This is a genomic window from Micromonospora rosaria, from assembly GCF_001567585.1.
Taxonomy (GTDB): domain Bacteria; phylum Actinomycetota; class Actinomycetes; order Mycobacteriales; family Micromonosporaceae; genus Micromonospora; species Micromonospora rosaria.
In genome coordinates this window covers 1-55,755 of sequence record NZ_LRQV01000014.1, presented here as the reverse complement: position 1 = coordinate 55,755, position 55,755 = coordinate 1, and the positions used below count along the sequence as shown (strand labels likewise).

Sequence of the window (55,755 nt, the reverse complement as noted above, 5' to 3'; positions counted from 1 at the left end):
CCAGCGACGGCAGGTCGGCCGGCTCGCCGCCGGCCACGTACGTCCGTTGCAGCAGCCGGTCGTTGGCCTGCCGGTCCGGTACGCCCTGCGGGACGATGACCTCCTCGGTGGCGGTACCGGTCGGCTTGTGCCGGCGGACCGCGACCTTCCGGCCGCCGATGGTGGCCTTGTGCTCGGAGCGCTTGACCACCGGCCGCCCCTCCACCTCGACCAGCTTGTAGACCAGGCCGGCGGTGGGTGCGCCGGAGCCGGTGACCACGGAGGTGCCCGCGCCGTACATGTCGACCGGCTCGGCGGCGAGGGCGGCGATGGCGTACTCGTCGAGGTCGCCGGAGACGATGATCTTCGTCTCGGTGGCGCCCAGCGAGTCGAGCAGCTCCCGGGACTGGTGGGCGATGACCGCCAGGTCGCCGGAGTCGATCCGGACCGCCCGCAGCTTCGGCCCGGCCACCTCGATCGCGTTGCGGATGCCCTGGCTGATGTCGTACGTGTCGACCAGCAGCGTGGTGTCGCTGCCCAGCGTGGCGACCTGCGAGGCGAAGGCGGCCCGCTCGTCGTCGTGCAGCAGGGTGAAGGCGTGCGCGGCGGTGCCGGCGGTGGGGATGCCGTACCGCTGCCCGGCGGCCAGGTTCGAGGTGAACCGGAACCCGGCCAGGTACGCGGCCCGCGCGGCGGCCACGGCCGCCTCCTCATGGGCCCGCCGCGACCCCATCTCGATCAGGGCCCGTCCCCGGGCGGCGGTGACCATCCGGGCCGCCGCGGCGGCCACCGCGCAGTCGTAGTTGAGCACCGAGAGCACCAGCGTCTCCAGCACCACGCACTCGGCGAAGCCGCCGGAGACGGTGAGGATCGGCGAGCCGGGGAAGAACAGCTCCCCCTCGGCGTACCCGTCGACGTCGCCGGTGAACCGGTAGTCGGCCAGCCAGGCGGCGGCCGTCTCGTCGACCACCCCGGTCCGGCGGAGGAAGTCGACCTCCTCCCCGGTGAACCGGAAGTCGCGGATCAGCTCGACGAGCCGGGCGGTGCCGGCGACCACCCCGTACCGGCGGCCGGCCGGCAGCCGGCGGCTGAACACCTCGAAGACGCAGCGCCGGTCGGCGGTGCCGTCCCGCAGCGCGGCGCTGACCATGGTCAGCTCGTAGTGGTCGGTCAGCAGCGCGGGGCGAAAGGTGCTCACGTGTGCCAGCCTAGAGTTCGTCCGGCGTCCGTGTCGGCCCGGCCCGCTGCGCCGGTCTCCGTCGCCGGTGTCGGTTCCGCTGGTCAGGTGCCCTGTGGTGGGGTCGGCGCCGGGGCCGGGGTGGGCTCGGTCACCCGGCCGCCGGGTGCCCCGGCCCGGCCGGTCCGGACGGGCCGCGCGGGGGTGCCGGGGACACGGCGGGTGTTCCGGTTCATCGGTTCGCCGGATCCGGTGGCACGATGGGGGGCATGGCGGCTCCTCAGGTTGCACCAGTCGAGACGCCGGACACCGATGAGGTGCCGGCTGCCGACCGGCCATGGGTGACGATCGTGTGGGACGACCCGGTCAACCTGATGAGCTATGTGACCTGGGTCTTCCAGAAGCTCTTCGGGTACAGCCGGGAGAAGGCCGAGCAGTTGATGCTGGACGTGCACCACAAGGGGCGGGCGGTGGTCTCCAGCGGGGCCCGGGAGCGGATGGAGCACGACGCGTCGCAGCTGCACGCGTACGGCCTCTGGGCGACGGTGGAGCGCTCGTGAGCATGTTCCGCCGCCGGGGGGACCGGTACGTGGCGACCTTCGCCGTCGACGAGGTCCGGGTGCTGCGCAAGGTCGCCTCCGAGGTGGTCGGCCTGCTCACCGACGGCTTCGACCACACCGACCCGGTCGTCGGCCGGCTCTTCCCCGAGGTGTACCCGGAGGACGCGGCCGGGACGGCGGAGTTCCGCCGGTACACCGAGGGCGACCTCAAGACCGCGAAGATCGACCAGGCCGGCGCGATCCTCGCCGCCCTGCCCGACGAGGCCGGCGGCGAGGTGCGGCTCGACGCCGAGGCGGCCGAGGCGTGGCTGCGGGCGCTCAACGACGCCCGGCTGGCGATGGGCGTCCGGCTGGAGATCAAGGACGGCACCGACCTGGGCGCGGAACTGGACGTGGCGATGGCCGCCGACCCGAGCTCCTCGCGGGTCTTCCAGCTCTCCGTCTACGCCTACCTCGGCTACCTCCAGGAGTCCCTGCTCAACGCCCTCATCGCGGAGTGAGGAAGGGCCCCTCCTAACGCTTCCGGTAGAGGAAGGGCCCCCTGTTAACACCACCCTGTTAACAGGGGGCCCTTCCTTGCACCGGGGGCCTGCGAGTGGGGGTCAGGCGGCGTCGAGGGCGGCGAGTTCCCGGTCGTCGAGGGTCAGGTCGGCCGCCGCGGCGGAGTCCCGGATCGTCTCCGGCCGGCTCGCGCCCGGGATCGGTACGACGACCGGGGCGAGCGCCAACTGCCAGGCGAGGCAGACCTGCTGCGGGCTGACCCCGCGCGCCTCGGCGATCTCGGCGAACGGGCGGAACCGCCCGCCCAGGTCCCCGGCCCGGCCGATGCCGCCCAGCGGCGACCAGGGCAGGAAGGCGATCCCGAGCTCGGCGCAGAGCCGGAGCTCCTTCTCGCTGCTGCGGAACTCCGGGGAGAACTGGTTCTGCACGGAGGCCAGCCGGTCACCGAGGATGTCCCGGGCGGTGCGGATCTGGTCGGGGTCGGCGTTGGAGATGCCGGCCATCCGGATCTTGCCGGCGTCGGCCAGGTCGCGCAGGGCGCCGATCGAGTCGGCCCACGGCACCCGGGGGTCCGGCCGGTGGAACTGGTACAGCCCGATCGCCTCGACGCCGAGCCGGGTCAGCGAGGCGTCGCAGGCGGCCCGCAGGTACTCCGGGGAGCCGTCGAGCCCCCACTCCGACCCGCCGGGACGGGTGTGCCCGCCCTTGGTGGCGACCAGGACGCCGGAGGTGTCCCCGCCGTACCCGGCGAGGGCGCGGGCGATCAGCGACTCGTTGTGCCCGAAGTCCGTCGAGTCCAGCGAGTACGCGTCGGCCGTGTCGATCAGGGTGACCCCGGCGTCCAGGGCCGCGTGGATGGTCCGGACGGCGCGGTCGGTGTCGGGGCGACCGCCGAGCGACATCGGCATCCCGCCGAGCCCGATCGCGCCGACCCGTACCGCGCCGATGCGGCGTTGCTGCATGTGTTCTCCTCCGTCGTTCGTCGGGGTGCTCCGGCGTTCGTACCCGTTCCCGCCGGGCCGAAAAAACCAGATTGCCTGCCCGGCCGGTGGGAAGGTGACAGCGGCCACTTCGGCCTGCGGCCCGACAGGCGTTAGGCTGGGGCACGTGCTGAGCATCGACCGGTCGATCGTCGACGCGATCGTCGCCCACGCGCGCCGGGACCACCCCGACGAGGCGTGCGGCGTGGTCGCCGGTCCCGTCGGCAGCGACACCCCGACCCGGCACATCCCGATGGACAACGCCGCCCGCTCGATGACCTTCTACGAGTTCGACTCGATGGAGCAGTTGCGGGTCTGGCGGGAGATGGACGACCGGGACGAAGAGCCGGTCGTGATCTACCACTCGCACACCGCCACCGAGGCGTACCCGTCGCGGACGGACATCTCCTTCGCCGGTGAGCCGGGCGCGCACTACCTGCTCGTCTCGACCCGCGAGCCGGACCGTGAGGAGATCCGTTCCTTCCGGATCGTGGACGGCGTGGTGACCGAGGAGCCGGTGCGGGTCCTGGACGCCGCCGTGGACCCGCACGCCGTGCAGTCCTACATGTTCGGGCAGAGCCCGGCGACGGTCGACTACGAGTGTTCCGACCGCTGAGACCCCAGCGCCGGCCCACCTGTTCCCGTCACCGAGGCATACCCGATCAAGGAGTTACGACATCATGGCCATCGAGGTTCGCATCCCCACCATCCTGCGCAGCTACACCGGCGGCGCGAAGGTCGTCGAGGGCTCCGGGGAGACCCTGGCCGACCTGCTCACCGACCTCGACTCGCGGCACGGCGGGCTGAAGGGCCGGCTGGTCACCGAGACCGGCGCGCTGCACCGGTTCGTCAACGTCTACGTCAACGACGAGGACGTCCGCTTCCTCGGCGCGCTGGACGCCAAGCTCAGCGACGGCGACAGCATCACCATCCTGCCGGCGGTGGCCGGGGGCGCGTTCGGCTTCGCCGCCGCGGCGGCGATCGCCTCGCACGCCGCGTCGGTGGCGGTGGCCGGCTCCGCCGGTCGCTGACGGCGCCCGCCATGGCCAGGTACGACAGCCTGCTGGACGCCTGCGGCGGCACGCCGCTGATCGGGCTGCCCCGGCTCTCCCCGACGGTGCCCGACGGGGCGCCGCCGGTGCGGCTGTGGGCGAAGCTGGAGGACCGCAACCCGACCGGCAGCATCAAGGACCGCACGGCGATGTTCATGGTGCGCGCGGCCGAGGCGGCTGGCCGGCTCCGCCCGGGCGACACCATCCTGGAGCCGACCAGCGGCAACACCGGCATCTCGCTGGCCATGGTGGCGAAACTGCGCGGGTACCGGCTGGTCTGCGTGATGCCGGAGAACGTCTCCGCCGAGCGGGTGCAACTGCTCCGGATGTACGGCGCGGAGATCATCTTCTCGCCGGCGGCCGGCGGCTCGAACCAGGCCGTCGCGGTGGCGAAGCAGATCGCCGCGGAGCACCCCGACTGGGTGATGCTCTTCCAGTACGGCAACGAGGCCAACGCCCGGGCGCACTACGAGACCACCGGCCCGGAGCTGTTGCGGGACCTGCCCACGATCACCCACTTCGTGGCCGGTCTGGGCACCACCGGGACGCTCATGGGCACCGGCCGGTACCTGCGGGAGAAGGTCGAGGCGATCCAGATCGTCGCGGCCGAGCCCCGCTACGGCGAGCTGGTCTACGGCCTGCGCAACATCGACGAGGGGTACGTCCCCGAGTTGTACGACGCCACCGTGCTCTCCCGCCGGTTCTCCGTGGGCACCCGGGACGCGGTGCTGCGGACCCGGCAACTGGTCGAGGTGGAGGGGATCTTCGCCGGCTTCTCCACCGGGGCCATCCTGCACGCGGCGCTGGCGGTGGCGCACGAGGCGGTCCGGGACGGCCGCCGCGCCGACGTGGCCTTCGTGGTCTGCGACGGCGGCTGGAAGTACCTCTCCACCGGGGCGTACGGCGGCACCCTCGCCGACGCCGAGGAGGCCCTGGAGGGTCAGCTCTGGGCCTGACGGTCGCGGCCCGGTCCGGCGCTGAGCCGGGCCGGGCCGATCGCTGTCCGTTACCGGTCCGTGGTGGCACGGTGACGCGCGTACGAGTCGACCGACGAGGTTCGTCGGGGGCGGTGTCACGTTCGCGACAACTTGCACGAGATGATTCGTGCCCCGCTCACGTGGGCGTAGGCTGCGCAGCGTGGCGTACGCGTCGGTAAAGATCATCGGTGGGAGCGTTGCCGGTGCGGTGACTACGGCGCGTGGTAACGGGACGACCGGATGCGTCTGACCGTCCTGGGCTGCGCGGGAAGCTTCCCCGGTCCTGACTCACCCTGTTCGGCGTACCTGGTCGAGGCCGACGGCTTCCGTCTCCTGGTGGACTTCGGCTCCGGGGCGCTGTCCACCCTCCAGCGGTACGCGGGGCTGCACGCGGTCGACGCCATCCTCCTCACCCACCTGCACTGCGACCACATGCTCGACGCCGCGTCGTACGTCGTGGTGCGCCGGTACGCGCCCGACGGGCCGTACCCGGCCCTGCCGGTGTACGCCCCCTCCGGCGCGCCGGACCGGCTCGCCACCGCGTACGGCCAGGAGAACAGCACCGTCGAGGACGTGTACCAGTTCTACGGCCTGCAACCCGGCACCTTCCCGATCGGCCCGTTCAGCGTCACCGTGGACCGGGTCAACCATCCGATCGAGACGTACGGCGTGCGGCTGGAGCACGAGGAACGGGTGCTCTGCTACTCCTCCGACACCGCGCCCTGCGACGCGCTGCTGCGGCTGGCGCAGGGGGCCGACGTCTTCCTCTGCGAGGCCAGCTACCTCGACGGTGTGGACAACCCGCCGGACCTGCACCTCACCGGCCGGGAGGCGGGCGAGGCGGCGACCAAGGCCGGGGTGGGGCGGCTGCTGCTGACCCACCTGGTGGCGGCGTGGGGCAGCGAGGCGCACACCGTCGAGTCGGCCGCCGCCGCGTACGTCGGCCCGCTCGAGGTGGTCCGCCCCGGCGCCACCTACGACATCTGAGCCCCGGACCCGCGCCGCCCCGAGCCCCCGGACCCGGCCACGGGTCGATCACGCCAACGCATAGGGTGCAGGGATGGCGCGACCTGACGGGCGGCGGCCCGACCAACTCCGACCGGTGACCCTGACCAGGGGCTGGAGCACCCATCCGGAGGGCTCCGTGCTCGTGGAGTTCGGCGGGACCCGGGTGCTCTGCACGGCCAGCGTCACCGAGGGGGTGCCGCGCTGGCGCAAGGGTTCCGGGCTCGGCTGGGTCACCGCCGAGTACGCGATGCTGCCCCGGGCCACCAACACCCGGTCGGACCGGGAGAGCGTCAAGGGCCGGGTCGGGGGGCGGACCCACGAGATCTCCCGGCTGATCGGGCGGAGCCTGCGGGCCGCCGTCGACCTCAAGGCGCTGGGCGAGAACTCGATCGTGCTCGACTGCGACGTGCTCCAGGCCGACGGGGGTACCCGGACGGCGGCGATCACCGGCGCCTACGTCGCCCTGCACGACGCGGTGAGCTGGCTGGCCGCGCGCAAGGCGCTGACCGGCAGGGTGGAGAAGGTGATGCACCGGTCGGTCGCCGCGGTCAGCGTGGGCGTGATCGCCGGCGAGCCCCGGCTGGACCTCGACTACGCCGAGGACGTGGCCGCCGAGGTGGACATGAACGTGGTCTGCACCGGCGACGGCGAGTTCGTCGAGGTGCAGGGCACCGGTGAGGCCGGGGTCTTCGCCCGCGACCAGCTCGACGCGCTGCTCGACCTGGCCGTGGCGGGCTGTGTGGAACTGGCCGAGGCCCAACGAAAGGCGCTCTCCTGATGAACAAGGTCCTGCTCGCCACCCGCAACCGCAAGAAGCTCATCGAGTTGCAGCGGATTCTCGACGGGGCGCTCGGCGCGCACCGGGTCGCCCTGCTCGGCCTGGACGACGTGGACGACTACCCGGAGCTGCCGGAGAGCGGCCTGACCTTCGGCGAGAACGCGCTGATCAAGGCCCGGGAGGGTTGCCGGCGCACCGGCCTGCCCACGATCGCCGACGACTCGGGGCTGGCGGTCGACGCGCTCAACGGGATGCCGGGGGTGTTCAGCGCCCGGTGGGCCGGCCGGCACGGCGACGACCAGGCAAACCTCCAGCTCGTGCTGGACCAGATCGCCGACCTGCCCGACGAGCACCGGGGCGCCTCCTTCGTCTGCACGGTCGCCCTGGTGCTGCCCGGCGGCAAGGAGCACCTGGTCGACGGCCGCCAGCCGGGCCGGCTGCTGCGCGCCCCGCGTGGCGACGGCGGGTTCGGGTACGACCCGATCTTCCTCGGCGAGGGGCAGGACCGGACCAACGCCGAGCTGACCCCGCCGGAGAAGGACGCGATCAGCCACCGCGGCAAGGCGCTGCGCGACCTGGCGAAGCTGGTCGCGAAGGTACTGCCGCCGGCCGCCGGCTGACCTCCGCCCGGTTCCCCCGGATCCGCCCCGGCCGGCGGCTCCGGGGGGCCCGCCGAGCGCACCGGCCACGCTCGGCTCTGGCGTATAGTGCCCCCCGGACAGGACGTTGCGGGGAGGAACGACGTGGACAGCTATCGCGGCCGGACACGGCCGTGCGGGTCCCGGCCACCGGCCGTCCGCCGATGAACCAGCCGGCGTCGACCCTGCACGCCGACCCGGAGCCCGGCCGCAGCGCGGGCCGCCGGCTGGAGTCGCCGACCTGGTACCTGGTGGTCGCCGCGCTGGCCCTGCTGGGCCTGAAGCCCCTGTTCGACATCCCCGGCCCGAAGACCGCCCAGGACAGCATGGACGCCGGGTTCGTGGCGAGCACGCTGGGCGCGCTGCTGATGGTGCTGGCCTTCGTCGGCGTCCTGGTGATGACCCGCCGGCTGCCCGGGAAGCTGACCCCGGCGCTGGTCGCGCTGCTGGTGCTGGGCCTGCTGTCGGTGGCCGACCTGCTGTTGCTGCCCTCGCGTGCCGACTTCGTCGACCAGTTCGCGGCGACCGGCCTGCGGGACATCTTCGGCTCGTACGTGGAGCCGACCCGGGGCACGCTCACCCAGGCCGCCCAGCTCGCCGTCGGGTTCGCGCCGGTGGTGCTGCTGGCGGTGCTGCTCGCCCGGCCGCACTGGTTCTCCGCCGACCGGATCCGCTGGGTGTTGCTGCTCGTGCTGTTCGGGGCCGTGGTGCACGCGGGGATCGCCTGGCTCCAGGTGGCCGGGCTGGTCGACTACACGTTCTTCTTCAAGCTGCCCGGCGGCAACATCGGTCGCGCCTCGGGTGGCTACTTCCACCCGGCCTCGCTGGGCCGGCTGCTGCTGTTCGCGGTCTTCATCCTGTACGCCGCCGGTGACCGGCTGCGGATCCGGCCGGTGCTGCGGTTCGCCCTGATCGCGGTGATGGTCGCCACCGCCGTGGTCTCCACGCACCGGCTGACCATCCTCTGTGTCGGCCTGGTCGTCGTGGCGATGGAGCTGCGCCGGCTGCCCGCGCTGCTGCGCTGGGTGCGGGGGCTGCCGCTGCGGATCGCCGTCCCGGCCGGGCTGGTGCTCGCCGCCGGGGTGGCCGTCCTGCTGGTCGGCTGGGGTTCCTTCCTGTGGGACCGGGCCCGGTTCCTGGTGACCCAGATCGGCTCGCTCGACCTGAACTCGAAGGACTTCATGCGCGGCCGGGGCGAGATCTGGTACGAGATCGCCCAGGCGTGGGGCGGCGCCCCGGTCGACGTCTGGCTGACCGGGCTGGGCTACGAGCCGTGGAACACCCACAGCGACCCGATCCGGGTCTTCGTGGTGTGGGGCGTGCTGGGGCTGGTCTGCATGGGCGTCATCCTCGCCGCCCTGTGGCGGACCACGAGCCGGCTCACCACCTTCGACGGGCAGTGGGCGCTGGCCGTCCTCTACTTCACCTCGGCGGTCTTCGCGGTCACCCAGAAGCCCACCGCCTACTCGTACTTCATGTGGTTGTTCCTCTTCTCACACGTGCTGGTCATCGCGGTCCATCCACGCGACGACGCGACGGTGCCCGACGCGGGCGGAACAGGTGGTCGTCCATGAGTCAGCCGATGTTCATCTCCTGGAAGCGGTACCAGCGCCGCTCGGACGTGCTCGCCGAGGCGCTGGGCGCGGAGATGGTGTGGCGCCCGCACCGGGCCACGTCCAAGGTGCTGCGCCCCTCGGACTACCTGGCGCACAGCCGCGACGACCTGGCCCTGATCAGGTCCCGGCGGCCCTCGTACGTGCTCGCCCAGACTCAGCCGCACCTGCCCGGCCTGGCCCCGCTGCTGGCCCGGGTGCCGTACGTGGTGGACGCGCACAACGGGCAGTTCCAGTCCTGGTGGCGGAAGGTGCCCGGCACCGAGCGGGTGCTGCGCGGCGCCCGGCTGGTGCTGACCCACAACCGGCAGGCCGACGAGATCGCCCGCGCGGCCTTCCCCGGGCTGCGCACGCTGGTGGTGCACGACCCGCTGCGCCCGATCCCGCCGGCCGCCCCGCGCGGCTGGGTCTTCGTGGTCGCCACCGCCGCCCCGGACGAGCCGATGGACGTCCTGGTCGACGTGATCGCGTCGATGCCGGACGTCACCTTCGCCACCACCGCCCCGCTGCACAAGCTGCCGGACGGGCTGCGCGAGCGCGCCGCCGCCCTGCCGAACCTGCACGGCCTCGGCTTCCTCGACCTGCCCGACTACGAGGCCGCGGTGGCCGCGTCCCGGGCGGTGGTGGTGCTCACCGACCGGGACGGCTGCCAGCCCAGCGGCGCGTGCGAGGCGTTGAGCGCGCTGCGGCCCCTGGTGCTCTCCCGCACCGGCACCACCGAGGAGCTGTTCGGCAGCTTCGCGACGCTGGTCGCCAACGAGCGCGCCGCCCTCGCCGCCGGCATCCGCCAGGCGATCACGGAGGACCGCAGCCTGCCCGGCCGGATCGCGGCGGCGCGGGAGCAGTGGATGTGGCGTACCCGGGAGGAGTTGGCGCAGCTACGGGCGCACGTGACAACCGAGGCCGCCCGGTGACCCGGCGACCGGCCGCGACCGGGGGCCGGTCGGCCGGGGCCGCTCCGGCGCGGCCGGGGGAGGGCCGGGCCGGACGGCCGGTGGACGGCCCGGCATGACCGGTGCCGCGCTGGGCACCGCGCCGACCCCGGTCCGCCGCTCCGGTGGGGGCCTGACCCGCCGGCTGCGGCAGCTCGGCATGCTGGCGATCAGCCAGGTCGGCCTGACCGTGCTGGCCTTCCTGACCCAGGTGCTGCTCGCCCGGAGCCTGCCGCAGGAGCACTTCGGCGCCTTCATGGCGGTGCTGTCGCTGGTCACCCTGGCCGGGCCGGTGGCGCTCTTCGGCGTCGCCGAGTTCTGGTTGCAGCGGTTCGGGCGGGAGGGGCCCCGGGCGCTGCGCTGGGTGCAGCCCTCGGTGGTGCTGATCCTGGCCTGCTCCGGCCTGCAGGTCGCCGCGATGACGGCCTGGGGCCTGCTGGACCGGGGCGACCCGCTCGTCGGCGACCTGCGCATCGCGCTGGCCCCGGTGATCCTGGCCCAGGCGGCGATGGCGGTGTCGGTCTCCGCCCTGCAACTGCGCGGCGGGTACGGCCAGCTCTCCGTACTGCAACTCGCCCCGCACGCCGGCCGGGTGCTGGTGGCGGTGCTGACCGGGCTCGCCGGCTGGTCGGCGCTCGCCGCCGGGGCGGGGTACGCCCTGGTGGCGGTGGCGACGGTGGCGCTGAGCGCGGTGGCGATCGCCCCGTTCTGGACCGGCCGGGTGACCCTGGAGGGGCACCGGGGCGCGCCGGTGCGGCCGGGCCGGCCACCCCGGTACCGGCACCTGGTCGGCGGGGCCACCCCGTTCATGCTGGGCAGCCTCTTCTACCTGCTCGGCATCCATTTGGGCGTGGTCGTCTCGGGGGAGTTCCTCAGCGTCCGGGCCGCCGCGCTGCTCGCCGTACCGATGACCCTGCTGACCGCCATCTACGTGCTGCCCCGCGTGGTGTACCAGCAGTACTTCCTGGCGAAGCTGCACCGGTGGTCGCGCTCGGACCGGGACGCCGTGCTGGTCGCGTACAAGGCGGGCACCATCGGCATGATCGGGATGGGGGTGCTGCTCGGCCTGGCCGTCGCCGTCGTCGGCCGGTACGCGATCCCGCTGGTCTTCGGGGCCGAGTACCGCGACTCCGTGCCGGTGATGACCCTGCTCGCCCTGGCCATCCCGCTGCGCTTCGGCTCGGCCAGCGTGGCGTCCCTGCTGACCAGCGGCGGCCTGCTCCGCAGGAAGGTCTTCTACCAGGGGCTCGGCGCGGTGGTCTACCTGGCCGCGCTGGCCCTGGCCGTCCCCGTGTTCGGGCTGACCGGCGCGGCCCTGGCGACGGTGCTGGCGGAGGCCATGCTGCTCGTCCTGTTCTGGACCTCGGTGCGGCGCAACGTCGTCGCCGGGGCACCGCTGCCGTCGTGGGCGGAGATCCGTCGGCGTCTCACAAAGGAATGACACCATGAGTCGGAATCAGCACGCGGCCCGCAAGCCGTTGGTGGTCGGGTACTACGGGATGCGCAACGTGGGGGACAACGCCTTCTGCGTCATCCTCGACTGGGCGCTGCCCCGGTACTGGGGGGCCGAGGAGCCGGTCTTCGCCGCCCCGCCGATGGTGGACCTGCCGGCGAACCGGGTGGGCATGAGCCAGGGCCTGTTCGAGTCGCTGGACCCGGTCCGCCGGGCCGGGAAGCTGCTGAACAAGGCCAGCCTGCTCGGCGGGGCGTCGATGCTGCTCTTCGGCGGCGGCTCGGTGTTCCGGGACATGGGCCCGTTCAGCGAGAAGAAGGTCTTCGCGGCCTGGTCGCGGGTGTCCCGCCGGCCGATCGCCGCCGTCGGGGTCTCGGTCGGGCCGTTCGTGTCGGCCGGGGCGCAGCAGCGGCTCGCCGAGGTGTTCCAGCACATCGACTACGTCGGGGTACGGGACGCCGCGTCGGTGGACCGGCTGCGCGACCTCGGGTACCCGGGGATCGCCGTCCCGGCCGGGGACCTGGCCGGGCTGCTGCCCGAGGCGCTCGGCGACGTGGCCCCCGCGCCGGTGCCCCGCACGCCGGGCCGGGCCCGGCTCGGGGTGACCCTGCTCGGCTCGGACACCGACCTGGCCGAGCCGGAGCAGCGGCGGCGCGAGGAGGCGCTGATCGCCGGCATCCGGTCGTTCGTCGACACCGAGCCGGTGGACGTGACGATCCTCGTGTTCAACACCCACCCGACCAAGGGTGACGTCGCGTGCAGCGACCGGCTCCGGGCGGCGCTCCAGGGGCGCTGCGACATCCGTACCGTCACCGCCGACGACGGGGTCCGGGCGATGTGGAGCGAGATGCGGGCCTGCGACATCGGCCTGCACATGCGGATGCACGGCGGGATCTTCGCGTACCTGACCGGGGTGCCGTTCACCCTGGTGCCGTACCACCGAAAGTGCGCGGACTTCCTCACCGAGATCGGGCAGCCGATGGGCCGCCGGCTGCCGGTGCGCCCGGACGACCCGTACGAGGTGCACAAGGTGCTGTCCGGGCTGCTCACCAGCACCGAACGCCCGTTGCTCGACCTCACCGAGTTCGCCCACCGGGCCCGGCTCAACTTCACCCAGGCGCCCTGGGCCCGCCCGGTGGCCTGACCCGGCGGCCCGACCTCGGCGGCCCGAGCCGGCGGCGGTCAGCCGAGCGGGCCGAGTTCGCGTTCGACGGCGGCGCGCAGGTCCGGGCCGGCCACCACGTCCCGGGCCGCCGCCAGCACCGGGGCGAGGAAGACGTCCGGGCCGGGCGGGCCGGCCACCGGGGCGAGCGCGGCCACGGCGGCCCGCCCGGCCGGCGACGGCACCAGCGGCGCGCGCAACTGCAACCCGCGGACGCCGGCGAGCAGCTCCACCGCGAGCAGGCTGGTCAGGTTCTCCAGCACGGTGCGCAGCTTTTTGGTGGCCGCCCAGCCCATCGAGACGTGGTCCTCCTGCATGCCGCTGGTGGGCAACGAGTCGACCGAGGCGGGGGCGGCCAGCCGCCGGTTCTCCGCGACGATGCCGGCCGCCGTGTACTGGGCGATCATCAGCCCGGAGTTGACCCCGGCGTCGGGGGAGAGGAACGCCGGCAGGTCCCGGTTGCGGGCCACGTCCAGCAGCCGGTCCACCCGGCGCTCGGCGATCGCGCCCACCTCGGCGGCGGCGATGGCCAGGTAGTCGGCGGCGAAGCCGAGCGGGGCGCCGTGGAAGTTCCCGGTCGACTCGACCCGCCCGTCCGGCAGCACCACCGGGTTGTCCACCACGGAACGCAGCTCCCGCCCGGCCACCGTCCGGACGAACTCCAGGGTGTCCCGGGCCGCCCCGGCGACCTGCGGCGCGCAGCGCATCGAGTACGCGTCCTGCACCGCGTGCGCCAGGTCGTCGCGGTGCGAGTCCATCACCCGGGAGTCCTGCAACAGCCGGTGGATGTTCGCCGCCGAGACGGCCTGCCCGGGGTGCGGCCGGATGGCGTGCAGCTCGGGCAGGAACGGCCGCTCCGAGCCGAGCATCGCCTCGATCGCCAGGGCGGCGGTCACGTCGGCCATGGTGAACAGGTGCGCGGCGTCGTGCACGGCGAGCAGCAGCATGCCGAGCATCCCGTCGGTGCCGTTGATCAGCGCCAGCCCCTCCTTGGCGGCCAGCTCCACCGGGGCCAGCCCGGCGGCGCGCAGCGCCGGCGCGGCGTCCAGCCGCTCACCGTCCGGGCCGAGCACCCACCCCTCGCCGAGCAGCACCAGCGCGCAGTGCGCCAGCGGGGCCAGGTCCCCGGAGGCGCCCAGCGAGCCGTGCTCCGGCACCCACGGGGTGATCCCGTGGTTGAGCAGGTCCACCAGGGCCTCGGCGAGCAGCGGCCGGACCCCGGAGCGGCCCAGCGCCAGCGAGCGCACCCGCAGCAGCAGCATCGCCCGGACCACCTCGCGGGGCATCGGCGCGCCGACACCGGCGGCGTGCGAGCGGATCAGCGCGTGCTGCAACTCGGCCCGGCGCTCCGGCGCGACGAAGGTGTTCGCCAGCGCCCCGAAGCCGGTGGAGACCCCGTACACCGGGCGGCCGGCGGCCTCGATGCCGTCCACCACGGCCCGGCTGGCCGCCATCGCCGCCACGGCGGCCGGGTCGAGGCGCACGGTGGCGTCACGCCGCGCCACCGCGAGCACGTCGGCGGGGGAGATCCCGGTGGGGTGGACGGTCACAATCTCGGTCACAGCAACACTCCGTCGTGCAGAACCCTGCGGATCAGAGGCACCCCGGGCCGGTAGGCCAGGTGCAGGTGGGAGGGGGCGTCGAGGATCACCAGGTCGGCGCGGGCACCGGGACGCAGCACCCCGACGTCGTCGCGGCGCAGCGCCCGCGCGCCCCCGGCGGTCGCCGCCCACACCGCCTCCGCCGGGGTCATCCCCATCTCGCGGACGGCCAGCGCCACACAGAACGGCACCGACGACGTGTACGACGACCCGGGGTTGCAGTCGGTGGCCAGGGCGACGGTGACGCCCGCGTCGAGCAGCCGCCGGGCGTCCGGGTACGGCGAGCGGGTGGAGAACTCGGCGCCGGGCAGCAGCGTCGCCACCGTGGTGGTGCCCGTCCCGTCCGGGCGGGCGGTGCCGGCGAGCGCGTCGACGTCGGCGTCGTCGAGGTGGGTGCAGTGGTCCACGCTGGCCGCCCCCAGCTCCACCCCGAGCCGGACCCCGGGCCCCGGGCCGAGCTGGTTGGCGTGCACCCGTACGCCCAGCCCGGCGGCCTGCCCGCAGGTGAGGATCGCGCGGGCGTGGTCGGCGTCGAAGGCGCCCCGCTCGCAGAACACGTCGACCCACCGGGCGTACGGGGCGGCGGCGTGCAGCATCGGGCCGCAGACCAGCCCGACGTAGTCGTCCGGCCGGTCGGCGTACTCGGCGGGGACCACGTGCGCGCCGAGGAAGGTGGTCTCCCGGGTCACCTCCCCGGCGATCCGCAGCGACCGGACCTCGTCGGCGACGGTGAGCCCGTACCCGCTCTTGACCTCGATGGTGGTGGTGCCCTGGCGCAGCGCCTCGCCGCGCAGCCGGTGCGCGGTGGCGCGCAGGTCGTCGTCGGTGGCCGCGCGGGTGGCGGCGACCGTGGTCCGGATGCCGCCCCCGGTGTACGGCCGGCCGGCCATCCGGGCGGCGAACTCGGTGGCCCGGTCCCCGGCGAAGACCAGGTGCGCGTGGCTGTCCACGAACCCGGGCAGCACGGCCGCCCGGCCGGCGTCGATCCGGCGGTCGGCGGCGGGGGCGTCCCGGGTCGGCCCGATCCAGGCCACCCGACCGTCCTCGACCAGCAGCGCCACGTCGCGCCGCAGGCCCAGCGGCCCGCCCGCGCCGCTGCCGGCGACGTTGGTGACCAGCTCGCCGATGTCGTCGACCAGCAGGCTGCTCATCCGGTCACCGCCCCGATCGCGGCGGCCAGCTCGGCGGGCACGTCGACCCGCAGGTGCCGCCCCTCGGCGACCACCGGCCGGCCGTCGACCACCACGTCGGTGACGTCCGCCGCGCCCGCCGCGAAGAACACCCCGACCGGGGGTACGCCGGCGGTCCGGGCGCTGTCCAGGCGGACCGTGACCAGGTCGGCGCGCATCCCCACGGCGATCCGGCCGGCGTCGGCCCAGCCCAGCGCGGCGTGCCCGGCGGCGCTCGCCGCGTGCAGCAGCGCGGCCGGCGGGAAGTGGCCCCGTCGGCGGGTGCGCAACCGCTCGTCCAGTTCCATCGCGCGGGCCTCCTCGAACGGGTCGACGATCGCGTGGCTGTCACTGCCCAGGCTGAGCGGGATGCCCGCGTCGGCCATCCGCCGGGCCGGCCCGATCCCGTCGGCGAGGTCCCGCTCGGTGGTGGGGCAGAGGCAGACGCCGGTGCCCGACTCGGCGAGCAGGCTCAGGTCGGCGCCGGTCGGGTGGGTGGCGTGCACGGCGGTGGTGGTCGGCCCGAGCACCCCGTGGTCGGCGAGCAGCCGGGTCGGGGTGACGCCGTGCGCCGCCCGGCAGGCGTCGTTCTCGGCGGGCTGCTCGGAGAGGTGCACGTGCAGCGGCGCGTCGTGCCGGGCCGCCCAGCCGGCCACCGTGCCGAGCTGGTCGGCCGGGACCGCGCGGACCGAGTGGACGGCCGCCCCGAGCCGCGCGTGCCCGTCGCCCGGCGCTAGCCCGCCGGCCGGCGTGGTGAACGCGCTCACCCGGTCGGCCCAGCGCTGCGCGTCGCCGTCGCCGAACCGGCGTTGCGCCCCGACCAACGGCGCGCCGTCCACCCCGGCGGTCAGGTAGCAGGTGTCCAGCAGGGTGATCCGGATGCCGGCCTGCGCGGCGGCCTCCACCAGCGCGGCCCCCATCGCGTTCGGGTCGGCGTACGGGGTGCCGTCGGGGTTGTGGTGCAGGTAGTGGAACTCCCCGACGCAGGTGATCCCGGCCAGCGCCAGCTCGGCGTAGGCGGCCCGGGCCAGCGCCAGGTACGAGTCCGGGTCCAGCCGTCCGGCGACGCCGTACATCTGGTCGCGCCAGGTCCAGAAGTCACCCCGGCCGCCGTGGGTGCGCCCGCGCAGCGCCCGGTGGAAGGCGTGCGAGTGGGCGTTGGCGAGGCCGGGCAGGGTCAGCCCGGTCAGCCGGACCGCGTCGGCGTACACCTCGACGCCCGTGCGGGGCGGGGTGCCGGCGGTCAGCGGGGTGACCGCGGTGATCCGGCCCGCCTCGGCCTCGATCAGCACGTCCGGGGTCGGCTCGGCCCGGTCGGGCAACCAGGCGTACTCGGCCAGCCAGCGGGTCGCGGTCATCGGGTCGCCCTCCTGTCGAGCTGCCCCACCGGTGGGACCACCGCCCGCGTCGCCCGCGGGTGCCCCGTTCGTGGGGGCAGTTCGACAGGGAGCGCAACGATGTTCCCGCCCGGCCGGGCCGCCGCGCGTCCCCACCCCGGCCCCGGCCGGTGCCCCGACCCCGGCCGACCCACGATCGTCGAGGTCAGCCGCATGTCAGCTCCGTGAGGACCCGGGCCAGGGCGGTGACCCCGGCGGCGCAGTCGGTGTCGGTGGCCGCCTCGGCGGGCGAGTGCGACACCCCGGTCGGGTTGCGCACGAAGAGCATCGCGGTGGGCAGGTGCCCGGCGAGCACGCCGGCGTCGTGACCCGCTCCGGTGGGCAGTACCGGGGCGTCGAGCAGCGTCGCCAGCCGCCGGCCGAGCCCGCCGTCGAAGGCGACCAGCGGGGTCGCCGACTCCTCGGTGCAGGTGAGCCGGGTGCCGTCCCGGCCGGCCCGCTCGGTGGCCTTGGCCCGGACCGCCTCGACCAGGGTGGCGAGGGTCTCCGGGTCGGCCGCGCGGGCGTCCAGCCAGCCGGTCACCGTGGACGGGATCGCGTTGGTGGCGTTCGGCTCGACCCGGACCCGTCCGACGGTGGCGTGCGCGCCGCGCAGCCGGGCCTCCTTGTTGGCCGCGAGCACGGCGAACGCGTAGGTGAGCATGGGGTCGCGGCGGTCGGCCATCCGGGTGGTACCCGCGTGGTTGCCCTCGCCGTGGAAGTCGAGCCGCCACCGGCCGTGCGGCCAGATCGCGCTGGCGACCGCGACCGGCGCGTCCTGGTCGACCAGCGCGCGCCCCTGCTCGACGTGCAGCTCCACGAAGGACGAGAAGCCGCCGAGCAGGTCGGGGCGGGCCCCCGCCGGCCGGTCGCCCAGCGCCTCGGCCAGGCCCACCCCGTCGGCGTCGCGCAGCCCGGCCGCCCGGTCCGGCGACAGCGCGCCGGTGAGCAGGCGGGACCCCAGACACGGTACGCCGAACCGGGCCCCCTCCTCCTCGGCGAACGCGGCCACCACCAGCGGTCGGCGCGGGGCGACCCCGGCGGCCCGCAGCTCGTCCACGGCGAGGAACGCGCTGACGATGCCGAGCGGCCCGTCGTACGCCCCGCCGTGCGGCACCGAGTCGAAGTGGCTGCCGGTGAGCACCGCGTCCCCGGCCGCCGGGTCGCCCCAGCGGGCGAAGAGGTTGCCGTTGCCGTCGGAGGTCACCGGCAGGTCCCGCTGGTCGGCCTGCGCCCGGAACCAGTCGCGCAGCTCCAGTTCGGGCGCGGTGAAGGCGTACCGCAGGTACCCGCCGCTGTCCGGGTCGCGCCCGATCGGGGCGAGCTGGTCCCACAGCGCGCGGAACCGGTGGGGAAGGGACCCTTCCGCTACCGAATGCGTTGACAAGGGGCCCTTCCTTACCGGGGGGTCATGGGGATGGGCAGGGCGGTGTCGTCGGCGACCGCGCGGGCGGCGTCGTACCCGGCATCGACGTGCCGGATCACCCCCATCGCCGGGTCGTTGGTGAGCACCCGTTCGATCTTCTGGCCGGCGAGGGCGGAGCCGTCGGCGACGCAGACCTGGCCGGCGTGGATCGAGCGGCCGATGCCGACCCCGCCGCCGTGGTGCAGGGAGACCCAGGAGGCCCCGCTGGCGGTGTTGACCAGGGCGTTGAGCAGCGGCCAGTCGGCGATCGCGTCCGAGCCGTCGGCCATCGCCTCGGTCTCCCGGTACGGGCTGGCCACGCTGCCGCAGTCCAGGTGGTCCCGGCCGATGACCACCGGCGCGGAGAGTTCCCCCGAGGCGACCATCTCGTTGAACCGCACCCCCGCCCGGTCCCGTTCCCCGTAGCCCAGCCAGCAGATCCGGGCGGGCAGCCCCTGGAACGCGACCCGTTCGCCGGCCAGCCGGATCCACCGGGCCAGGGACTCGTACTCCGTGAACAACTCCAGGACGGCCCGGTCGGTGGCGGCGATGTCGGCCGGGTCGCCGGAGAGCGCCGCCCACCGGAACGGCCCCTTCCCCTCGCAGAACAACGGCCGGATGTACGCCGGCACGAAGCCGGGGAACGCGAACGCCCGCCGGTACCCGCCGAGTTCCGCCTCGCCCCGGATCGAGTTGCCGTAGTCGAAGACCTCGGCCCCGGCGTCGAGGAAGCCGACCATCGCCTCGACGTGCCGCGCCATCGACGCCCGCGCCCGGTCGGTGAACCCGGCCGGGTCGCGGTCGGCGGCGTCCCGGGCGTCGGCCAGCGCCACCCCCTCGGGCAGGTACGACAGCGGGTCGTGGGCGCTGGTCTGGTCGGTGACCACGTCCACCTCGACGCCCCGGCGCAGCAGCTCCGCAAAGACGGTGGCCGCGTTGCCGACCACGCCGACGGAGAGCGCCCGCCGGTTCCGTCTGGCGGCGAGCACCCGGCGTACCGCGTCGTCCAGGTCGTCGGCGACCTCGTCCAGGTAGCGGTCGCGGACCCGGCGGTCGAGCCGGGTGCGGTCCACGTCCACGATCAGGCAGGCGCCCCCGTTCATGGTGACCGCCAGGGGTTGCGCCCCGCCCATCCCGCCGCAGCCGCCGGTGAGGGTGAGCGTGCCGGCCAGCGAGCCGCCGAAGCGCTTGGCGGCGACGGCGGCGAAGGTCTCGTACGTGCCCTGGAGGATGCCCTGGGTGCCGATGTAGATCCAGGAGCCGGCGGTCATCTGCCCGTACATGGTCAGGCCGAGCGACTCCAGGCGGCGGAACTCCGGCCAGGTGGCCCAGTCACCGACCAGGTTGGAGTTGGCCAGCAGCACCCGGGGCGCCCACTCGTGGGTGCGCAGCACGCCGACCGGGCGGCCGGACTGCACCAGCATCGTCTCGTCGTCGCGCAGGTCGGTCAGCGTGCGCACCAGCGCGTGGTACGACGGCCAGTCCCGCGCCGCCCGCCCGGTGCCGCCGTAGACGACCAGGTCGTCGGGGCGTTCGGCCACCTCGGGGTCGAGGTTGTTCATCAGCATGCGCAGCGCGGCCTCCTGCGGCCACCCCCGGGCGGTACGGGTGGTGCCCCGCGCGGCGCGGACGGCTTCTGGCATCGGTGACTCCCCTCAGCTCACGGATCAGCTCACGAAGACCTGTCGGCGGGCCGCCGACACCTCGAACGCCTCCAGCCGGCGCTGGGTGTCGGCCGGCGCGGCGTCGCAGAGCGCCTGCAACAGCACCATGGCCAGGGTCATCGGTGCGGTGTGCAGGTCGAAGACGAGGTCGGTGCCGACCCCGGCGGGCAGGACCAGGTCGGCGTGTTCGCTGGCCGGGCTGACCGGCGAGTCGGTGATCGCCACGACGGTCAGCCCGGCGGCGCGGGCCTCGCGCAGCGCGTCCAGCGTCTCCCGGGGGTACCGGGGCAGCACGAACGCGAGCAGCACGGTCGCCCCGGCGGCGGCGGCCTGGTCGAGGCGGTCGGCGAGGAGGCTGCCCCCGTCGTCGAGGACCCGTACGTCCGGGTGGACCTTCGCGGCGAAGTACGCGAAGTAGGTGGCCAGCGGCGCGGCGGCCCGCAGGCCGAGCACCGGCAGCGGGCGGCTGGCGGCGAGCAGCCGGCCGGCCCCGGCGATCCGGTCCCGGTCGGCGAGCTGGCCGGCGAGCCGGTCCAGGTTGCCGATCTCGGTGCGGACCGCCTGCTGCAACTCGTTGCCGGCGTCGGCGGGGCCGGTGGTGCCGGCGGTCAGCTCGCGGAGCCGGCGGCGCAGCGCCGGGTAGCCGTCGTGGCCGAGCGCCGTCGCGAACCGGGTCACCGAGGGCTGGCTGACCCCGGCCAGCTCGGCGACCTCGGCGGCCGACAGGTACCCGACAGCGGAACCGTGCTGGACGAGGCAGTGCGCGATGCGCCGCTGCGTCGGGGTGAGCCGGACCCCCTCGAAGAGCCCCAACACCCGGTCGGTCGACCCGGTGACGACTGTGTCATTCACACGGCGACTCTATGCATGAAAACTTTCACAAGGCAACCACCCGCGGTGTCGACCTGTCCCGCGTCCGGTGGGACCGGCGGGCCGGAGCCGGGCCGGTCTCCTCTGTACTATCCGCACGGCGGGGGCGAGCAGGAGGAGTTCGGCATGCGATCGGTTGGTCCGTACCGGTGCACCGAGGCGTTGGGCGCCTGCCTGGTCGGAAGTGCCTGGTGGGCGTTGGACCGGCAGGACCGGCTCGTCACCCTGGCCCTGCTGGAGGGCGCCGCCGCGCAGGACCACCGCTGGCGTACGGCGTTCCGCGACGCGGCCGAGGCGTTGGCCCGCGCCAGCGGCGGGAACCGGTACGTCGCTGCGGACTTCGCGGCGGCGCAGCCCTGGGCGGCGTACCCCTCCGAGGAGGGGATGGGTGCCCAGCGGCTCTTCCAGACCCTCGGCATGGACCTCGGCCCGGCCCCGGAGGAGCCCGCCGTCGCGGCCTCCGGCCCGCACCCCACCGCCACGCCGACCCCGGTCGACCCCGAGCCCGCCGCCCCGGCCCAGCCCGTCTCCGGTCAGCCCGTCTCCGGTCAGCCCGTCTCCGGTCAGCCCGTCTCGGGGCAACCGGTCTCGGCGTACCCGGTCTCCGGTCAGCCGGTCTCGGCCCAGCCGGTCTCCGGTAACCCGGTCTCCGCGCAGCCGGTCTCGGGTCAGCCCGTCCCCGGCCACCCGGTCTCCGGTGGTCCGCCGGGCTGGGCGGCGCAGCCCGCCGCCCAACCGGCGGTGGGGTCCGCGACGCCGCCGGGCGACCCGGCCGGGGCCGACCCGCTCGGGCCGAACGCCCGCCGGATCCAGCCCTCCGCCCCGGCCCGCCGCCCGCTCGGCCGGTGGGTCGGTGTCGCGGTGACCGTGCTGCTGCTCGTCGCGGTCGGCGGGGGCCTCGTGGTGGTCTGGGGTGACGAGGCGACCGGGCCACCGGGCGCGGGCCGCGACACGTTCGCCGCGCCGGCCACCGGGGCCGAGGGGCCGGTCGCCGGGCTGCGGCCCTGGACGCAGGTGACGCCGCTCAGTGTGGAGGAACAGGCGTTGGCGGTGGCCGGCCCGTCGCTGGTCTTCATCGAGGTCACCTTCACCGGCTACGTCCGCAACCGGGACACCGGGGCCCTGGTGCACACCGGGGCGGTCAGCTTCGTCCGGCGGTGCAGCGGCTTCGTCGTCAACCCGGACGGCCACGTGCTGACCAGCAGTTCCTGCGTACGGCCCGCCGACGACGCGGCCCGGCAGGTCGCCCTCGACGTGGTGGCCCGCCGGCTCGTGCGGGAGGAGAAGCTCACCGACGGGCAGGTGGCGGGCTGGATCGGCCGTACCCTGCCGACCACCGGTTTCACCGGCGCCGAGCCCGCCGCGCCGCCCACCAGCGAGTTGTACGCCCAACTGCACGACGCCCGGGGCGGGGTCACCGACGAGCAGGCCGTGCCCGGTGTCGTGGTCGAGGCGCTGCCGACCGACGGGGGTGACGTGGCGCTGGTCAAGCTCGCCCGGGAGAACCTGCCCGCCGTCGAGCTGAACACCGCCGCCGAGTACGCCTCCGGCGCGACGCTGCTGGTCGTCGGCTACGACACCGGCGATACCGACTTCCGGGCCGCCCTGCACACCCCGCGCGGCAAGCTGGTGACCGTCACCGACGTCGCCCGGCTGGGCCAGACCTCGGTGTACCGCACCAACGGCGACGTCGGCCGGACCTCGCACGGCGGGTACGCCCTCGACCCGCAGGGTCGGGTCGTCGGGCTGCTGAACCGGGACCGGGCCCGCCCCGACGAGGCCAACCGGGTGGTGGTGCCGGCCGGCGCGGCCACCGACCTGCTGAGCCGGGCGGGTGTGTCGCCCCGGCTCGGCGCGGCGGACCAGCGGTACCGGGCCGGGCTGGACGCCTACTTCGCCGGCCGGTACGACACGGCCGTCACCGAACTCGGGGCGGCTGCCGACGAGTCGCCGACCAACCTGCTCGCGGCGGCGTACCGGGACAGCGCCGTCGAAGGCCAACGGGCGGTGGGCACGGTGACGTCCCGGTCGCCCTGGCCGGTGGCCCTGCTCGCCGGTGCCGCCGGCGCCCTGCTGGTGGCGCTGGTCGTGCTGCTCGTGCCGGCCGTCAGGCGTCCCCGGTGAGCGCGGCCAGCGAGGCGGCCCGTCCGGCCGCCCCCGGGCCGGTGTCCCGCCGGCTCTCCGGGGTGATCGGGACGCTGGTCGGGGTGCTCCTGGGGTACGTGCTGCTCGGCACCACGATGGACCTGCTCACCGGGGGTGACGGCACCCGCGGCGGCGGCGCCGACTGGGTCGGGTCGGTGGAGCGGGTCCTCTACGGGCTGCTCGCCGTGCTCACCGTCGGCAAGGTCCTGGTGGACCGGCAGTGGCGTCGGTTCCGGACCGGGGCGGACCTCGGGCTGCTGGTGCTGACCCTGTGCATGGTGCTCGCCGGGCTGGTCAACGACTCCACGGCGGCGCTGCTCGGCCAGGCGCTCTACGGCTACCTGCACGCGGTGGTGATCTTCTACGCGCTGCGCGCGGCGGATCCCGGGCCGACCCTGGTCCGCCGGGTGCTGCTGGGGCTCGGCGGCCTGCTGGCGGTGAACGTGGTCGTCGCGCTGGCGCAACTGGTCCTCGGGGAGCCGGCCTACCGCGCGGTGGGCTGGGCGGACTCCGGCTGGGCCGCGCAGGGGCGGGCGCAGGGCCTGCTCGGCGACCCGGACCAGCTCGGCCAGGTGCTCGGGTTGGCCCTGCTGGGGCTGCTGGCGTACGCGGCGGTGAGCGACACCCTCCGGCGGGGCTGGTGGCCGGCGGCGACGGTGGTCGCGGTCGCCCTGGCCGCCACCGGCTCGGCCGGCGCCCTGGCCGGGGTGGTCGTCGCCGCGCTGCTGATCCTGCTGCTGGTCCGCGCCGGTGCGCGGCGGGTGCTGGGGGTCTGCCTGGTGCTGGTCTGCTGCACCGCCGCCCTGCTGGTGGTGCGGCCGGAGCACCGGTCGGGCTGGCAGGTGACCGCCAACAGTGGACTCACCGTGGTGGACCGGGCGGCGCCGCCGGCCGGCCCGCCCCCGGCTGCCGGGTCGGCGACGGCCGAGGAGCCGGACCTCGGGCGTACGGTCGGCATCCTGTCCCGGCAACCGCTGCTCGGTTTCGGTATCGGCCAGTTCGGTGGACCTGTCGCCGAACGGGACAATCCACAGTGGCGGGACAACCCGAAGTTCGGTACGAACGATTTTCGGCAGAATGCCGGACGGACGACGACGGTCAACTCGTTCTGGCTCCAGTTGGCCATGGAAACGGGCTTTCTCGGCGTGGTGGCGTTCCTGCTCTGGTTGCTCATGGTGGTCCGCCCGCTGGTGCCGCGCCCGGCCGGCGGCGCCCCGGGGGCCGGCGCCGGTGGGCCGTCGGCGCTGGTGGTGTGGGGGGTCGCCGCGGTGGCCCTGGCGGTCGTCACCGCCTTCCCGTCGCCCTCGTTCGCAGGGCCGGTGCTGCCGGCCCTGCTCTGGGCGGTGGTGGGGCTGGCCTGGTGGGTCCGGCGGCAGTCGGAGGAGGCGCGGGCGTCGGTCTTCACCGCGGAGACCGCGCTGCTGCCGAAGGTCCGGCGGGCGGAGCCGGACACCCACATCCTCTCCACGGACGAGATCCTCGCGCTGGCCCGGCGGGCCCGCCGGGCGGATCGTCGGGAGTGACATCAAATCCGGCAATGTTCCGCAATTCCCGACATCCGTGAAAGCGAGTAATTCTCGCCACTTTAGACAGTGGTGCCATTTAACCTCGGCTCGCTATACTCCTCCTGCTGCGCAGTGGATCTATCGGTGCCTATGGCTCTTTTCGGGCAGGGGTTCCGACCAATGCGCCGCCGACGAATTGTCGCTGAAACAGTGGCTGTCAACGGGGGTGCGAAAGGAATGGAATCGCCAGGCGGATGTGGCACATCGGCGGGTGACGCGGGAAGGGTCTGCCCGCCGCGATGACCCAGCAACCCTTCTTCGCCTTCACCCCGTCGCCGCGTAACCCGCACGGCCGGCCGCTGCCGGCGCAGCCCCCGGCGACGGTCGACGCGGCGCCGCTGCCGGGCCCGCGTGAGCCCGACCGGACGGTGCCGGCCTTCTCGGTCTGCATCGCGGTACGGGACCGCCCCGCGCTCCTGGTCAAGTCGATCCGCAGCGTCCTGGCGGGCGGCTTCGACGACTTCGAGATCGTCGTGGTCGACGACGGCTCCACGGTGCCCGTGCAGGAGGGGCTGGCCGCCGCCGGCCTGCTCGCCGACGAGCGGATCCGGCTGGTCCGGCAGCGCCCGTCGGGGATCAGCGCGGCCCGCAACACGGCGCTGCGGGTCGCCCGGGGGCGGTACGTCACCGTGCTCGACTCGGACGACGAACTCGCCCCCGACGGGCTGGGCCGGATCCAGGAGCACCTCCACCGCACCGGGGCGAGCTGGATCTACACCGACTACCAGGAGCTGCTCGGCGACACCGGCAAGGTGATCCGGCTGCCGGCGTACCGGACCCCGCGGCGGATGCTCTGGGCGGTGATGACCCGGCCCCGCCTGCCGTTCAAGCACTCCGGCATGTCCATCGACCGGGAGCTGCTGGTCCGGATCGGCGGGTACGACGAGCAGATGCCCATCAAGGTCGACGTCGAGTTGGTCATGCGGGCGCTCAGCCAGGGCGTGCACCTGGCCCACCTGGACCATCCGGTGGTCCGCTTCCACCGGCACGACGGCAACATCAGCCGCCGGCGGGTCGCCGGTCTCGCCGCCTGGTCGAAGCTGATCACCACGTACAGCCGCCCGCGCGTGCCGGGCCTCGCCCTGCTGGTGGTGGCCTTCCGGACGGCCAGCGAGCTGGGGAAGTGGTTCGTCACCGCGATCGGCCGGTGACCCGCGCCGGGGCGCGGCGCGGTCGCCGGCCGGCCGGTGCGCCGCGCCCCGCCGACCTCGCCGCCATCCGGCCGGGCCGGTAACGAGTACGATCGTGCGACCGCTGCGGCGGTCCTCCGCACGTTGGCGTCGCTGGGTTGGGAAAGGGTCATGGCCGAGAACGTCCGTACCGACGTGGCAGCCGGGCCCGCCAGCGCGGGCGTGGCCCCGGCCGACGGTACGCCCCGGCCGGTGGCCCGGCGCCGCCCCGGCCGTGGCTCGATCACCCTGCTGGTCGTCCTGCTGCTGGCCGTGGTGGCGGGGGCCGGCGCGGCGACCATCCACGCCCGACAGAGCCCGGCGGCGGGCCCACCCAGCGGCCCGCCGTGGAGCCCGACGGCGGCCCCGACCACCGGGGCGACCCCGACGGGCACCGGCACCGGGCTGCGCTCGCTGGCCCCGGCGAACCTGCGGATCGGCTCGGCAATGGAGATGAAGCTGCTCGACGCCGACCCCCGGTTCCGGGACATCTTCACCACGAACTTCAACGCCCTCACCGCCGAGAACGCCATGAAGTGGCGCAACCTGGAGCCGACCCGGGGCGGGTACAACTGGACGCCGAGCGACCAACTGGTCGAGTTCGGCCAGGCCCACGGGCAGGCGGTGTACGGGCACACCCTCGTCTGGCACACCGCCGTCCCGTCGTGGATCGACGAGTCGTGGGACACCGAGACCATCCGCGACCTGCTGCGCAACCACGTCACCACCGTGGTCGGCCGGTACCGGGGCAAGGTCTGGGCCTGGGACGTGGTCAACGAGGTGCTCGACGAGCAGGGCGGGCTGCGGGACACCATCTGGCTGCGCAAGCTCGGGCCGGGGTACATCGCCGACGCGTTCCGCTGGGCGCACGAGGCCGACCCGAACGCCCGGCTGTTCATCAACGAGTACGGCACCGAGGGGCGCACCCGCAAGGCGGACGGGTTGTTCCGGCTGGTCCGCGAGCTGCGGGCGGTCGGCGTGCCGGTGCACGGGGTGGGGTTCCAGTCCCACCTGCGCTGGGACCGGACACCCGACGACACCACGGGCAACCTGCGCCGCTTCGCCGACCTCGGGGTCTCGGTGGCGATCACCGAGTTGGACGTCCGGATCACCCTGCCGGTGACCCCGGAGAAGCTCCAGCGCCAGGAGAGGCTCTACCGGCACATGCTCCGGGCCTGCCTCACCGTCCCGACCTGTGAGTCGTTCACCGTGTGGGGCTTCAGCGACGCCACGAGCTGGATCAACACCACGTATCCGGACCATGGCGCCGCGTGTGTTTTCGACGCCGACCTCGAACCGAAACCCGCGTACGACGCTCTGGTGGAGACGCTGCGGGAACGCCGGGGCCGGGTCGACGTGCCGTCGCCGGGAAGCGGCTGAAGGACCCATGGCGATCACGGTCGCCGCCACATAGGTTGCACGTCGCGATCCGCCCGTCGGGGCTGACGCCGACGCCCGGCCCGGTTGGGCCGACGGAGAAAGGACTACCGTGTCCACGCACACCCCGGTCCGCCCGGCTGGCAGCGCCCCACCGGCGGCCACGCCCAGCGCGCACGCGGACGTGATCACGCCGTCCAACGGGATGGCCCGGTCGGTCTTCGCGCGGCCGGCCGTCCGCCGGTCCGCCTGGCACCGACCGTACATCGCCTGGTTGCTCCTGCTGGACTTCCTCAGCGCGCTCGCCGCCACCCGGACGGCCATCGCGCTGCTGGACACGGCGGACGCCGGCTTCCACGACCCGACCGCCCCCGGTGGCGTCGACGAGTTGTTCGCCCTGGTGGCGAACATCGGCCTGCCGGCGGGCTGGCTGGTGCTGCTGGCCGCCTGGGGCGCCTACGACCGGCGGGCGCTCGGCCTCGGCACCGAGGAGCTGAAGCGGGTGGTCCGGGCCACCGTCGCGATGGCCGCCGCGGTCTCCTTCCTGGCGCTCGGGTTCAAGAAGGACCTCTCCCGGATGACCGTCGTGGTGGTCATCCTCGCCCTGGTGGTCTACACCCTGGCGGGCCGGTTCGTGGCCCGGACCGTGCTGCGCCGGCTGCGCCACTCCGGCCGGCACGCCTCGCAGCGGATGCTGCTGGTCGGCAAGCTCTCCGACGCCCTGGCCCTGTACGAGGTCGCCAGCCGGAACCCGGCGGCGGGGCTGCAACCGATCGCCATCCACCTGCCCAGCCACCCGCAGCGCGGCGAGGAGGTCGATGCGCCGGTGCCGGTCTACGTGGGCTGGGACCTGGTCCCGCTGGTGCAGCAGATCGGCGCGGACACCATCGCGGTCTGCGGCCCGGCCAGCCTGGAGTCGTACGAGCTGCGCCGGCTCGCCTGGCAGTTGGAGGGCACCGGCCTCGGCCTGGTGGTGGTCCCGCAGGTCACCGACGTGACCGGGCCCCGGATCCACGTCCGGCCGGTGGAGGGGCTGCCGCTGCTGAACGTGGAGGAGCCGACCATCTCCGGCGTCTCGCTGCTCGCCAAGCAGGTGCTGGACCGGGTGACGGCGTTTTTCGGGCTGCTCCTGCTCAGCCCGGTGCTGGCGGTCATCGCCGCGGCCATCAAGATCACCGACCCGGGGCCGGTCATGTTCCGGCAGACCCGGATCGGCCACCAGGGCGAGGCGTTCAAGGTCTGGAAGTTCCGGACCATGTACACCGACGCGGAGGAGCGCCTGGCGGCCCTGCAGGACCAGAACGAGAGCGACGGCCTGCTGTTCAAGATGAAGGACGACCCCCGGGTCACCCCGATCGGCAAGTACCTGCGGGCGTACTCCCTGGACGAGCTGCCGCAGCTCATCAACGTCCTGGTGGGACAGATGTCCCTGGTCGGTCCCCGGCCGCTGCCCACCGAGGACGACGACTACCAGGGCGACGTGCGCCGCCGGCTGCTGGTGCGCCCCGGCATCACCGGGCTCTGGCAGATCTCCGGCCGCTCCGACCTCACCTGGGACGACGCCGTCCGGCTCGACCTGCACTACGTCGACAACTGGTCGCTGACGTACGACATCGGCATCCTCTGGCGGACGGTCAGCGTGGTGCTGGCCCGCCGGGGCGCGTACTGAGAACGGACGCCCACCGGCGGGATGCTCCCGCCGGTGGGCGTCGTGCGTAGCGGGCGTCAGTCCTTCTTGCCGGCGGCCAGGATCTCGTCGACCGAGTCCCGGCGGACCGCGTCGTAGAAGGTGGCGACCTTCTCCTGGTCGGCCAGCACCACGCTCTCGCTGCCCTTACGGCCGGTGCCCTTGGTCGGGCTGGTCATGAAGTTCAGGTTGCTGCCGCGCAGTCCGCGCAGGTCCGACGCCATGCCCAGCAGGGACATCCCCTCGTCCACGGAGACCGAGTTCGAGGTGGCCTTGACGAAGGAGTTGAGCCGCGTCGGGCTGGACAGGATGCCGCCCGAGGCGGCCTTGTCCAGGATCGCCTTGATCACCTGCTGCTGGTGGCGGATCCGGGCGAAGTCGCCGTCGGCGAACTGCTTGCGCTGGCGGGCGTAGTCCAGCGCCGCCTCCCCGTCGAGCTGCTGCTTGCCCTTCTGGAAGGTCCGGAAGGGCGGGTGGATCGAGGTGAAGGTCTTCTCCGCGGTGACCTCGATGCCGCCCAGCGCGTCGACGATGTCCTTGAAGCCGGCAAAGTCGATCATCATCACGTGGTCGACGCGGACGTCGGTGAACTTCTCCACCGTCTGCACCATCAGCGGCACCCCACCCCAGGCGTACGCGGCGTTGATCTTCGCGTCCCGCCCGCCGTTGCGGCCGTCGGCGGACCTCGGGACGGCGACCCAGGTGTCGCGCGGGATCGAGATGAGCTGCGCGCTCGACCGCCCCTTCGGCAGGTGGGCCAGGATGATGGTGTCGGTCCGCGAGCCGGAGGTCCCCTCCGGGTCCCGCGAGTCGCTGCCGAGGATCAGCAGGTTCATCGCGTCGGTGGCCACCACCTGGGGGCGGCCGGCCTCCGGCACGCCGTCGAACGCGTCGACCCGCTCGATGTCGGACTCGACGGACCGGTAGTAGAGCCCGGCGGCGAGCAGGCCGCCGCCACCGATGAGGGAGAACACCAGCAGGCAGACCAGGAGGATCCGGCGTCCCCGCCGACGCGGTCGTTTCGTACCGCCCGGAGCCGGCTCGACCGGGGGGTCGAGGGGCGGTAGGCGGGGATCCGTGTTCTGCTGGAGATAGGACATGGGCGCATGCTACTAATCAGGGATTTCGCGCGCGTACCCTCTTCGGGCCGGGTCGATGCACCGACCGAGTGGAACTTTCGCCGCCGATTGTTTCCCCGCGTCTGGTAGAACGCTCATCGTGGATCCCACCAAGCTCCGGCGGGCCATCGCCCGCACCCCGCTCGCCCCGGTCGCGGCCTTCCCCAAACGGCTGGCCACGGTCGCCCGGCACGACGCCAAGGTCCTGCGGACCTCGGCCCGGTGGCTGGTCGGCTCGCGCGAGCACCACAACTACACCTACGACCTGACCAAGCTCAGCCGGCAGCACCTCGCCTGGTTCGTCAGCGTCGTCTGCGCGGTGCCGGTCAGCCAGGTCCGGGCGTACTTCGGCGAGATCGAGTCCGACGACGCCCTGCGCCGGCACATCGAGCGGACCACCGCCGGCGCGGCCCGGCGCGGACTGGCCGACCGGCAGGTCCGGTACGCCCGCCGGATCGGGTGGTACGCCATCGTGCGCGCCGCCCGCCCCGCACACGTCGTGGAGACCGGGGTGGACAAGGGGCTGGGCAGTTGCGTGCTGGCCGCCGCGCTGCTGCGCAACGCCGCCGAGGGCCACCCCGGCCGGCTCACCTCGTTGGACATCAACCCCGAGGCCGGGTACCTGGCCCGCAGCGAACCCTGGTCGGCGGTGGTCGACCTGGTCATCGGCGACTCCGTCGCCACGATCGACGCCCTGGACCGGCCGGTCGACCTCTTCCTGCACGACAGCGACCACAGCCGCGCCCACGAGAAGCGGGAGTTCGACGCGGTCGAGCCGAAGATGGCCCCCGGCGGGCTGCTGCTCACCGACAACGTCACCCACACCAACGTGCTCGGCGAGCACGCCGAACGCACCGGCCGCCGGTTCCTCGCCTACCGCGAGACGCCGGCCCGGCACTGGTACCCGGGCGACGGCATCGGCGTGGCCTGGTGACCCCGGCGTCGGTCAGCCGCTCGTCGCCCTGACACCCCCGTGCACCCGCCTCGTCGCGCGATCTCTTAGCTTTCGCTTAGCTGGCTTGTCCCCGCCACCGGGGGTACGGCAGCATCGGGCCACGTGACCGACGGTAGCGCTGCCCCCGACCGCCCCACCGGCCCCGGCCGCCGCCGGGCCCCCGGCTCCGGGTCGAACCGGTGGCTGCTGGCGACCGGCGTGGTCGCGGTGGCCTCGGTGCTCGGCCTGACGCTCGTGCTCCGCTCCGGCGACCCCGCCTGCGCCGCACCGGTGCCGGCCGTGGCGGCGCAGGGGCTCGCGGCGGCTGTGCCGGCCGCCGCGCCGCCGGTCGGCGGCACCGTCCACCGGGGCAAGGCGACGTTCTACGACGTCAGGGGCGGCGGCGGGAACTGCTCGTTTCCCAGCCCGCCGGCGAACAAGCGGTACGTCGCGCTCGGCCCGTCGGAGTACGCCGACGCCGCCGCCTGCGGCGGATACCTGGACGTGACCGGCCCGAAGGGCTCCGTCCGGGTGGTCGTCATGGACCAGTGTCCGGAGTGTCCGGCCGGGCACATCGACCTCTCCGCCGAGGCGTTCGCCGAGATCGCCGACCCGGTGCAGGGGATCGTCCCGGTCACCTACCGCGCGGTGGTGAACCCGCCGCTGCCCGGCCCGCTGACCTTCCGGATGAAGGACGGCTCCTCGCGGTACTGGCTCGCCGTGCAGGTCGGCGCGCACGGCAACCCGTTGCGCGCGGTGGAGGTCCGGCAGGGCGACGCGGGAGCCTGGCGTACCGCGACCCGGCACGACTACAACTACTGGCTGATCGACTCCGGGGCCGGCCCCGGCCCGTACGGCATCCGGGTCACCGACGTGTACGGCAACCGGGCCGTCGCCACCGGCGTCCGGATGGCCCCCGGCCAGGTGCAGACCAGCGACGTGCGGATGTACGGCGGCGCCGCCCCCCGGGCCGGCCGTTCGGCCGCCCCCACCCGGTCCCCGTCGCCGAGCCCGAGCGCCAGCGCCTCGGCCAGCCCGTCACCCAGCCCCTCGGCCAGCGCATCGGCCACGCCGTCCGTGGGGCCCAGCCCGGTCGCCTCCGCGCCGGCCGTCGACGGGCTCGCCGCCGGCTCGGCGGGCGGGGCGCAGGAGAACCGGCCGGTCGCCTGCACCCGCTGACCGGCCCCACCGCCGCGCCCGGCGGCTCAGTCGGTGAGGCCGCGCCCGGCGGCTCAGCCGGTCGGGGGCCGCGTCCGGCGCGGCTCAGCCGGCTAGGGTCGTACGGCTCAGCCGGTGGGGGCGAGGTCGAGCCACATCAGCACCTCGTCCCGGTCGTCGCCGGGGGCGACCCGGAGCGCGCCGGGCAGCCGGCCCACCTCGCGGTACCCGAGCCCTCGGTAGAAGGCGTCCAGCCCGAGCCCGTCCCGGACCGTCACGTGCAGGGCCGCCCAGCCCAGCGTCCGGCCGAGCCGTTCGGCCTCGCGCATCAGCGCGGCACCGTACCCGCGACCCTGCACGTCCGGGTGGACCATCACCCGGCGCAGGACGCACCAGTGCGCCTTCAGGCCGAACCGGTTGTCGCCGAAGATGAGCGCGGCGACCGGCCGGTCTCCGGCGTACCCGACCAGCAGCCGGTCCGGGCCGTCGGTGAACCCGGCGAAGGTCGGCGCGGCGAGCGCGCGGACCTCGGCCTCGGTCACCGGCGCGACGAAGCCCACCGCCCCACCGGCGTTGCTCACGTCCAGCCAGAGCGTGACGAGCTGGTCGTACAGCTCCGGGGTGAGGTCGGGGTCCAGGACGAAGCGCAGGGTCACGCCGCCATCCTGGCCGCCGGTACCGCCCGGCCGCCCCGGAACGTGACGATCGTGACACGCCCGGTCGGTGGGGGCTCGCGGACGGCCGTCGGCGTGCCGCTGCCCGTGGTAGGGCCGGCGGGACTCGAACCCGCACTGGTACGGACCTAAACCGTATGCCTCCTGCCAGTTGGGCTACGGCCCCGTCACCACGTGGGCGGTCGCCCGGCCGGTCGCCGGTGGCGGGCGCAGTGGTCGCCCGTCGGTGGCAGGACCGGTCGCCGTGACCGCGTGTCGATCGTAGACCACACCACTCACGCCCACCGCCCACGCCCGAGCCGCCCACCGCCCGGGGCAAAGCGGCCCCGGCCCGCCCCGGCGATCAGTCCAGGCCGAGGTCGCGCCGGAGCTTGGCGACGTGCCCGGTGGCCTTGACGTTGTAGAGAGCCCGCTCGATCGTGCCGTCGGCGTCGATGACGAAGGTGGACCGGATCACGCCGGTCACCGTCTTGCCGTAGAGCTGCTTCTCGCCGTACGCCCCGTAGGCGGTGAGCACCTGCTTGTCCGGGTCGGAGACGAGCGGGAAGGTGATCGCGTCCCGCTCCCGGAACTGTGCCAGCTTCGCCGGCTTGTCCGGCGAGATGCCGACCACCTCGTAGCCGGCGGCCTGCAACGAGGCGAGCGAGTCGCGGAAGTCGCAGGCCTGCTTGGTGCAGCCGGGGGTCATCGCCGCCGGGTAGGCGTAGAGCACGACCCGGCGGCCACGCAGGTCGGCCAGGGAGAGCGTCTCACCGGTGTCGGTGGGCAGGCTGAACTCGGGCGCGGGGTCACCGGGGGAGAGGCGGTCGGTCATGCTGCGACCCTACCGCCGCCCGCGCCGCCCCCACCGACGCCGCCCCCACGGCCGTCGAGGGGCCGGTCCGCCGCGAGCCCGTGCCCGGCAGCCGCGCAGTTGTTGCCAGATATTGGCAACAACGAATTGAGGGCATACGCTGAGCCGGCTGCGGGGGGCCGTCCGTCGACGCCTGGAGGTCGAGTGGAACCAGTCGCGATGCACATCTCCAACGGGATCATCAACGGTCCGGTGGCCGCCGTCTTCGCCGCGTTCGCCCTGGCTGCGCTGGTCGTCTGCGTCCTGCGCGGGCGGCGTGACCTGGACGACCGGCTCGCCCCGCTGGCCGGCCTGGTGGCCGCGTTCATCTTCGCCGTCCAGATGCTCAACTTCCCGATCCTCACCGCCGGGGTGAGCGGTCACCTGATGGGTGGCGCGCTCGCCGCGCTGCTCGTGGGCCCGTGGGTGGGCGCGCTCTGCGTGGCGGTGGTGCTCGTCGTCCAGGCCCTCGTCTTCGGTGACGGCGGGGTGGCGATGCTCGGGCTGAACATCACCAACATCGCGCTGCTCGGCACCGCGGCGTCGTACCTGCTGATCGCGCTGCTGCTGCGGGTGGTGCCGCGTACCCCGGCCGGGCTGGCCGCGACCGGCTTCGTCGCCGGCCTGGTCAGCGTGGTCGTCGCGGCGCTCGGCTTCGTCGGGCAGTACTGGCTGGGCGGCACCGTCGACCTGGGCGGCAACCTCGCCGGCCTGGCCGGCACGATGGTCGGGGTGCACGTGCTGATCGGCGTCGGCGAGGGCCTGATCACCGCGACGACGGTGGTCACCGTCGCCACGGTCCGCCCCGACCTGGTGTACGCCCTGCGTCGGCAGGGCCCGGCGACCGCCGCCGCCCCGGCCGCGGGAGGGGTCCGGTGAACCGGCGGCTCTGGACGTTCATCGGCGGCGGGCTGCTGGTCGCGCTCGTGCTGGCCGGTGTGGTCAGCACCTACGCCTCGGCGCACCCGGACGGGCTGGAGTCGGCGCTGCGCGAGGGCTGCGCCGTCGACGCCGACGACACCATCGTCGGCGGCTCGTGCCCCGCCACCCGGGAGGAGGCGCACGAGATCGGCGGGCCGTTGGCCGACTACGGCCTCGCCGGGGTGCGCAACGACATGCTCGCCACCGGGCTGTCCGGCGTGGTCGGGGTGCTGCTGACCTTCGCCGTCGGCGGGGGCGCCTGCTGGCTGCTGCGCCGCCGTGACCCGACCCCGGCCGGGACCGACCCGACCCCCGCCGGGACCGGTGCCGACCCGGCGGTGCGGCCGGGCCGGCAGGCGGCGGGGCCGGTGGACCCGGACAGCGGGGACTGAGCGGTGGCGGCCGGGGCCGGACACGTGCTCTACCGGGAGGGCACCTCGCCGGTGCACCGGCTCCCGCCGGAGGTCAAGATCGCGGCGACGGTGACCGGCACGCTCGCCGTCGTCGCCACCCCGCGCGCGGCGTTCTGGGCCTTCGGCGGGTACGCGCTGCTGGTGGCGGTGGTCGCGGCCGTCGCCCGGGTCCCGGCGGGCTGGCTGCTCACCCGTTCCCTGATCGAAGTGCCGTTCGTCCTCTTCGCCGTCGCCCTGCCGGTGCTCGGCGCGGGGGAGCGGGTGGACCTGCTCGGTCTGCGGCTGTCCGTCGAGGGTCTGCTCGGGGCGTGGAACATCCTGGCCAAGGGGACGCTCGGGGTGTGGGCGTCGCTGCTGCTCGCCGCGACCACGACCACCCGGGATCTGATCGTCGGCCTGGACCGGTTGCGCTGCCCGCAGATCCTCATCCAGATCGCCACCTTCATGCTGCGCTACCTGGAGGTGCTCGTCGGTGAGGCGCGACGGATGCGGGTGGCCCGGCTGAGCCGGGGCGACGATCCCCGGTTCCTGTGGCAGGCGCGGGGCCTCGCCACCGGGGTGGGGGCGCTGTTCCTGCGCGCCTACGAACGCGGCGAGCGGGTGTACCTGGCGATGCTGTCGCGGGGGTACACCGGCCGGCTGCCGCAGCCCGGCGGCACGGGCCCGGCGGGCCCCGGCCAGTGGCTGGCCGGGGCGGTCGTCCCGGCCGTGGCGGTCACCCTGGCGGCGGTCGCCGTGGTGTCGGCGTGACCGCCCGGGTGCCGCCCGACGTCCTCTCCCTCGACGTACGGGGGCTCCGGTTCGCGTACCCGGACGGTCACGTCGCCCTGCACGGGGTGGACCTGGCCGTTCCGCGCGGCGCCCGGGTGGCGGTGCTGGGGCCCAACGGCGCCGGCAAGACCACGCTGGTGCTGCACCTCAACGGCATCCTCGCCGGCAGTGCGGGGACCGTTGCCGTCGGTGGTCTGACGGTGGGCCCGGACCGGCCCACCCTCGCCGAGATCCGCCGCCGGGTGGGCATCGTCTTCCAGGACCCCGACGACCAGCTCTTCCTGCCGACCGTGGCCGAGGACGTGGCGTTCGGTCCGGCCAACCTGGGGCTGCGCGGGGCGGAACTGGCCGCCCGGGTCGACGAGGCGCTGCACGCGGTGGGCATGACCGCGCACCGGGACCGTACCCCGCACCACCTGTCCTTCGGGCAGCGTCGCCGGGTGGCGGTGGCGACCGTGCTCGCCATGCGCCCGGAGATCCTCGTCCTCGACGAACCGTCGTCGAACCTCGATCCGGCCGCCCGCCGTGAGCTGGCCGAGATCCTCCGGAGCCTGCCGGTGACCATCCTGATGGTCACCCACGACCTGCCGTACGCGGCGGAGCTGTGCGAACGGTCGGTGATCCTGGACGCCGGCCGGATCGTCGCCGACGCGCCCACCCCCCGCCTCCTGGCCGACGCGGATCTGCTCGCCCGGCACCGGCTGGAACTGCCGTTCGGCTTCCAGCCACCGGGCTGACCGCCCTGTCAGCCCCTCGACCCGAGCGCGACCTCGGGGGCGGTCGACCCGCCGGCCCCGGCCGGGCCACCGCGCCCGGCACCGGGGGCGTCCCCGTCGTTCCCGTCGTTCCCGTCGGTTCCGTCGGTGTCGTCGTTCCCGTCGACCCGGCCGCCCGACCCGGACGTCGCGGCGGCGGCGCGGAGCCGGAAGATCCCGGCGGCGGCGGCTCCCGCCCCGGCGACCAGGACCACGGCGGTCAGCACCCGCACCGACTGGGTGGGCCACGGCGCCGGCAGCACCGACCGGGCGAACGCCGCCACGTTGCCGACCCCGGCGAAGAGCGCCAGGCAGGTCCCGGCCAGCGCCAGGACGAAGTCGGCGGCCGGTCGGCGGGCCAGCGCGTACCCACCGGCGGCGAGCGCGCCGAGCCCGGTCAGCAACGGCCAGACCTGCCCGCTGAGCAGCCCGACGAGCACCCCGCCGACGCCGCCCGCGCCGGCGTCCAGCTCCCGGCCGACGATCACCACCCCGGCGGCCAGGCCGCCGGCGGCCAGCAGCCCACCGAGGCCGGCGAGCGCCCGCGCCCCGGCCCGGGTACCGGCCGGGAGCAGGCCCAGGCCGCCCACCGCGAGCAGGCCCAGCGTCACCCCCACCCACCACGGGTACGGGTCCGGCGGCGGCACCCAGTCCAGGGTGCCCCGGATCTCCACCGGCTCCGTCGCGGCCGGGCCACCCGCACCGTCGTCGCCGTCGCGCAGCGGGATCGCCCAGTCCCGTACCCGGTGCTCCCGGTCGGGGGCGGCGCGGACCTCGGGCGGCGGTCCCGCCTCCCGCCACAGCGCCCGCCGGTCGTGCCACCGGACGGTCGGCGCGCGGTCGACCCGCCGCCACTGCGGCGCCGCCGCCGGGTCGGCCTCGGGCGGCAGCACGCTGCCCCCGGCGATGGTCCGGTTCAGGTACGTCGCGGGGGAGCGGACGTTCTCGAACGTCCCGTCCGGGCCCACCCGCAGGTACGGCTCACCGGAGTAGCCCATCACCTCCACCGGCCGGTCGCCGTGGTTGGTCAGCTCCAGCCGGGCCCCCGCCTCGATGGCCCGGACGGTCACCCCGGGCCGGGCCGGGAAGACCCCGGTGACCTCGGTGCGGTAGTCGGTGCCGGCGGGGGCGTCCGCGCCGTGCGCGGCGGCCGGTACCGCACCGGCGACGCTGCCGGCGAGCACCCCGGCGAGGACCAGCACGGTCCGGGCCAGGGCCCGCCACCCGGCGGCGCCCCGCGACCGGCGGTCCGTCAGCCGGCGGGACGCCGTCGGCCGGGTCGGGCCCCGACGGGTATCGACGCGCGTCACCGGCCCGCCGCCTCGACGGCCGCGGTGAGCCCCTCCGGGCTGCGCTCGGCGAGCTCCTCGCCGTTGACCAGGACGGTCGGGGTACCGGTGATCCCGGCGCGGCTGGCCTCGTCGGTGACCCGGTCGGTCCACGGCTTGAAGGTGCCGTCGCGCAGGCAGGCGGCGAAGCCGTTCCGGTCCATCCCCACCTCGGCGGCGAGGTCGGCGAGCTGGTCGTCGCTGAGGCCGGTCCCGCCCTCCGCCGGCTGCGCGGCGAAGAGCCGCTTCGCGTACTCCCGGAACCGCCCGTTCTCGGCGGCGCAGCCGGAGGCGGCCGACGAGCGGGTGGAGTACTGGGTGGTGGAGAAGCGGTTCAGGTACGCCACCGGGTGGTACACCACGCGGACCTTCCCCTCGCTGATCAACCGGTCGACGGTCGGGCCGACGCTCTCGTCGAACTGCTTGCAGGCCGGGCAGAGGAAGTCCTCGTAGATGTCCACGGTGACCGGCCCGGAACCGGCGACGATCCCGGTGCCGTCGCCGTTGGCCCCGGTGGGCACGGTGACCTCCCCGGAGCGCTGGCCGGACCAGACGCTCCAGCCGATCAGACCGGCGACGACCAGCACGGCGATGGCGGCCACCGAGGCCCAGAGCGTGCGCTTGCGCCGCCGCTCCCGGGCCATCTGCTCGCGCACCACCCGCGCCGCCTCCTTGCGGCCCTTGCGACTACTCATCGTCGTCCTCCACGGTGGGGTCGCCGGCCAGCGCGGCGTCGACCGAGACGGGGGTGCGCGGCCAGGTGATCAGGAATCCGGCGAGCGCCAGGAAGCCCAGGTCCCGGAGGATCTCCGGCAGGTAGCTCGGCGACTGGCCGGCGGCCAGCTCGCCGCCGGTGCCGAAGCAGCCGCAGTCGATCGCCAGCCCCCGGCTCCAGGCCGAGACGATGCCGGCGACGAAGACCACCAGCAGCGCCGTGGAGACCCCGGCGACCAGCCGGGTGGCCAGGCCGAGCAGCAGCAGGACGCCCAGCGCCAGCTCGACGAAGGGCAGCGCGGCCCCGACCACCACCGCCACGTCGTACGGCAGGATCTGGTAGGCGTTCACCGCCCGGCCGGAGGCGGCCAGGTCACCGACCTTGCTGGCGCCGGCGAGCAGCCAGACCGCGGCGAGCCCGAGCCGGGCGGCGAGCCCGAGCCAGGGGCGTAGGGTGGTCCACCGGTCACTCCGGGTGGGCATGGCGGTCATGATCATAGGTCGTCCCGTTCCCGGCCGAAGTTCCCGTGCCTCAGCCGGCGAGGGCGTCGCCGACCGCGTCGAGCAACTCGCTGCGGGCCCGCGCCACCCGGGAGCGGATCGTGCCCACCGGCACCCCCTCCACCGCCGCCGCCTCCGCGTACGACAGGCCGAGCACCTGGGTGAGGACGAACGCGCCGCGCCGCTCCGGGGCGAGCCGGCGGACCAGGTCGGTCGCGCCCAGGTGCCCGGACGGGTCGGGGTGCGGGTCGTCGGTGTGCGCGTGCGCGGCCAGCCGGTCGTCGAGCCGGCGTCGCCGGACCACGGTCCGGAGGTGGTCGGCGCAGGCCCGGCGGGCGATGCCGAGCAGCCAGGTACGCGCGCTGGAGCGGCCCTGGAACGACGGCAGCGCGCGCAACGCCCGCAGGTACGTCTCCTGGGTCAGGTCGTCCGCGCTGTCCGGATCGACCAGGGCGGCGGCGAACCGCCACACCTCGGCCTGGGTGAGGCGGACGAAGGCGGCCTGGGCCGCCGGGTCACCGCTGCGGGCGGCCAGCGCCCACCGGGTGGCGGCCTCCCGGGCGTCGGCGAGCGCGGCCTCGGCACCCGTGCTGCCGCCGAACGCGGCGTCGGCCGGACCGCCGATGGTGGCGCTGGTGCCAGCCGGACCGCCGACAGCGCGGCCGGCGCCGGTGGGGCGGGCGTCGGCCGCAGCGCCGTCGGTGCGGCCGGCGCCGGTGGGGTCACGTGGTGCGGGGATCACGACTGCCCAGCGTACGCGGCCCGCAGGCGTGGCACAGGGCCCTTGGCCCCTTGAATCTGTTCCGCGTCCACCGGGAACTTTTCCGCCGTCCCGTCCGACCACCTCCGCATGGAGCGGGACGACATGCCTGCGGCGGTGCTCCGGTGACCGGGGCTCGCCAGCAGCGGCCTCCGTCGGCGAGCATGGCCGGCATGACTGCCGTCCACCGTCGCCCCCCGTCGGCTCCCGCCGCCGGCCGCCGGGCCGCCCACCCGAGCGCCGCCGGCCCGGTGGCCGCCCGCGGCTGGGCCGCCCGCCTGGCCACCACCGTCGGCCTCCTCGTCGCCCTGCTCACCCTGCTGGTCGCCCCGGCCACCCCGGCGAGCGCCCACGCGGTGCTGCAGAGCAGCAGTCCCGCCGCCTCCGCCGTGGTCCCCACCGCGCCGGCCGAGGTGGTGCTCACCTTCAGCGAACCGGTCCGCAAGGTCACCGACCGGATCAGGCTCATCGCCCCCGACGGCTCGCGGGTCGACCGGGGCGAGCCCCGGTTCGACGGGACCGTGGTCACGATCCCGGTCGCCCAGGACGCCGGGCAGGGCACCTACCTGCTGAGCTACCGGGTGATCTCCGCCGACAGCCACCCGGTCTCCGGCGCGTTCACCTACTCGGTCGGCGCGCCGTCGGAGCCCCCCACGGACACCGGCGCGGACAGCCGGGCCGACCCGGTGGTGGAGACCGCCGTCAAGGTGGGCAAGTTCGTCGGGTACGCCGGCCTGCTGCTGCTGGTCGGGGCGACGCTGGTGCTCGTCGCGCTCTGGCCGTCCCGGCTGTCCCGCCAGGGGCCGAGCCGGGTGGCCTGGATCGGGATGGGGCTGGTGGTCCTCGCCACGGTGGCCGCGATCTGGCTCCAGGTGCCGTACACCGCCGGGGGTGGGGTCCTCGACGTCAGCGGGGAGGGGCTGGGCAGCGTCCTGGGCAGCGGCTTCGGCACCGCGCACCTGGTCCGGCTGGGCCTGCTCGCGGCGGCGGCCTTCCTGCTGCGGCCCCTGCTCGCCGGCCAGGCGGGCCGGACCGACACGATCATCCTGGTCGTGCTGGGTGCCGCGACGCTGTTCACCTGGCCGCTGGCCGGGCACGCGGCGGCCTCGCCCGCTCCGGCCGTCTCGGTCGCCGTCGACGCGGTCCATCTGGGCAGCATGGCGGTCTGGCTGGGCGGCCTGGTGATGCTCGCCGGCTTCCTGCTGCGCCGGGCCGACGAGCGGGAACTGGGCGCGATCCTGCCCATCTGGTCCCGCTGGGCGGCGCTGGCCGTGGCGGCGCTGCTGCTCGCCGGCACGGTCCAGGCGCTGATCGAGGTGGCCACCGTCGACGGGCTGCTCAACACCACGTACGGGCAACTGGTGATCGCCAAGATCGTGCTGTTCACGCTGGTGATCGGGGTGGCTGCGGTCTCCCGGCACCTGGTGCGCCAGCGGACGGCGGCCCAGCGGCCGACCCGGGTCCGCCGGCTGATCATGGCCGAACTGGCGATCACGGCGGTGGTCCTCGGGGTCTCCGCCACACTGGTACAGACCCCGCCGGCCCGCACGGCGGTCGCCGACGAGGTCGGCTCCACGGAGAACTTCTTCCGGACCACGCTGACCAGTTCGATCTACTCGCTCCAGGTGGAGATGTCCCCGGCCCGGCGGGGCAACAACACCCTGCACCTGTACGCGTACACGCCGGACAACCGGCCGCAGCCGGTCGAGGAGTGGCGGGTGACCGCCGCCCTGCCCTCGGCCGGCGTCGAGCCGATCGAGTTCCCGCTGCTGCCGCTGACCGACAACCACGCGACCAGCGAGATCAGTCTCCCCGCCGCCGGGGAGTGGCAGTTCCGCTTCACCGTCCGTACGTCCGACATCGACCAGGCCACGGTGACCGCCACCGTGTCGATCAAGTAGGGCCTCCGGGTCCGCCCAGCAGGAAGGTTCCACCGATGATCCGTCCCCGGCGTACCGCCACCGCCGTCGTGCTCGCGCTCGGCGCCACCGCCGCCCTGGTGCTCGGCCTCGCCGCGCCCGCCGCCGCGCACGTCACGATCAACCCGGACGAGGCGACACAGGGCGGCTACGGCCGGTTCGCGTTCCGGGTGCCGAACGAGAGCGACTCGGCGAACACCGTGAAGGTCGAGGTGACCCTGCCGGAGGACGCGCCGGTCGGCTCGGTGTCGACGATGCCGGTGGCGGGCTGGACGGTGGCGGTGGAGCGGCGCGCGGTCGACCCGCCGGTGGAGGTGCACGGCAGCCAGCTCACCGAGGTGGTGTCGAAGCTGACCTGGACGGCCGCCGAGGGTGGCGGGGTCAAGCCCGGCGAGTTCCAGGAGTTCCCGGTCTCGATGGGGCCGCTGCCGCAGGTCGACACGATGGTCTTCCGGACGTTGCAGACCTACTCCGACGGCAACGTCCAGCGCTGGATCGAGCCGCCGGCCCCCGGCGGCGAGGAGCCGCAGGACCCCGCCCCGGTGCTGCAGCTGACCGCCGCCGACGCCGCGCCCTCGGCGGCACCCACCGCCGCCAGCGGTGACGACGCCGCCGACGACGCCGACGAGGACCGGGCCGAGGGCTCCGGCACCGCGACCGGGCTCGGGGTCGCCGGGCTGGTCGCCGGCCTGGCCGGGCTGGTCCTGGGCGGGCTGGCGTTCGCGCGTACCCGCCGGGGGACCACGCCGACGTCCTGATCGCCCCCGTTCACCGGCCCGTCGGAGCGCTCCGACGGGCCGGTGGCGTTTCGCCCTTTCTTGGCCCTGATATCCGCTGTTTGTTCCCTTTGCCTGGGTAAGGTCGGCCGGGTACCTGGCCACGGAGGGGGACGGAACGGATGCGGTTCGTGCGGGCGATCGTCGGAGTGCTGCTGCTGCTCGTCGGGATCCCGGCCACGCTCGCCGGGGGCGCGCTCGGCCTCCTCGCCCGGCACGCCGATTCCGACGGCGCGTTCACCGCCGGCTTCGAGCCGGTCCGCACCGAGGGCCACGCCGTGGTCGTCACCGACCTGGCCGCCCTGCTGCGCGCCGAGGTGCCGCCGGCCCGGATCGGGGGCAGCCGGGTCCGCCTGGAGGCCGCCACCCCGGACGGCGCGGCCTTCGTCGGCCTCGCCCCGACCGACGAGGTACGCCGCTGGCTGGCCCCGGTCCCGCACGCCACGGTCGGCCGGCTGGCGCTGGCCCGGGGTCCGCTGCCGGTACGCCTCGACCCGGCCGGCCCGCCCGCCGGCCCCACCGCCGCGCCGACCGTCCCGGGCGGTGCCGCCACCCCGCCGTCCGCGCCGGGTGGCCCGCCCGCCCCGCCCTCCGTGCCCGTCGGCCCACCCGCCCCGCCCGGTACCCCCACCACGCCGTCGGCCCCGGCCGGGCCGCCGCCGGTCGGCGACGTGCCGACCGGCCCACCCCCCGCCCGGGTGCCGGCCCCACCCCCGACCGGTGCCGGTGCCTCCGCCGCCACGCCGGTGCCCGGTGTCGTGCTCGCCGCCTCGCCGACCGCTGGCCCGGTGCCGGCGATGCCGCCGGGCAGCGGCCCGGTGTCGGCGATGCCGCCGGGCAGCGGCCCGGTGTCGGCGACGTCGTCGGGTAGTGGCCCGGTGTCGGAAGCGTCCCCGGGCAGTGGGCTCGTGCCGGTGGTGTCGTCGGGTAGTGGCCTGGTGCCGGCGGCGTCGTCGGGCGGGGGGCCGGTGCGGGCCGTGTCGTCCGCCGTCGCACCGGGGCTCCCCGGCGGCCAGGACTTCTGGCTGCGCGGCGGGGTCGGCGCGCTGGAGTGGCGCCCCGAGGACCTCGCCGGCCGCCCGGTGAGCCTGGTCGTGATGCGCCCCGACGGCCAGCCCGACCTGGCGCTGGAACTGCGGGCCCGGTGGGCCGCCTCGTGGCTGCCGACGGTCACCTGGGGGCTGCTGGCCACCGGTGTGCTCCTGGTGGCGCTGGCCGTGCTGATCCTGCTGCGGCCGGTACGACCCCGTGAGGTGGTCTTCGTGGTCGAGCCCGACCAGGTGCCGGTGCTCGCCGGCCGGCTCGGCGTGACCTCGCTCAGCGGGCTCGGCGCCCCGCCGGAGCCGGACCGGCACTACAGCACGCTGGAGTTGCCGCCGGACGCGGTGGCGTCGGCGACCCACCCCGGCCCGGTCCTGTCCTGGCCGCCGCCCGGCCCGGAGGGCACACCCCCGCCGGTCCGCCTCCCCGGCCACCTGCGGCCCGCCGTCCCGCCCGACGAGTGACCCCCGCCGGGGCGGCCCGGCCGGCGACAACGCCGTCGGCGGTGGTGGCCACCGTGACAGGGGTGGCCCCGTGACGGCCGTGGCCCCGGGACAGCGGTAGCCCCGGGAGACGGCGGTGGCCCTCCGTGCTGCCGATACGGAGGGCCACCTGCACCGGGGGATCGGTGCCGCCTACAGGGGGGGACATGCGTACTTGAGACTAGATTAGCGGCAAAGAAGGCTACTCGCGACTTCTGTCCATTTGATGCGAATTTCGGCCCGTCGTCCGGACCGGCAGGACCGCCAGCAGGAGCAGGCTGAGCAGCACGTACGGGTTGCGGACGACGAAGTCGAGCGGCGAGTCGGTACGGACCGGAGAGACCCCCCAGTCCTGGAAGGTCACCACCCCGTACGTGATCAACAGCGTCGTCCCGACGGCCAGGGCGCCGTACCACCACCGTCGGCGTCGGCCCTCCGTCGTCCCCGGGTCGGCGCTCAGCGCCGCGTCCACCAGCACCACCACCGCCGGCACGAACCAGTAGATGTGGTGGGTCCAGGTGATCGGGCTGACCAGGGCGGCGACCAGCCCGGTCAGGGTCAGCCCGGTGAGGTGCTCCCCGGCGCGGGCCGCCCGCGTCGCCCGCCAGAGCCCGTACCCGGCGACCACCGCGACCAGCAGCAGCCACAGGAGCTGGTTCGGCCGTTCGGGCGCGGTGAACCGGCTGAGCAGACCGAACAGTGACTGGTTGCCGGTGTAGTCGGTGCGCCCGACCCGCTCGGTGGACCACAGCTCGTGGGTCCAGAACCGCCACGAGTCGCGCGGCGCGACCGCCGCCGCCAGCAGGGTCGCCAGCGCGGCGGTCCCGCTGGCCACCGCCGCCGCCCGCCACCGCCGGGTGGCCAGCAGGTACACGATGAAGATGCCCGGGAAGAGCTTCAGCGCCGCCGCCAGGCCGACCCCCACCCCGGCCCAGCGCGACCCCCGGGGTACGGCGAAGAGCAGGTCGGCCAGGATCAGCACGACCAGGAGCATGTTGATCTGGCCGAAGGTGATGGTCTCCCGGGTGCTCTCCACGGCGAGCACCAGCAGCACCGCCACCGTGACGGTGAACACCCGGGGCAGGCCGTGCCGCTCGACCAGCGGCAGGAGCAGCCAGCGGGTGGTCACCACCACCCCGAGCAGGGTCAGCCCCGTGAAGATCAGCTCGGTCACGCCGAGCGGTAGCAACGCGAAGGGCCGCAGCAGCAGCGCGGCGAAGGGCGGGTAGGTGAAGTACAGCTCGCCCTGGACCCGGTCCGGCTGGACGTAGTCGTAGAGCGGTTGACCGGACGCCCACCAGTCCATCGCCCGCATGTAGATCTTCAGGTCGAAGAAGTCGTGCACCCGCCCGGGCAGGTAGAGCGCGGGTACCACGGCGGCCAGGGCGACCACCGCGACCACCCGACGGATCCGACGGCTGCCGGCATCCTCCCCGGTCGGAGCGGGTGGCGCGACTGATTCGGCTGGCACGGGGGAAACCCTAGCGGGCCAAGGTGGCCAAGGTGCGCAGGCGCGGGTGTGACGATGCCGCGTAGGCTGTGGCCGTGGCTGACCTCCTCGTCTGGATCGACTGTGAGATGACCGGGCTCGACCTCGGCCGGGACAAGCTGATCGAGGTGGCCGCGCTCGTCACCGATCCCGACCTCAACGTGCTCGGCGAGGGGGTCGACGTGGTCGTCCACGCCGACGACGAGGCGCTGGCGGCGATGCCCGAGATCGTCCGGACGATGCACGCCAAGTCCGGGCTCACCGAGGAGGCCCGCCGCTCCACCATCACCCTGGCCGAGGCCGAGGAGATGGTGCTCGACTACGTCACCCGGCACGTCAAGGATCCGCGTACCGCGCCGCTGTGCGGCAACTCGATCGCCACCGACCGGGGCTTCATCGCCCGGGACATGCCCCGGCTCGACGCCCACCTGCACTACCGCATGATCGACGTCTCCTCGATCAAGGAACTCTGCCGGCGCTGGTACCCCCGGGTGTACTTCGGCCAGCCGCAGAAGGGCCTGGCCCACCGGGCGCTGGCCGACATCCGGGAGAGCATCCGCGAGCTGGAGTACTACCGGCGGACGGTCTTCGTGCCGTTGCCCGGCCCCGACGTGGACACCGCCAAGTCCATCGCCGCCACGCTGTAGCGCGGCCGGCCTCTCCCGCGACCGGCCGACAAGACGTCGGCGGCCGGTGGGTGCCGGCGGCCGGTGGGGAACCCGGTGGACGCCGACGGCCCCGGTGTGGCTATTATTAGTGCGCTCCGCCCGGCTGGGCGGACATGGTGGCTGTAGCTCAGTTGGCAGAGCACCGGGTTGTGGTCCCGGTTGTCGTGGGTTCAATTCCCATCAGTCACCCCAGGCAACACCCCAGTTCAGGGCCGGTCTCCCACCGGCCCTGACGTGTATCCGGGGGGCAGGTAGGGGAACGCGGCCCCCGTGGGCCGGTGCCGGTGCTAGCGTCCGGCTAGGAGCCCCGCCCACGGAAGGAGCTGGTCATGGCCGACCTCACCGTGTTCGGTACCGGCAACATGGGCCAGGCGATCGCCGGGCTCGGCAGCAGGGCCGGCCGTGCCGTCGAGCTGATCGGCCACGACGACACCGGCACGACGGTCTCCGGTGACCTGGTCGTCCTCGCCGTGCCGTACCCGGCCGTGGCGGAGATCATCGAGCAGCGCCGGGACCAGTTCGGCGGCCGGATCGTCGTGGACATCACCAACCCGATCGACTTCGAGACCTTCGACCGTCTGGTCGTGCCGCCGGACTCGTCGGCGGCGGCGCAGATCGCCGCCCGGCTGCCGGACTCCCGGGTGCTCAAGGCGTTCAACACCACCTTCGCCGGTACCCTCGCCGCCGGCACGGTCGGCCCGCTGCCGACCACCGTCCTCGTCGCCGGGGACGACGGCGACGCCAAGGCGAACCTCGTCGACCTGGTCACCGGTGCCGGCCTGCGCGCCGTCGACGCCGGGCCGCTGCACCGGGCCCGGGAACTGGAGGCGATGGCGTTCCTCCAGATCGGCCTCGCCTCGGCCGGCGCGGTCCCGTGGACCGGCGGCTTCGGCGTGGTGGCCTGAGCCCGCCGGTTGCTGGGTGGTGGCCGGCGGGCGGGCGGCTCAGCCCTCGGTGGTGTCGGCGGCCGGCTCGTACGGCAGGGCGCTGCCCTTGACGTACTCATCCCAGCTCATCGCCCACTCCGTCCAGCCGTTGCCGACCTGGAGCTTGCGCTCGGTGCCCTTGACCGTGATCGGGTCCCCGACCCGGGTGTTCGTGAACAGCCAGGCCCCGTTCGCCATCGAGACGTTCACGCAGCCGTGGGAGACGTTGGTGCGCCCCTGCTGCCCCTCCGACCACGGGGCGGCGTGGATGAACTCCCCACCGTAGGTGAGCCGCTGGGCGTAGTCGATCTTCGTCCGGTACCCGTCCTCGGGGCCCAGCTCGTCGTAGGTGTCGAAGACCGTCTTGCGCAGCTTCTCCATCACCACCATCGTGCCGCTGGACGACGGGGTGCTCTTCTTGCCCAGGCTCACCGGGATGGTCTTGACCACCTCACCGTCCCGGGTCACCGTCATTCGCTTGGACTTGTTGTCCACCGTCATCCGCAGGTCCCGGCCGACCTCGACGTCCACCGTCAGGTCGTTGCGGCCGTACCAGCCACCGCCCAGGGGCAGCCCCCCGGCCTGTACCCGGTACGAGACCTTGGTCCCCGACTGCCAGAACTCCTTGGGCCGGTACCGGACCTCGGTGGGGCTGACCCACCGCCAGATCCCCTCCTGGGCGGGCTCGGAGGTGACCGTCATCCGGCGCTGCACCTCGGCCCGCCGGTCCTGGGGGATGTCCCGGCCGAACGTCACGATCAGGGGCATGCCCACCCCGACCACCTGGTCGTCGCCGAGGAAACTGGAGATCCGCACCTGCTTGCCGGGCTTGGCCATGGTGGTGAAGGTGCTGGTCACCGTCGCCGGCCGCCCGTCGTCGCCGGTCGCGGTCACGGTCGCGGTGTACGTCTCGCCGTACTCCAGCGCGCCGGCGGGCAGCCAGCTCGCCCCGTCGGCGGCCAGCGTGCCCTCGACGGCCGCGCCGGACGAGTCGGCCAGCTCGACCGTCGTCTCCGTCGCCTGCTCGGTGTCGAAGACGATCGCGGTCGACGCCGGCACGTCCTTCGCGTCGGCCTGTGGCTCGGTGATGACGGCCGACGCCTTCGGCGGGTTCTCGGCGGGGGCGCCCGGTGCGCCGGGCGCGCCACCGGTGCCGTTCCCGCTGCCCCCGCCGGTGCTGGTGCAGGCCCCGGTCAGCGCCAGCACCGCGACGAGCGCGCCCGCCGCGAGCACGCGGCGTCGCCCACCGCGCCCGGTGCCGGCGTACCGGATCGACTGGTCCTGGCTGGCTCGCATGCTTACCTCACTGTCCTGGCCCGACTGCCCATCGTCTCTCACTGACGCACGGGACCCGGTGCCGGTTGCCGGGGGTGAACCGGAACACCTCAGCAGTATGACCGATTCACCAAAAGATCCACCTTTTGTGATCGGCGCTCGCGTACCCGCCGCCGCAGGGGCCGGCATCCCCGAGCCGGTGTCACCCCGAGCCGGTGTCACCCCGAGCCGGTGTCACCCGGACACCCGGTCCGCCCGGTACTCCCTATCCGTTGCCCGATCCCGGCCGCCCGGAAACGACGGTGACCTCCGGTGCGCCGGGAGCGCGCCGGAGGTCACCGATGCGGTACGTCACGCGGGCGGGGCGGGGATACCGGTCACCGGGGTCCCCGCCGCCCGCCGTGTCACAGGGCGAGAGCGGCCTCGGCGCCACCCTCCGGCACCGGCAGGGCGCTGCCCTCGACGAACTCGGACCACTCCAGGTTCCAGGCGGTCCAGCCGTTGCCGGCGGCCAGCTTGCGCTCGGTGCCCTTGATGGTGATCGGGTCGCCGACCCGGGTCCGCTCGAAGAGCCACTTGGCGTTCTGGGTGGAGACGTTGACGCAGCCGTGCGACACGTTGCGCTGACCCTGGTGCTGCACCGACCAGGGCGCGGCGTGGATGTACTCGCCGCCCCAGGTGATCCGCTGGGCGAACTCGATGTCGGTGACGTACCGGTTCTCGGGGTTCGGGTCGTCGCGGGTGTCGAAGACGGTCGCCGCCTTCTTCTCCATCACCACCATGGTGCCGCTGGACGACGGGGTGCTCTTCTTGCCCAGGCTGACCGGCATCGTCTTGATGACCTGGCCGTCCTCGTACACCGTCATCTGCTTGGTGGCGTTGTCGACCTTCATCTCGAAGGCGCGGCCGATCTTCGCGGTGGCCTTCCGGTCGACGTTGCCGTACTTGCCGTTGCTCAGCGGGATGCCGGCCAGGGCGATCCGGACCGAGAGCGTGGTGCCCGGCTTCCAGTACTCCGGGGCCCGGTAGTACGCCTGGGTGCCGTTGGAGACCCAGTGCCAGGCGCCCGGCTGCGGCGGGTCGGTCTGGACGAACATCCGCTTCTGCACCGCCGCCCGGTCCTTCTTCGGGATGCCCGGGTGGAACTCGGCGACGACCGGCATGGCCACCCCGTACGACCGGTCGTCGAAGAGGTAGAGCCCCGAGGTGATCATCGAGCCGGGCTTGGCCATCGTGGTGAAAGTGCTACTGCCCTGCTGGGCGCCCCCGTCCGGGCCGGTGCCGGTGACCGTGGCCGTGTACTTCGTGCCGTACTTCAGCGGCTCCGCCGGCACCCAGGACGACCCGTCGGCCCGCACCGTACCCGCGACCGCCTTGCCGTTGGCGGTGGTCAGGGTGACCTCGGTGATCTTGCCGCCCTCGGGCAGCTTCGCGCCGATCTCGGTGCTGACCGGCCGGTCCTTCGCCCCGTCGGCGGGCGTGACCTTCAGAGTGGGCAGGGACGACGACTCACCTGGCGCGGCCGAGACGCCCCCCACCGAACTGCCCGGTGTCGGTGTCCCCCCGACGACGAACTCCGCCTGCTCTCCGCTGCTGCTGCAGCCGCTCAGCGCCACCGCCGCCGTCAGGGCCAGCGCGCCCACGAGCGCTCCGGCCCGCGTGAAACTGCCCATTCCCACCTCAGTTCTCACGGTCCTGGCACACATCGTGCCGTATCGGGGTGGCCCCCCGGACCCGGGACCCGAGAGAGCCGAGATCTTCGCGGCTTTTGTCCGTTAAGCTCGCCCGAAGGGGTGAGGGGGGTATCGGATTGGAACGCCTCTCAGGGCCCGTGCTAATGTTCTCCCCGTTGCCAACGAGCGCCGCTAGCTCAACTGGCAGAGCAGCGGACTCTTAATCCGCGGGTTCGGGGTTCGAGTCCCTGGCGGCGCACTAGCAATAATGGCTCTGGCCTGGGGTTTCACCCTGGGTCAGGGCCTTCTTCATCTCCCCGCCGATGGTCCGGTGCTCGATGGGTGCTCGGGAGCCGTTGGACGGTCGCGGGTTCCGGTGGACGGGTGGCGTGATGGAGGACGTTCGGGCCGGTGGTGGCGGTGATGTCACCCTGGGCGGGCTGCGGGGAGTCCGCATCACGTCGCCGTCCTGGTGCCCCTACGCTTGCGGCATGAGGGAACCCAGCGCGGATCGGGCCTATGCCACGCCAGACGACCTCCCGATCTCGGCCGTGCTGCCCGAGTTGCTGCGGAGCGTGCGGGAGGGCCAGGTCGTCTACCTCAGTGAGCAGGACGAGCCGGTGGCCGCCGTTGTTCCGCTGGAAGTTGCGAGGGCAGGGCTCGCGGCCCTGGGCAGGTCCGATGAGGGAACTCGGTGACGGCACGGGCTACTCGGTGCCGATGAATCGGTCCGCGGCGATCCCGGCCGTGATACCTGACGAGATCCGTTCCGACGTGGAGACGCTGTGGCGCTACCACGACCTGGGCCACCAGCTACGTCGGTGTGACGTGGGCATCGGGTTGGGCAGTCACGACCTCGGTGTGGCGGTGGCCGCGACCCGCCTGTTCCACGAGGGTCTGTTCCCGTGGATCGTGTTCACCGGCGCGAACGCTCCGACGACGGTCGAGCGGTTCCCGCGCGGTGAGGCCGTGCACTACCGGGAGTACGCGGTCGAGCATGGCGTTCCGGCGGACTCGATCCTCGTGGAGCCGCGGGCGACGAACACGGCGCAGAATCTCGACTACTCGCGCCGCCTGCTGGCGGAACGCCAGATTCCGGTGCGTTCGGTGTTGCTCATGTCGCGGCCGTACCAGCAGCGTCGGGCGTTCGCCACCTGCAAGCTGATGTGGCCGGACGTTGAGGTGGTGTGCGCGTCGAACCCGTTGGGGCTCGACGAGTACGTGCGCAGCATCGGTGATGTGCGGCGGGTGGTGGACATGCTGGTGGGGGACACGCAGCGGATCGAGGTGTACGCCGAACGCGGGTTCGCGGTTCCGCAGGAGGTGCCCGACGAGGTTCGGTCGGCCTTCGGCCGTCTGGTGGCGGCGGGTTACACGAGCCGGCTCGTCTGAGCTGATTCGGTTTACCAGCGGGGTCCGCCTGGTCGGATGCCCATTCGTTCGCTGAGTTCGACGGCCGGCCGGGGTGGCCGAGGGCGGGTGAGGATCTCTCGAATCAGGTCGCGGGAGAGTCGGTGGTAGCGCACCTGATCGGGGCCGATGACCTCGGCGTCGAGGAGGGCGGCCAGCGCTTCGTCGATGCGGTTCCAGCGGGCGAGTGCGCGTGCGGTTTCGATGGCGTGCCGGACCTGCCGTTCGACCGGAAGTGCTGTGGTGTCGAGCGGCGCGCCGATGGTGATGGCGCGTTGCACGTCGCCGAGTTCCATGGCCACGGTCGTTTTGTGGATCGACACGTTGGTCGGTCCGAAGGCGGTCCACACGTGGTTTCCGTCGGTGCCGAGCCTGGTGGCCGCGGTGTCGGCTTCGGTGATGTGGCTGTTGGCGCAGGATCGGTCGTCTTCACGCGCGGCGGCGAGTGCGCATACCAGGTGCAGGCTGCCGTAGACGGAGAGTAGTTGCGGTGTGGGCATGGCCAGTCGTGGTTCGAGGAACCGGGCGGCGGTGGCGGCGAGGCCACGCGCTTGGGCGTACTCGCCGATGGAGATCAGGGAGTGCGCGGCCGATCGGCTGAGTGAGCCGATGACCACGTGGTCCTCGCTGTTGTTCGCTGCGGCCAGGCCTCGGCTGGCGGCCGTCCAGGCCAGGTCGCCTTCGCCGAGCTTGGTGAGGAACAGGGCGGCGAGTTGGTGGGCGTAGGCGGTCATCGCGTGGGCGCGTTGGCCGTCGTCTCCGTCGTAGGCCTCAGTGGCGGTGAGGCAGTCGTGGATGAGGTGCGGAAGCCGGCGGGCGAGGGTGCCGTATCGCGAGTGCTGGTAGGCGTTCCAGATCGTGGCTACATCGTTCTCGAGTTCGGTCAGGGCAGGCGCGTCTACGGCGGCAGGGTTGGCCAGGGCGGGCGCGAGATGCCGATAGTCGTGGAGCGCTGCACGCAGGGCGGGGATGGTCTCGCGGCCTGAGTCGTCGGACCACTGGAACAGGCTCGGGGCACCTATCAGGTCTCCGAGGGAGATGTCGAGAGCCTTGGCGATCGCGCGGATGACCGAGAGCCGGTCCAGGTCGGCACGGTTCGTCTCGACCTTGCGCAGCCATTCGTGGGTCTTCCCCACCAGGCCGGCGAGCACCTCCTGTGAGAGTCCTCTGCGGCGTCGGTAGAAGGCAACGCGTTGGCCGATCGTCATGTCGTCTGTCATTCCTCGCACAGCATCACCTTGCCCGCTGATGCCATCCGGACCCGGTACAGATTTTCCCGGTTCTTCGTCCAGGTGGCTCCTACCTTCGATGGCATCAGATCACCGATGTGAGCTGACAGTCGATATCCGTAACGACGCAGCCATGATCTTCCGATTGGGGGAATCGATGACCAACGAGCAGGGGTACGGACCGATGCGTCCGCCCGGGTCGCTGTGCAGGGCTGAGTCGTACGGAATGAGGAATCCCCGTCTGCGTACCGCCGAGAGGGCTGCGTGGGCGGGTGGGCGGCGGTCTGCTCCCAGCCGCCGGCCGGCGGCGGTGGGCTCGCCTCGCCAGTGGCGGGCCCACCGCCGTCCGGGAACAGGCAGGGTGAAGGAGCGGGCCGGGTGGAGGAGCGGGCGTGACCGTGTACGTCTCCAGCTACGCGAGAACTGGTCAGCCGGGACTGCCCGGCTCGCTGGTGCCTGCGCCTGCGGTGCCGGTGGCGGCGGTGGATCCGCCGTTGTTCACCTACGCCTGGCGTCGGTTCTTCGACCACCGGAGCCGACTGCAGGATCACCGGTGAAGGCCGACGAGCCCGGGTCCGGCGGGAATGCGGGCGAGAACGGTGATCGGGTGGAGCATGTGCCGTCCCGTCCGCGGTGGCACTGCCGCGCCTGCGGCCATGCCTGGCCCTGCATCCCGGCGCGGGACTCGCTTCTTGTCGAGTACGCAGGTAGCCGGGTGGCGTTGTCGCTGTACCTGTCGGCGTGTCTGCACGATGCGATCGACGATCTGCGTGATCTCGACGCGAGGAGTACGGGCGGTTGTGGGGGAGTGTTCGACCGGTTCCTCGGCTGGACGCATCGGTATCCCGCCCTTCAGCGGCCGACCATCGGCCCTTCATCACGTTCGGAGGAGGCGGGAACGTGAGCGGTATCGGGGTGATCGCCGCGAGTGGTCAACCGGCGATCGCGCAGACGTTCCACACCCTGGTGGTGCAGCCGACGAGTTTCTGCAATCTGGACTGCGCCTACTGCTACCTGCCGGACCGTAGGTCCCGGCGTCTGATGACCGCGCGGGTCGCGGATGCCTGTGCCGGTGCGATCGAGGCGCAGGGCAGCGGTTACCCGGTCAGCGTGGTTTGGCATGGGGGTGAGCCCACCGCCACGCCGATCGGTCATTTCCTGGATCTGCTGGCCCCGTTCGAGTCGCTGCGGCAGGCGGGGCGGATGGGTCACGAGATCCAGACCAACGCCACCCTGGTCGACCGGCGCTGGTGTGAGGTGTTCGCCGAGTACGGGTTCACGGTCGGGGTGAGTGTCGACGGGCCCGCCGCGTTGAACCGTAACCGGCTGGATCGTGCGGGCAGGTCGACGCACGGCCGCACGATGCGCGGTGTCCAGGCGCTCGCCGACGCCGGGTTGGAGTACTCGGTGATCTGCGTCGTCACGCCGGAGAGCATCGACCACGTCGACGATCTCGTTGACTTCTTCGCCGGGTTGCCGGGGTGCCGGTCGGTGGGCTTCAACATCGAGGAGCAGGAGGGCGCCGTCCGGTTGCCCGTGGGCGAGGATTTCGCGTACCGGTTCTGGCGGCGGCTCGTGCAGCGCCGCACGGCCGGCGAGCGGCTGCGGATCCGCGATCTGGACCGGTTGGCCGACTACCTGGCCGCTGCCCGCGCCGGGAGGGTCGAGCACGGGCCGTACGAACCGATCCCGACGGTCTCCTGGGACGGTCAGGTCGTGCTCCTGTCCCCGGAACTGCTCGGCATCACCGACGCCGGCTATGGGGATTTCGTCGTGGGCAACGTCCTTGCGGAGCCGATCACCGTCATGCTGTCCCGGGCTGGCGGTCTGCGCTATGTCACCGAGTTCGTCGACGCGCTCAACGACTGCTCCGCACGGTGTGGGTTCTACGACTTCTGCCGTGGCGGTCAGGCCGGCAACCGCTACTTCGAGCACCGCACCTTCACCGTCCGGGAGACGAACTACTGCCGCACCACCCGTCAGGCCCTGGTCCGCGCCACCGCAGACCACCTCAACGATCTGGGAGGAACACCATGAACCACGCTCTCGCCGTTCTCGTCGACGCCGCGCCGGAACACCTCGCCTGCCTCCGTGTCGAGCCGTGCCGGGCGGTACCGTCGGTCGACGCGGGGAAGTTCGACAATCGGCCCACGTGGGACAACCGGGGCTCGTTCGACAGTCGGCCCGGCTGGGACAACTGGAACAAGAAGAAGTGACCCAGGCTTTCCTGGGCAGGAGCGGTGGTGTGCGGGGCGGTCGACCCGCCCTGCCCGTGATCAGGGAGAGGACGCATGCGGACCAGCGCAGTCGGTGACGTGACGATCCTGCTCCCGGACCTCGACCCCGCCGACCTCGACCCGACCACCGACCTGAACGACAACCTGAACGACAACCTGAGCGACACCCTCGTCGAGAACGCCTCCTGGCGGAGCGCCGTTCTTGACGACGTGCCGGTGCGGGGCAGCCGGATCGTCGGTACGGATCTCAGCGAGAGCGTCTGGGAGGCGGGCTCCCTATTCGGTTGCGAGATCGTCCGTACCGACTTCTCCGGGGCGTCCCTGTCGGGTGTGGCCGTGGAGCGCTGTGTGGTCACCGGCTCTCGGTTCACCGGTGCCCGGCTCACCGATCTCCGCCTCAAGGACGTTCTCTTCGAGGGTTGCCGCTTCGACTACGCCACCTTCACCCGGGTCGCCGCCACCGGGGCGGTGGCGTTCGTCGACTGCATCCTGACCGACGCCACCTGGTCCTCCTGCCGCCTGCCCAAGGTGGTGCTGAGGTCGTGTCGGCTGGACCGCCTCGAACTGGAGTCCTGCCAGCTCACCGGTGCCGACCTGCGCGGCAACTCTTTCCACGACCTGAAGACCACCCTCGGCAACTTGCGTGGCGTCACCCTCAGCGACGAGCAGCTCCCCGACCTCACCCGCCTGGCTGTCGAGGAACTCGGCCTAACCATCCGGGGACAGTGACGTCTCGGTAGGGCATGTCAGCACAGGCGACCTGCCACGCTGCCCAGCACACCAACAACGCACTCGCACACCGTGCCAGAGCGGTAATACGCCTGCCCTGCTGCCAGCCAGCCGGGCGGCATCAGTAAGCAGATCAGGAGACGGATTTCATCGTGGCCTATCGACCGGGGCCGAACAACCTGTT

General features: G+C 73.7%; 54 protein-coding genes and 3 tRNA genes (1 of these 57 only partly in view). 37 read left to right on the top strand and 20 right to left on the bottom strand.

All coding sequences use genetic code 11. The features are described from left to right. Positions 1-1,177 carry the 5' portion of a nicotinate phosphoribosyltransferase gene (locus AWW66_RS06805; RefSeq protein ID WP_067361346.1) on the bottom strand. It extends 110 nt beyond the left edge of the window, so the window shows 1,177 of its 1,287 coding nt (coding positions 1-1,177); its start codon is at positions 1,175-1,177; its stop codon lies beyond the left edge, outside the window. A 248-nt stretch (positions 1,178-1,425) separates the two neighbouring features. Between AWW66_RS06805 and clpS the strand changes: the two genes are divergently transcribed. Continuing rightward, positions 1,426-1,716 carry an ATP-dependent Clp protease adapter ClpS gene (gene clpS, locus AWW66_RS06800; RefSeq protein WP_067361443.1) on the top strand — a complete coding sequence of 97 codons (291 nt, stop codon included), beginning with the start codon at positions 1,426-1,428 and terminating at the stop codon, positions 1,714-1,716. 2 nt (positions 1,717-1,718) lie between these two features. After that, complete coding sequence (locus tag AWW66_RS06795) at positions 1,719-2,216, top strand: DUF2017 domain-containing protein (protein WP_211271857.1); 498 nt, start codon at positions 1,719-1,721, stop codon at positions 2,214-2,216. Between the two features lie 102 nt (positions 2,217-2,318). On the opposite strand, the gene AWW66_RS06790 is transcribed toward AWW66_RS06795, so the two are convergent. Beyond that, complete coding sequence (locus AWW66_RS06790) at positions 2,319-3,179, bottom strand: aldo/keto reductase (protein WP_067361339.1); 861 nt, start codon at positions 3,177-3,179, stop codon at positions 2,319-2,321. Between the two features lie 145 nt (positions 3,180-3,324). Here AWW66_RS06790 and AWW66_RS06785 point away from each other — a divergent pair, with 145 nt between their 5' ends. The 10 genes from AWW66_RS06785 to AWW66_RS06740 all read left to right on the top strand — a co-directional run bounded on the left by AWW66_RS06785 (position 3,325) and on the right by AWW66_RS06740 (position 12,792). Further along, positions 3,325-3,813 (top strand): M67 family metallopeptidase, encoded by a 489-nt coding sequence (locus AWW66_RS06785; RefSeq protein ID WP_067361332.1) that lies wholly within the window; start codon positions 3,325-3,327, stop codon positions 3,811-3,813. Between the two features lie 64 nt (positions 3,814-3,877). Next, positions 3,878-4,228 carry a MoaD family protein gene (locus AWW66_RS06780; RefSeq protein ID WP_067361329.1) on the top strand — a complete coding sequence of 117 codons (351 nt, stop codon included), beginning with the start codon at positions 3,878-3,880 and terminating at the stop codon, positions 4,226-4,228. Positions 4,229-4,239: 11 nt separating this feature from the next. Continuing rightward, positions 4,240-5,205, top strand: coding sequence for a PLP-dependent cysteine synthase family protein (locus AWW66_RS06775; RefSeq protein WP_067361325.1), 966 nt, complete (start codon positions 4,240-4,242; stop codon positions 5,203-5,205). Between the two features lie 261 nt (positions 5,206-5,466). Beyond that, the gene (locus AWW66_RS06770) at positions 5,467-6,213 is read left to right on the top strand and encodes an MBL fold metallo-hydrolase (RefSeq protein WP_067361323.1); all 747 of its coding nucleotides are present in this window, start codon (positions 5,467-5,469) and stop codon (positions 6,211-6,213) included. A gap of 73 nt (positions 6,214-6,286) precedes the next feature. After that, entirely contained in the window at positions 6,287-7,012 is a 726-nt protein-coding gene (gene rph, locus AWW66_RS06765) for a ribonuclease PH (protein WP_067361320.1), read from the top strand. Continuing rightward, positions 7,012-7,632, top strand: coding sequence for an RdgB/HAM1 family non-canonical purine NTP pyrophosphatase (gene rdgB, locus AWW66_RS06760; protein WP_067361317.1), 621 nt, complete (start codon positions 7,012-7,014; stop codon positions 7,630-7,632). The genes rph and rdgB overlap by 1 nt, the downstream gene beginning before the upstream one ends. A gap of 182 nt (positions 7,633-7,814) precedes the next feature. Continuing rightward, positions 7,815-9,224, top strand: coding sequence for a hypothetical protein (locus tag AWW66_RS06755; protein WP_157527216.1), 1,410 nt, complete (start codon positions 7,815-7,817; stop codon positions 9,222-9,224). Further along, positions 9,221-10,177, top strand: a complete 957-nt coding sequence (locus AWW66_RS06750; protein WP_157527214.1) for a glycosyltransferase family protein — start codon at positions 9,221-9,223, stop codon at positions 10,175-10,177. The genes AWW66_RS06755 and AWW66_RS06750 overlap by 4 nt, the downstream gene beginning before the upstream one ends. A gap of 94 nt (positions 10,178-10,271) precedes the next feature. Next, positions 10,272-11,636 carry a lipopolysaccharide biosynthesis protein gene (locus AWW66_RS06745; RefSeq protein WP_067361308.1) on the top strand — a complete coding sequence of 455 codons (1,365 nt, stop codon included), beginning with the start codon at positions 10,272-10,274 and terminating at the stop codon, positions 11,634-11,636. Between the two features lie 4 nt (positions 11,637-11,640). Next, positions 11,641-12,792, top strand: a complete 1,152-nt coding sequence (locus AWW66_RS06740; RefSeq protein ID WP_067361307.1) for a polysaccharide pyruvyl transferase family protein — start codon at positions 11,641-11,643, stop codon at positions 12,790-12,792. A 38-nt stretch (positions 12,793-12,830) separates the two neighbouring features. Here the strand turns inward: AWW66_RS06740 and hutH are convergent, their stop codons facing one another. From hutH to AWW66_RS06710, 6 genes are all read right to left on the bottom strand, one after another. Further along, positions 12,831-14,363: a histidine ammonia-lyase gene (gene hutH, locus AWW66_RS06735; RefSeq protein WP_067361436.1), complete on the bottom strand. Its 1,533-nt coding sequence runs from the start codon at positions 14,361-14,363 to the stop codon at positions 12,831-12,833. A gap of 5 nt (positions 14,364-14,368) precedes the next feature. Further along, positions 14,369-15,562, bottom strand: coding sequence for an imidazolonepropionase (hutI, locus tag AWW66_RS06730; protein ID WP_067361304.1), 1,194 nt, complete (start codon positions 15,560-15,562; stop codon positions 14,369-14,371). Beyond that, positions 15,559-16,938, bottom strand: coding sequence for a formimidoylglutamate deiminase (locus AWW66_RS06725; protein ID WP_067361301.1), 1,380 nt, complete (start codon positions 16,936-16,938; stop codon positions 15,559-15,561). Before AWW66_RS06725 ends, hutI begins: the two co-directional genes overlap by 4 nt. A 184-nt stretch (positions 16,939-17,122) precedes the next feature. After that, a complete protein-coding gene (locus AWW66_RS06720; protein WP_067361298.1) occupies positions 17,123-18,343 on the bottom strand; it encodes an allantoate amidohydrolase in 1,221 nt (406 codons plus the stop codon). A gap of 11 nt (positions 18,344-18,354) precedes the next feature. After that, on the bottom strand, positions 18,355-20,004 hold the full coding sequence (gene hutU / locus AWW66_RS06715) for a urocanate hydratase (protein ID WP_067361295.1): 1,650 nt from the start codon (positions 20,002-20,004) through the stop codon (positions 18,355-18,357). A gap of 24 nt (positions 20,005-20,028) precedes the next feature. Next, positions 20,029-20,877, bottom strand: a complete 849-nt coding sequence (locus AWW66_RS06710) for a MurR/RpiR family transcriptional regulator (protein WP_067361292.1) — start codon at positions 20,875-20,877, stop codon at positions 20,029-20,031. Between the two features lie 144 nt (positions 20,878-21,021). Between AWW66_RS06710 and AWW66_RS06705 the strand changes: the two genes are divergently transcribed. The 5 genes from AWW66_RS06705 (at position 21,022) to AWW66_RS06685 (ending at position 28,820) form a co-directional block, all read left to right on the top strand. Beyond that, on the top strand, positions 21,022-23,019 hold the full coding sequence (locus AWW66_RS06705) for a S1 family peptidase (protein WP_067361288.1): 1,998 nt from the start codon (positions 21,022-21,024) through the stop codon (positions 23,017-23,019). After that, complete coding sequence (locus AWW66_RS06700) at positions 23,016-24,563, top strand: hypothetical protein (RefSeq protein WP_067361284.1); 1,548 nt, start codon at positions 23,016-23,018, stop codon at positions 24,561-24,563. The genes AWW66_RS06705 and AWW66_RS06700 overlap by 4 nt, the downstream gene beginning before the upstream one ends. Before the next feature lie 281 nt (positions 24,564-24,844). Beyond that, positions 24,845-25,756, top strand: a complete 912-nt coding sequence (locus AWW66_RS06695) for a glycosyltransferase family 2 protein (RefSeq protein WP_067361281.1) — start codon at positions 24,845-24,847, stop codon at positions 25,754-25,756. A 150-nt stretch (positions 25,757-25,906) separates the two neighbouring features. Next, entirely contained in the window at positions 25,907-27,154 is a 1,248-nt protein-coding gene (locus AWW66_RS06690) for an endo-1,4-beta-xylanase (RefSeq protein WP_083978280.1), read from the top strand. A 202-nt stretch (positions 27,155-27,356) separates the two neighbouring features. Next, positions 27,357-28,820, top strand: coding sequence for a sugar transferase (locus AWW66_RS06685; RefSeq protein ID WP_067361428.1), 1,464 nt, complete (start codon positions 27,357-27,359; stop codon positions 28,818-28,820). Between the two features lie 56 nt (positions 28,821-28,876). Here AWW66_RS06685 and AWW66_RS06680 read toward each other — a convergent pair whose 3' ends face one another. Further along, complete coding sequence (locus AWW66_RS06680) at positions 28,877-29,938, bottom strand: LCP family protein (RefSeq protein ID WP_067361278.1); 1,062 nt, start codon at positions 29,936-29,938, stop codon at positions 28,877-28,879. Positions 29,939-30,056: 118 nt separating this feature from the next. Here AWW66_RS06680 and AWW66_RS06675 point away from each other — a divergent pair, with 118 nt between their 5' ends. Together AWW66_RS06675 and AWW66_RS06670 are read left to right on the top strand one after the other, a co-directional pair. Continuing rightward, positions 30,057-30,890 (top strand): O-methyltransferase, encoded by an 834-nt coding sequence (locus tag AWW66_RS06675; RefSeq protein ID WP_067361276.1) that lies wholly within the window; start codon positions 30,057-30,059, stop codon positions 30,888-30,890. A gap of 123 nt (positions 30,891-31,013) precedes the next feature. Then, entirely contained in the window at positions 31,014-32,069 is a 1,056-nt protein-coding gene (locus AWW66_RS06670) for an expansin EXLX1 family cellulose-binding protein (RefSeq protein WP_083978279.1), read from the top strand. A 107-nt stretch (positions 32,070-32,176) separates the two neighbouring features. On the opposite strand, the gene AWW66_RS06665 is transcribed toward AWW66_RS06670, so the two are convergent. From AWW66_RS06665 to bcp, 3 genes are all read right to left on the bottom strand, one after another. Continuing rightward, positions 32,177-32,704: a GNAT family N-acetyltransferase gene (locus tag AWW66_RS06665; protein WP_067361273.1), complete on the bottom strand. Its 528-nt coding sequence runs from the start codon at positions 32,702-32,704 to the stop codon at positions 32,177-32,179. Between the two features lie 106 nt (positions 32,705-32,810). Next, positions 32,811-32,888: transfer RNA gene (locus AWW66_RS06660), tRNA-Leu, on the bottom strand. Between the two features lie 177 nt (positions 32,889-33,065). Continuing rightward, positions 33,066-33,536: a thioredoxin-dependent thiol peroxidase gene (gene bcp / locus AWW66_RS06655; RefSeq protein WP_067361270.1), complete on the bottom strand. Its 471-nt coding sequence runs from the start codon at positions 33,534-33,536 to the stop codon at positions 33,066-33,068. A gap of 183 nt (positions 33,537-33,719) precedes the next feature. Here bcp and AWW66_RS06650 point away from each other — a divergent pair, with 183 nt between their 5' ends. Genes AWW66_RS06650 through AWW66_RS06635 form a run of 4 tightly spaced genes read left to right on the top strand, consistent with a single transcriptional unit; the run spans position 33,720 to position 36,396 of the window. Next, the gene (locus AWW66_RS06650; protein WP_067361267.1) at positions 33,720-34,433 is read left to right on the top strand and encodes an energy-coupling factor ABC transporter permease; all 714 of its coding nucleotides are present in this window, start codon (positions 33,720-33,722) and stop codon (positions 34,431-34,433) included. Beyond that, positions 34,430-34,867 (top strand): PDGLE domain-containing protein, encoded by a 438-nt coding sequence (locus tag AWW66_RS06645; protein WP_067361264.1) that lies wholly within the window; start codon positions 34,430-34,432, stop codon positions 34,865-34,867. Before AWW66_RS06650 ends, AWW66_RS06645 begins: the two co-directional genes overlap by 4 nt. A 3-nt stretch (positions 34,868-34,870) precedes the next feature. Beyond that, complete coding sequence (cbiQ, locus tag AWW66_RS06640) at positions 34,871-35,638, top strand: cobalt ECF transporter T component CbiQ (RefSeq protein WP_067361261.1); 768 nt, start codon at positions 34,871-34,873, stop codon at positions 35,636-35,638. Then, entirely contained in the window at positions 35,635-36,396 is a 762-nt protein-coding gene (locus AWW66_RS06635; RefSeq protein WP_067361259.1) for an energy-coupling factor ABC transporter ATP-binding protein, read from the top strand. The genes cbiQ and AWW66_RS06635 overlap by 4 nt, the downstream gene beginning before the upstream one ends. Positions 36,397-36,404: 8 nt before the next feature. Here the strand turns inward: AWW66_RS06635 and AWW66_RS06630 are convergent, their stop codons facing one another. Genes AWW66_RS06630 through AWW66_RS06615 form a run of 4 tightly spaced genes read right to left on the bottom strand, consistent with a single transcriptional unit; the run spans position 36,405 to position 39,492 of the window. Then, positions 36,405-37,724: a hypothetical protein gene (locus AWW66_RS06630; protein ID WP_067361256.1), complete on the bottom strand. Its 1,320-nt coding sequence runs from the start codon at positions 37,722-37,724 to the stop codon at positions 36,405-36,407. Further along, on the bottom strand, positions 37,721-38,437 hold the full coding sequence (locus tag AWW66_RS06625) for a DsbA family protein (protein ID WP_067361253.1): 717 nt from the start codon (positions 38,435-38,437) through the stop codon (positions 37,721-37,723). The genes AWW66_RS06630 and AWW66_RS06625 overlap by 4 nt, the downstream gene beginning before the upstream one ends. Continuing rightward, positions 38,430-38,939 (bottom strand): MauE/DoxX family redox-associated membrane protein, encoded by a 510-nt coding sequence (locus AWW66_RS06620; RefSeq protein WP_396890680.1) that lies wholly within the window; start codon positions 38,937-38,939, stop codon positions 38,430-38,432. Before AWW66_RS06620 ends, AWW66_RS06625 begins: the two co-directional genes overlap by 8 nt. A gap of 49 nt (positions 38,940-38,988) precedes the next feature. Continuing rightward, a complete protein-coding gene (locus AWW66_RS06615; protein ID WP_211271856.1) occupies positions 38,989-39,492 on the bottom strand; it encodes a sigma-70 family RNA polymerase sigma factor in 504 nt (167 codons plus the stop codon). 398 nt (positions 39,493-39,890) lie between these two features. On the opposite strand from AWW66_RS06615, the gene AWW66_RS34785 reads away from it, so the two are divergent. The 3 genes from AWW66_RS34785 (at position 39,891) to AWW66_RS36320 (ending at position 43,917) form a co-directional block, all read left to right on the top strand. Continuing rightward, positions 39,891-41,618 carry a copper resistance CopC/CopD family protein gene (locus tag AWW66_RS34785; protein WP_211271853.1) on the top strand — a complete coding sequence of 576 codons (1,728 nt, stop codon included), beginning with the start codon at positions 39,891-39,893 and terminating at the stop codon, positions 41,616-41,618. Between the two features lie 35 nt (positions 41,619-41,653). Then, the gene (locus AWW66_RS06605; protein WP_067361247.1) at positions 41,654-42,394 is read left to right on the top strand and encodes a YcnI family copper-binding membrane protein; all 741 of its coding nucleotides are present in this window, start codon (positions 41,654-41,656) and stop codon (positions 42,392-42,394) included. Positions 42,395-42,534: 140 nt separating this feature from the next. After that, positions 42,535-43,917, top strand: coding sequence for a hypothetical protein (locus AWW66_RS36320; protein ID WP_396890679.1), 1,383 nt, complete (start codon positions 42,535-42,537; stop codon positions 43,915-43,917). 220 nt (positions 43,918-44,137) lie between these two features. On the opposite strand, the gene AWW66_RS06595 is transcribed toward AWW66_RS36320, so the two are convergent. Next, on the bottom strand, positions 44,138-45,406 hold the full coding sequence (locus AWW66_RS06595) for a glycosyltransferase family 87 protein (RefSeq protein WP_067361244.1): 1,269 nt from the start codon (positions 45,404-45,406) through the stop codon (positions 44,138-44,140). 68 nt (positions 45,407-45,474) lie between these two features. Between AWW66_RS06595 and orn the strand changes: the two genes are divergently transcribed. The 3 genes from orn (at position 45,475) to AWW66_RS06580 (ending at position 46,997) form a co-directional block, all read left to right on the top strand. Continuing rightward, on the top strand, positions 45,475-46,071 hold the full coding sequence (orn, locus tag AWW66_RS06590; RefSeq protein WP_083978277.1) for an oligoribonuclease: 597 nt from the start codon (positions 45,475-45,477) through the stop codon (positions 46,069-46,071). A 137-nt stretch (positions 46,072-46,208) separates the two neighbouring features. Continuing rightward, positions 46,209-46,284: transfer RNA gene (locus tag AWW66_RS06585), tRNA-His, on the top strand. A gap of 137 nt (positions 46,285-46,421) precedes the next feature. Continuing rightward, complete coding sequence (locus tag AWW66_RS06580) at positions 46,422-46,997, top strand: NADPH-dependent F420 reductase (protein ID WP_067361241.1); 576 nt, start codon at positions 46,422-46,424, stop codon at positions 46,995-46,997. A gap of 39 nt (positions 46,998-47,036) precedes the next feature. Here AWW66_RS06580 and AWW66_RS06575 read toward each other — a convergent pair whose 3' ends face one another. Together AWW66_RS06575 and AWW66_RS06570 are read right to left on the bottom strand one after the other, a co-directional pair. Continuing rightward, positions 47,037-48,314, bottom strand: a complete 1,278-nt coding sequence (locus AWW66_RS06575) for a L,D-transpeptidase (RefSeq protein ID WP_067361238.1) — start codon at positions 48,312-48,314, stop codon at positions 47,037-47,039. A 383-nt stretch (positions 48,315-48,697) separates the two neighbouring features. Next, on the bottom strand, positions 48,698-49,966 hold the full coding sequence (locus AWW66_RS06570; protein ID WP_067361235.1) for a L,D-transpeptidase: 1,269 nt from the start codon (positions 49,964-49,966) through the stop codon (positions 48,698-48,700). A gap of 186 nt (positions 49,967-50,152) precedes the next feature. Between AWW66_RS06570 and AWW66_RS06565 the strand changes: the two genes are divergently transcribed. From AWW66_RS06565 to AWW66_RS06555, 3 genes are all read left to right on the top strand, one after another. Continuing rightward, positions 50,153-50,225, top strand: a tRNA-Lys gene (locus AWW66_RS06565). Positions 50,226-50,457: 232 nt separating this feature from the next. After that, positions 50,458-50,664: a hypothetical protein gene (locus AWW66_RS34245; RefSeq protein ID WP_169807062.1), complete on the top strand. Its 207-nt coding sequence runs from the start codon at positions 50,458-50,460 to the stop codon at positions 50,662-50,664. Between the two features lie 16 nt (positions 50,665-50,680). Further along, on the top strand, positions 50,681-51,358 hold the full coding sequence (locus AWW66_RS06555; protein WP_211271855.1) for a YdcF family protein: 678 nt from the start codon (positions 50,681-50,683) through the stop codon (positions 51,356-51,358). Positions 51,359-51,369: 11 nt separating this feature from the next. Here AWW66_RS06555 and AWW66_RS06550 read toward each other — a convergent pair whose 3' ends face one another. After that, positions 51,370-52,596 carry a helix-turn-helix domain-containing protein gene (locus AWW66_RS06550; RefSeq protein WP_211271852.1) on the bottom strand — a complete coding sequence of 409 codons (1,227 nt, stop codon included), beginning with the start codon at positions 52,594-52,596 and terminating at the stop codon, positions 51,370-51,372. A 401-nt stretch (positions 52,597-52,997) separates the two neighbouring features. Here AWW66_RS06550 and amcA (AWW66_RS33440) point away from each other — a divergent pair, with 401 nt between their 5' ends. The 5 genes from amcA (AWW66_RS33440) (at position 52,998) to AWW66_RS06535 (ending at position 55,571) form a co-directional block, all read left to right on the top strand. Then, positions 52,998-53,162, top strand: a complete 165-nt coding sequence (gene amcA / locus AWW66_RS33440; RefSeq protein WP_157527212.1) for a multiple cyclophane-containing RiPP AmcA — start codon at positions 52,998-53,000, stop codon at positions 53,160-53,162. Next, on the top strand, positions 53,159-53,509 hold the full coding sequence (locus AWW66_RS32445; RefSeq protein WP_342671913.1) for a hypothetical protein: 351 nt from the start codon (positions 53,159-53,161) through the stop codon (positions 53,507-53,509). Before amcA (AWW66_RS33440) ends, AWW66_RS32445 begins: the two co-directional genes overlap by 4 nt. Next, a complete protein-coding gene (gene amcB, locus AWW66_RS06545) occupies positions 53,506-54,642 on the top strand; it encodes a cyclophane-forming radical SAM peptide maturase AmcB (protein ID WP_067361226.1) in 1,137 nt (378 codons plus the stop codon). Before AWW66_RS32445 ends, amcB begins: the two co-directional genes overlap by 4 nt. Beyond that, positions 54,639-54,821 (top strand): multiple cyclophane-containing RiPP AmcA, encoded by a 183-nt coding sequence (gene amcA, locus AWW66_RS06540; protein ID WP_067361222.1) that lies wholly within the window; start codon positions 54,639-54,641, stop codon positions 54,819-54,821. The genes amcB and amcA (AWW66_RS06540) overlap by 4 nt, the downstream gene beginning before the upstream one ends. A 75-nt stretch (positions 54,822-54,896) precedes the next feature. After that, positions 54,897-55,571, top strand: coding sequence for a pentapeptide repeat-containing protein (locus AWW66_RS06535; protein ID WP_067361218.1), 675 nt, complete (start codon positions 54,897-54,899; stop codon positions 55,569-55,571). The last annotated feature ends 184 nt before the right edge of the window (positions 55,572-55,755 follow it).

Excerpts from the sequence above, each read along its gene's own strand:
- AWW66_RS06580 (WP_067361241.1), top strand. The coding sequence starts at position 46,422 with ATGGCCGACCTCACCGTGTTCGGTACCGGCAACATGGGCCAGGCGATC.
- AWW66_RS06770 (WP_067361323.1), top strand. The coding sequence starts at position 5,467 with ATGCGTCTGACCGTCCTGGGCTGCGCGGGAAGCTTCCCCGGTCCTGAC.
- AWW66_RS06535 (WP_067361218.1), top strand. The coding sequence starts at position 54,897 with ATGCGGACCAGCGCAGTCGGTGACGTGACGATCCTGCTCCCGGACCTC.
- AWW66_RS06685 (WP_067361428.1), top strand. The coding sequence starts at position 27,357 with ATGGCCCGGTCGGTCTTCGCGCGGCCGGCCGTCCGCCGGTCCGCCTGG.
- AWW66_RS34785 (WP_211271853.1), top strand. The coding sequence starts at position 39,891 with ATGACTGCCGTCCACCGTCGCCCCCCGTCGGCTCCCGCCGCCGGCCGC.
- AWW66_RS06780 (WP_067361329.1), top strand. The coding sequence starts at position 3,878 with ATGGCCATCGAGGTTCGCATCCCCACCATCCTGCGCAGCTACACCGGC.
- AWW66_RS06795 (WP_211271857.1), top strand. The coding sequence starts at position 1,719 with ATGTTCCGCCGCCGGGGGGACCGGTACGTGGCGACCTTCGCCGTCGAC.
- AWW66_RS06570 (WP_067361235.1), bottom strand. The coding sequence starts at position 49,966 with ATGGGCAGTTTCACGCGGGCCGGAGCGCTCGTGGGCGCGCTGGCCCTG.
- AWW66_RS06550 (WP_211271852.1), bottom strand. The coding sequence starts at position 52,596 with ATGACAGACGACATGACGATCGGCCAACGCGTTGCCTTCTACCGACGC.
- rph (WP_067361320.1), top strand. The coding sequence starts at position 6,287 with ATGGCGCGACCTGACGGGCGGCGGCCCGACCAACTCCGACCGGTGACC.
- AWW66_RS06750 (WP_157527214.1), top strand. The coding sequence starts at position 9,221 with ATGAGTCAGCCGATGTTCATCTCCTGGAAGCGGTACCAGCGCCGCTCG.
- AWW66_RS06690 (WP_083978280.1), top strand. The coding sequence starts at position 25,907 with ATGGCCGAGAACGTCCGTACCGACGTGGCAGCCGGGCCCGCCAGCGCG.
- AWW66_RS34245 (WP_169807062.1), top strand. The coding sequence starts at position 50,458 with ATGAGGGAACCCAGCGCGGATCGGGCCTATGCCACGCCAGACGACCTC.
- AWW66_RS06625 (WP_067361253.1), bottom strand. The coding sequence starts at position 38,437 with ATGAGTAGTCGCAAGGGCCGCAAGGAGGCGGCGCGGGTGGTGCGCGAG.
- AWW66_RS06695 (WP_067361281.1), top strand. The coding sequence starts at position 24,845 with ATGACCCAGCAACCCTTCTTCGCCTTCACCCCGTCGCCGCGTAACCCG.
- AWW66_RS06790 (WP_067361339.1), bottom strand. The coding sequence starts at position 3,179 with ATGCAGCAACGCCGCATCGGCGCGGTACGGGTCGGCGCGATCGGGCTC.
- AWW66_RS06745 (WP_067361308.1), top strand. The coding sequence starts at position 10,272 with ATGACCGGTGCCGCGCTGGGCACCGCGCCGACCCCGGTCCGCCGCTCC.
- bcp (WP_067361270.1), bottom strand. The coding sequence starts at position 33,536 with ATGACCGACCGCCTCTCCCCCGGTGACCCCGCGCCCGAGTTCAGCCTG.
- AWW66_RS06705 (WP_067361288.1), top strand. The coding sequence starts at position 21,022 with ATGCGATCGGTTGGTCCGTACCGGTGCACCGAGGCGTTGGGCGCCTGC.
- AWW66_RS36320 (WP_396890679.1), top strand. The coding sequence starts at position 42,535 with ATGCGGTTCGTGCGGGCGATCGTCGGAGTGCTGCTGCTGCTCGTCGGG.
- AWW66_RS06775 (WP_067361325.1), top strand. The coding sequence starts at position 4,240 with ATGGCCAGGTACGACAGCCTGCTGGACGCCTGCGGCGGCACGCCGCTG.
- hutI (WP_067361304.1), bottom strand. The coding sequence starts at position 15,562 with ATGAGCAGCCTGCTGGTCGACGACATCGGCGAGCTGGTCACCAACGTC.
- AWW66_RS06605 (WP_067361247.1), top strand. The coding sequence starts at position 41,654 with ATGATCCGTCCCCGGCGTACCGCCACCGCCGTCGTGCTCGCGCTCGGC.
- AWW66_RS06755 (WP_157527216.1), top strand. The coding sequence starts at position 7,815 with ATGAACCAGCCGGCGTCGACCCTGCACGCCGACCCGGAGCCCGGCCGC.
- AWW66_RS06620 (WP_396890680.1), bottom strand. The coding sequence starts at position 38,939 with ATGCCCACCCGGAGTGACCGGTGGACCACCCTACGCCCCTGGCTCGGG.
- amcA (WP_067361222.1), top strand. The coding sequence starts at position 54,639 with ATGAACCACGCTCTCGCCGTTCTCGTCGACGCCGCGCCGGAACACCTC.
- AWW66_RS06575 (WP_067361238.1), bottom strand. The coding sequence starts at position 48,314 with ATGCGAGCCAGCCAGGACCAGTCGATCCGGTACGCCGGCACCGGGCGC.
- rdgB (WP_067361317.1), top strand. The coding sequence starts at position 7,012 with ATGAACAAGGTCCTGCTCGCCACCCGCAACCGCAAGAAGCTCATCGAG.
- AWW66_RS06740 (WP_067361307.1), top strand. The coding sequence starts at position 11,641 with ATGAGTCGGAATCAGCACGCGGCCCGCAAGCCGTTGGTGGTCGGGTAC.
- AWW66_RS06725 (WP_067361301.1), bottom strand. The coding sequence starts at position 16,938 with ATGACCGCGACCCGCTGGCTGGCCGAGTACGCCTGGTTGCCCGACCGG.
- AWW66_RS06680 (WP_067361278.1), bottom strand. The coding sequence starts at position 29,938 with ATGTCCTATCTCCAGCAGAACACGGATCCCCGCCTACCGCCCCTCGAC.
- clpS (WP_067361443.1), top strand. The coding sequence starts at position 1,426 with ATGGCGGCTCCTCAGGTTGCACCAGTCGAGACGCCGGACACCGATGAG.
- hutU (WP_067361295.1), bottom strand. The coding sequence starts at position 20,004 with ATGCCAGAAGCCGTCCGCGCCGCGCGGGGCACCACCCGTACCGCCCGG.